General features: G+C 54.0%; 45 protein-coding genes, 1 tRNA gene and 1 pseudogene (1 of these 47 running past the window's edge). 21 read left to right on the top strand and 26 right to left on the bottom strand.

Translation table 11 applies throughout. The features are described 5' to 3' along the window. Positions 1 to 490 carry the 3' portion of an NAD(P)H-dependent oxidoreductase gene (locus F3J29_RS19910; RefSeq protein WP_166868720.1) on the top strand. 41 nt of this gene lie to the left of the window's left edge, so the window shows 490 of its 531 coding nt (coding positions 42–531); its start codon lies off the left edge, out of view; it ends in the stop codon at positions 488 to 490. 142 nt (positions 491 to 632) lie between these two features. Here F3J29_RS19910 and treC read toward each other — a convergent pair whose 3' ends face one another. From treC to treR, 3 genes are all read right to left on the bottom strand, one after another. Next, positions 633 to 2291 carry an alpha,alpha-phosphotrehalase gene (gene treC / locus F3J29_RS19905; RefSeq protein WP_166868718.1) on the bottom strand — a complete coding sequence of 553 codons (1659 nt, stop codon included), beginning with the start codon at positions 2289 to 2291 and terminating at the stop codon, positions 633 to 635. A 199-nt stretch (positions 2292 to 2490) separates the two neighbouring features. After that, positions 2491 to 3909, bottom strand: coding sequence for a PTS trehalose transporter subunit IIBC (gene treB / locus F3J29_RS19900; RefSeq protein WP_008454726.1), 1419 nt, complete (start codon positions 3907 to 3909; stop codon positions 2491 to 2493). A 120-nt stretch (positions 3910 to 4029) separates the two neighbouring features. Continuing rightward, the gene (gene treR / locus F3J29_RS19895; RefSeq protein ID WP_166868716.1) at positions 4030 to 4977 is read right to left on the bottom strand and encodes a trehalose operon repressor TreR; all 948 of its coding nucleotides are present in this window, start codon (positions 4975 to 4977) and stop codon (positions 4030 to 4032) included. Between the two features lie 497 nt (positions 4978 to 5474). Here treR and mgtA point away from each other — a divergent pair, with 497 nt between their 5' ends. Continuing rightward, entirely contained in the window at positions 5475 to 8192 is a 2718-nt protein-coding gene (gene mgtA, locus F3J29_RS19890) for a magnesium-translocating P-type ATPase (RefSeq protein WP_166868714.1), read from the top strand. Positions 8193 to 8307: 115 nt separating this feature from the next. After that, positions 8308 to 10698 carry a beta-N-acetylhexosaminidase gene (locus tag F3J29_RS19885; RefSeq protein ID WP_166868712.1) on the top strand — a complete coding sequence of 797 codons (2391 nt, stop codon included), beginning with the start codon at positions 8308 to 8310 and terminating at the stop codon, positions 10696 to 10698. 52 nt (positions 10699 to 10750) lie between these two features. On the opposite strand, the gene ridA is transcribed toward F3J29_RS19885, so the two are convergent. The 9 genes from ridA to argF (F3J29_RS19840) form a co-directional block, all read right to left on the bottom strand. Next, entirely contained in the window at positions 10751 to 11137 is a 387-nt protein-coding gene (ridA, locus tag F3J29_RS19880; protein WP_008454721.1) for a 2-iminobutanoate/2-iminopropanoate deaminase, read from the bottom strand. 91 nt (positions 11138 to 11228) lie between these two features. Next, positions 11229 to 11690: an aspartate carbamoyltransferase regulatory subunit gene (gene pyrI, locus F3J29_RS19875; RefSeq protein ID WP_008454720.1), complete on the bottom strand. Its 462-nt coding sequence runs from the start codon at positions 11688 to 11690 to the stop codon at positions 11229 to 11231. 16 nt (positions 11691 to 11706) lie between these two features. Next, positions 11707 to 12639, bottom strand: coding sequence for an aspartate carbamoyltransferase (pyrB, locus tag F3J29_RS19870; RefSeq protein WP_166868710.1), 933 nt, complete (start codon positions 12637 to 12639; stop codon positions 11707 to 11709). Between the two features lie 267 nt (positions 12640 to 12906). Beyond that, a complete protein-coding gene (locus F3J29_RS19865) occupies positions 12907 to 13386 on the bottom strand; it encodes an arginine repressor (protein WP_166868708.1) in 480 nt (159 codons plus the stop codon). A gap of 158 nt (positions 13387 to 13544) precedes the next feature. Next, positions 13545 to 15014 (bottom strand): arginine-ornithine antiporter, encoded by a 1470-nt coding sequence (gene arcD / locus F3J29_RS19860; protein WP_166868706.1) that lies wholly within the window; start codon positions 15012 to 15014, stop codon positions 13545 to 13547. Positions 15015 to 15087: 73 nt separating this feature from the next. Then, a complete protein-coding gene (argF, locus tag F3J29_RS19855) occupies positions 15088 to 16092 on the bottom strand; it encodes an ornithine carbamoyltransferase (protein WP_166868704.1) in 1005 nt (334 codons plus the stop codon). Positions 16093 to 16285: 193 nt separating this feature from the next. Beyond that, the gene (locus tag F3J29_RS19850; RefSeq protein ID WP_166868702.1) at positions 16286 to 17200 is read right to left on the bottom strand and encodes a carbamate kinase; all 915 of its coding nucleotides are present in this window, start codon (positions 17198 to 17200) and stop codon (positions 16286 to 16288) included. Positions 17201 to 17213: 13 nt separating this feature from the next. Continuing rightward, a complete protein-coding gene (gene arcA, locus F3J29_RS19845; protein ID WP_166868700.1) occupies positions 17214 to 18434 on the bottom strand; it encodes an arginine deiminase in 1221 nt (406 codons plus the stop codon). Positions 18435 to 19081: 647 nt separating this feature from the next. Beyond that, on the bottom strand, positions 19082 to 20086 hold the full coding sequence (gene argF, locus F3J29_RS19840) for an ornithine carbamoyltransferase (RefSeq protein WP_166868698.1): 1005 nt from the start codon (positions 20084 to 20086) through the stop codon (positions 19082 to 19084). A 163-nt stretch (positions 20087 to 20249) separates the two neighbouring features. On the opposite strand from argF (F3J29_RS19840), the gene rraB reads away from it, so the two are divergent. The 10 genes from rraB to F3J29_RS19790 all read left to right on the top strand — a co-directional run bounded on the left by rraB (position 20250) and on the right by F3J29_RS19790 (position 29447). Then, positions 20250 to 20672: a ribonuclease E inhibitor RraB gene (gene rraB, locus F3J29_RS19835; protein WP_166868696.1), complete on the top strand. Its 423-nt coding sequence runs from the start codon at positions 20250 to 20252 to the stop codon at positions 20670 to 20672. 207 nt (positions 20673 to 20879) lie between these two features. Further along, a complete protein-coding gene (locus F3J29_RS19830; protein WP_166868694.1) occupies positions 20880 to 21647 on the top strand; it encodes a LysM peptidoglycan-binding domain-containing protein in 768 nt (255 codons plus the stop codon). Then, positions 21638 to 22081: a lysozyme inhibitor LprI family protein gene (locus F3J29_RS19825; protein ID WP_166868692.1), complete on the top strand. Its 444-nt coding sequence runs from the start codon at positions 21638 to 21640 to the stop codon at positions 22079 to 22081. The genes F3J29_RS19830 and F3J29_RS19825 overlap by 10 nt, the downstream gene beginning before the upstream one ends. Positions 22082 to 22198: 117 nt before the next feature. Continuing rightward, positions 22199 to 22960: a tRNA isopentenyl-2-thiomethyl-A-37 hydroxylase MiaE gene (gene miaE / locus F3J29_RS19820; RefSeq protein WP_166868691.1), complete on the top strand. Its 762-nt coding sequence runs from the start codon at positions 22199 to 22201 to the stop codon at positions 22958 to 22960. 11 nt (positions 22961 to 22971) lie between these two features. After that, entirely contained in the window at positions 22972 to 23787 is an 816-nt protein-coding gene (locus tag F3J29_RS19815; protein ID WP_166868690.1) for a topoisomerase II, read from the top strand. 92 nt (positions 23788 to 23879) lie between these two features. After that, the gene (gene uhpA, locus F3J29_RS19810) at positions 23880 to 24470 is read left to right on the top strand and encodes a response regulator transcription factor UhpA (RefSeq protein ID WP_166868689.1); all 591 of its coding nucleotides are present in this window, start codon (positions 23880 to 23882) and stop codon (positions 24468 to 24470) included. Further along, positions 24470 to 25972, top strand: a complete 1503-nt coding sequence (gene uhpB, locus F3J29_RS19805) for a signal transduction histidine-protein kinase/phosphatase UhpB (RefSeq protein WP_166868688.1) — start codon at positions 24470 to 24472, stop codon at positions 25970 to 25972. Before uhpA ends, uhpB begins: the two co-directional genes overlap by 1 nt. Positions 25973 to 25981: 9 nt before the next feature. Continuing rightward, positions 25982 to 27310 carry an MFS transporter gene (locus F3J29_RS19800; RefSeq protein WP_166868687.1) on the top strand — a complete coding sequence of 443 codons (1329 nt, stop codon included), beginning with the start codon at positions 25982 to 25984 and terminating at the stop codon, positions 27308 to 27310. A 138-nt stretch (positions 27311 to 27448) separates the two neighbouring features. Continuing rightward, positions 27449 to 28840: a hexose-6-phosphate:phosphate antiporter UhpT gene (uhpT, locus tag F3J29_RS19795; RefSeq protein ID WP_166868686.1), complete on the top strand. Its 1392-nt coding sequence runs from the start codon at positions 27449 to 27451 to the stop codon at positions 28838 to 28840. Positions 28841 to 28994: 154 nt separating this feature from the next. Beyond that, positions 28995 to 29447, top strand: coding sequence for a DUF1198 domain-containing protein (locus tag F3J29_RS19790; RefSeq protein ID WP_008460785.1), 453 nt, complete (start codon positions 28995 to 28997; stop codon positions 29445 to 29447). A gap of 21 nt (positions 29448 to 29468) precedes the next feature. Here F3J29_RS19790 and F3J29_RS19785 read toward each other — a convergent pair whose 3' ends face one another. The 4 genes from F3J29_RS19785 to pepA all read right to left on the bottom strand — a co-directional run bounded on the left by F3J29_RS19785 (position 29469) and on the right by pepA (position 35046). Continuing rightward, entirely contained in the window at positions 29469 to 29990 is a 522-nt protein-coding gene (locus F3J29_RS19785) for a GNAT family N-acetyltransferase (RefSeq protein ID WP_156107002.1), read from the bottom strand. Positions 29991 to 30098: 108 nt separating this feature from the next. Beyond that, the gene (locus F3J29_RS19780) at positions 30099 to 32954 is read right to left on the bottom strand and encodes a valine--tRNA ligase (RefSeq protein ID WP_166868685.1); all 2856 of its coding nucleotides are present in this window, start codon (positions 32952 to 32954) and stop codon (positions 30099 to 30101) included. Positions 32955 to 32960: 6 nt separating this feature from the next. Further along, on the bottom strand, positions 32961 to 33419 hold the full coding sequence (locus tag F3J29_RS19775; RefSeq protein WP_166868684.1) for a DNA polymerase III subunit chi: 459 nt from the start codon (positions 33417 to 33419) through the stop codon (positions 32961 to 32963). Between the two features lie 115 nt (positions 33420 to 33534). Then, entirely contained in the window at positions 33535 to 35046 is a 1512-nt protein-coding gene (gene pepA, locus F3J29_RS19770; RefSeq protein ID WP_008460793.1) for a leucyl aminopeptidase, read from the bottom strand. A gap of 274 nt (positions 35047 to 35320) precedes the next feature. Here pepA and lptF point away from each other — a divergent pair, with 274 nt between their 5' ends. After that, the gene (gene lptF / locus F3J29_RS19765; protein WP_166868682.1) at positions 35321 to 36421 is read left to right on the top strand and encodes an LPS export ABC transporter permease LptF; all 1101 of its coding nucleotides are present in this window, start codon (positions 35321 to 35323) and stop codon (positions 36419 to 36421) included. After that, entirely contained in the window at positions 36422 to 37501 is a 1080-nt protein-coding gene (gene lptG, locus F3J29_RS19760) for an LPS export ABC transporter permease LptG (RefSeq protein WP_166868681.1), read from the top strand. A gap of 153 nt (positions 37502 to 37654) precedes the next feature. Here lptG and F3J29_RS19755 read toward each other — a convergent pair whose 3' ends face one another. Beyond that, positions 37655 to 38884 (bottom strand): amino acid permease, encoded by a 1230-nt coding sequence (locus F3J29_RS19755; RefSeq protein ID WP_045784056.1) that lies wholly within the window; start codon positions 38882 to 38884, stop codon positions 37655 to 37657. A 72-nt stretch (positions 38885 to 38956) separates the two neighbouring features. Between F3J29_RS19755 and F3J29_RS19750 the strand changes: the two genes are divergently transcribed. Further along, complete coding sequence (locus tag F3J29_RS19750) at positions 38957 to 39097, top strand: hypothetical protein (protein WP_166868679.1); 141 nt, start codon at positions 38957 to 38959, stop codon at positions 39095 to 39097. A gap of 66 nt (positions 39098 to 39163) precedes the next feature. Here the strand turns inward: F3J29_RS19750 and F3J29_RS19745 are convergent, their stop codons facing one another. Further along, positions 39164 to 40666 (bottom strand): helicase HerA-like C-terminal domain-containing protein, encoded by a 1503-nt coding sequence (locus F3J29_RS19745; RefSeq protein ID WP_166868677.1) that lies wholly within the window; start codon positions 40664 to 40666, stop codon positions 39164 to 39166. A 136-nt stretch (positions 40667 to 40802) separates the two neighbouring features. Between F3J29_RS19745 and F3J29_RS19740 the strand changes: the two genes are divergently transcribed. Next, complete coding sequence (locus F3J29_RS19740; RefSeq protein WP_166868675.1) at positions 40803 to 42443, top strand: dihydroxyacetone kinase subunit DhaK; 1641 nt, start codon at positions 40803 to 40805, stop codon at positions 42441 to 42443. A gap of 32 nt (positions 42444 to 42475) precedes the next feature. On the opposite strand, the gene ahr is transcribed toward F3J29_RS19740, so the two are convergent. Both ahr and F3J29_RS19730 read right to left on the bottom strand, forming a co-directional pair. Then, positions 42476 to 43495: an NADPH-dependent aldehyde reductase Ahr gene (gene ahr / locus F3J29_RS19735; protein WP_166868673.1), complete on the bottom strand. Its 1020-nt coding sequence runs from the start codon at positions 43493 to 43495 to the stop codon at positions 42476 to 42478. 80 nt (positions 43496 to 43575) lie between these two features. Next, positions 43576 to 44634 carry a Gfo/Idh/MocA family protein gene (locus F3J29_RS19730; RefSeq protein WP_166868672.1) on the bottom strand — a complete coding sequence of 353 codons (1059 nt, stop codon included), beginning with the start codon at positions 44632 to 44634 and terminating at the stop codon, positions 43576 to 43578. A gap of 207 nt (positions 44635 to 44841) precedes the next feature. Between F3J29_RS19730 and F3J29_RS19725 the strand changes: the two genes are divergently transcribed. The 4 genes from F3J29_RS19725 (at position 44842) to F3J29_RS19710 (ending at position 50077) form a co-directional block, all read left to right on the top strand. After that, positions 44842 to 44926: transfer RNA gene (locus F3J29_RS19725), tRNA-Leu, on the top strand. A 188-nt stretch (positions 44927 to 45114) separates the two neighbouring features. Further along, on the top strand, positions 45115 to 46368 hold the full coding sequence (locus F3J29_RS19720; RefSeq protein ID WP_166868670.1) for a tyrosine-type recombinase/integrase: 1254 nt from the start codon (positions 45115 to 45117) through the stop codon (positions 46366 to 46368). 441 nt (positions 46369 to 46809) lie between these two features. After that, positions 46810 to 47892 carry an AAA family ATPase gene (locus F3J29_RS19715; RefSeq protein WP_166868668.1) on the top strand — a complete coding sequence of 361 codons (1083 nt, stop codon included), beginning with the start codon at positions 46810 to 46812 and terminating at the stop codon, positions 47890 to 47892. Further along, positions 47885 to 50077, top strand: coding sequence for a S8 family peptidase (locus F3J29_RS19710; RefSeq protein ID WP_166868666.1), 2193 nt, complete (start codon positions 47885 to 47887; stop codon positions 50075 to 50077). Before F3J29_RS19715 ends, F3J29_RS19710 begins: the two co-directional genes overlap by 8 nt. Positions 50078 to 50227: 150 nt before the next feature. On the opposite strand, the gene F3J29_RS19705 is transcribed toward F3J29_RS19710, so the two are convergent. The 6 genes and pseudogenes from F3J29_RS19705 to F3J29_RS19680 form a co-directional block, all read right to left on the bottom strand. Then, positions 50228 to 51721, bottom strand: a complete 1494-nt coding sequence (locus F3J29_RS19705) for a class I SAM-dependent DNA methyltransferase (protein ID WP_166868664.1) — start codon at positions 51719 to 51721, stop codon at positions 50228 to 50230. Positions 51722 to 51802: 81 nt separating this feature from the next. Next, positions 51803 to 53344 carry a restriction endonuclease subunit S gene (locus tag F3J29_RS19700; protein ID WP_166868662.1) on the bottom strand — a complete coding sequence of 514 codons (1542 nt, stop codon included), beginning with the start codon at positions 53342 to 53344 and terminating at the stop codon, positions 51803 to 51805. Continuing rightward, positions 53344 to 56151, bottom strand: coding sequence for a type I restriction endonuclease subunit R (locus tag F3J29_RS19695; RefSeq protein ID WP_166868660.1), 2808 nt, complete (start codon positions 56149 to 56151; stop codon positions 53344 to 53346). The genes F3J29_RS19700 and F3J29_RS19695 overlap by 1 nt, the downstream gene beginning before the upstream one ends. 35 nt (positions 56152 to 56186) lie before the next feature. Further along, positions 56187 to 56381: a helix-turn-helix domain-containing protein gene (locus F3J29_RS19690; protein ID WP_502706573.1), complete on the bottom strand. Its 195-nt coding sequence runs from the start codon at positions 56379 to 56381 to the stop codon at positions 56187 to 56189. A 608-nt stretch (positions 56382 to 56989) separates the two neighbouring features. Then, on the bottom strand, positions 56990 to 57574 hold the full coding sequence (locus F3J29_RS19685) for an inovirus Gp2 family protein (RefSeq protein WP_166868656.1): 585 nt from the start codon (positions 57572 to 57574) through the stop codon (positions 56990 to 56992). Next, positions 57561 to 57671 (bottom strand): annotated as a pseudogene (locus F3J29_RS19680) (integrase); the annotation flags it as partial. The pseudogene F3J29_RS19680 and the gene F3J29_RS19685, both read right to left, overlap by 14 nt.

The following is a 57671-nucleotide window of genomic DNA, read 5'->3' as shown; positions in this document are numbered from 1 at the left end:
TGAATCCCGTATTAACCGCGCTGGCGTTGCGGCCCTGAAAAGCATCGCAGGCGTCACCGTGCACGAACTGAAGCGTGAGTACCCGGATCACCAGATTGACGTTGAGCGTGAACAGGCGCTGCTGGTGGAACATGACGCGATTGTGTTGATGTTCCCGTTCTGGTGGTACAGCTCCCCGGCGATCCTCAAAGACTGGCAGGATCAGGTGTTAACCTTTGGCTTTGCCTACGGGACTAACGGCACCGCGCTGCACGGCAAAAAGCTGATGGTTATGACGTCGACGGGCGGCCAGGCGGAGGCTTATCGTGCAGAAGGTGCTAACCGCTACACGGTGGAAGAGCTGCTGCTGCCGTTCCACGCGATGGCGAATAAGACCGGTATGATCTGGCAGGCACCGGCGCTGATTCAGGGGGCGAATACGATCACGGAAGCGCTGATCGATGAAGGCGTTAACGGCTGGCTGAGTCGGATTCAGGCGCTAAAAGGGTGATTTCCCCTCACCCCGGCCCTCTCCCCAAAGGGGCGAGGGGGCAAACAATGGGTAAAGCAGTACTCAATCTATTCCCTCTCCCTTTCAGGGAGAGGGGTAGGGTGAGGGTCAGAAGCGACATTGAGGGTTGTCAGTAATCAGGCTAACGCTTAATCCAGTACACCGCCTCAAACGGCCTCAGGCTCATCTCCGCAGGCTTAGGGGCGGCATCAGCGTAGTTACTCATCAGCACTTCCCATTCGCCTTCATGCCCTGCCAGCTGCAGCCATTGCGCTTCCGCGCTAAGGTTCGCGGCAACCACCAGCGTCTGGCCTTCGTGTTGGCGGCTGTAGCTCCACACCAGCGGGTGCTCCGGCAGCAGATCCTGATAATTCCCCCAGGTCAGCACCGGCTCAGCCTTACGCAGCTTGATCAGTTGCTGGTAGGTATAGAAGACCGACTCTTTGTCCTCCAGCGCCGCTGCGGCGTTGACCGTCTGGTAGTTATCGCACAGGTCAATCCACGGCGTGCCTTCGCTAAAGCCTGCGTTGCTGCCCGCATCCCACTGCATCGGCGTGCGGCTGTTATCGCGTGACTTGCTGGCGAGAATAGCCATCAGCGTGTCGCTGTCGCGGCCAAGGGTTCGCAGCTCGGCAAACATATTCAGGCTTTCTACGTCGCGATACCGATCGATGCTGGAGAAATGCGGATTGGTCATCCCAATCTCTTCCCCCTGATAGATGTACGGCGTGCCTTGCATGCCGTGCAACACCATGGCCAGCATCTTCGCGGAGGTGGTTCGCAGCTCGCCTTCGTGGCCAAAACGGGACACGATGCGCGGCTGGTCGTGGTTACACCAGAACAACGCGTTCCATGCCACGTTGTGCATACCCTGCTGCCAGTGGTTGAAGATGGATTTCAGCTCCACGTAGTCAGGCTTTGCCAGCGTCCATTTCTCACCGCCTGGATAATCCACTTTAAGGTGATGGAAGTTAAAGGTCATCGACAGTTCGCTGCCGTCCAGGGCACCGTATTTCTGGCAGTTATCCAGCGAGGTAGAGGACATTTCGCCGACGGTCATCAGGCCGAGCGGCTTAAAGGCATCGCGACTGAATTCCTGCAAATACTCATGAACCCGTGGACCATCGGTGTAAAAACGACGCCCGTCACCGCCGTTCACGTCGTTCGGGAACGTCTGGTCTTTTGACACCAGGTTAATTACGTCGAGGCGCAGGCCGTCTACGCCGCGGTTGGCCCAGAACTCGCAAACCTTCTTCAGCTCGGCGCGAACCGTCGGGTTTTCCCAGTTAAGGTCTGCCTGCTCAGGCGCGAAAAGGTGCAGGTAGTATTGGCCCGTTTCCGCCTGCCACTGCCAGGCATTGCCGCCAAACTTCGAACGCCAGTTGTTCGGCAGAATATCCGGCGTACCGTCGCGCCAGATATAGAACTCGCGGAACGGGCTGTGTTTATCCTGGGCCTGCTTGAACCAGTCGTGCTCCGTGGAGGTGTGGTTAAACACCATATCGAGCACCAGACGAATACCGCGCTGGTGGGCTTCGGCTACCAGCAAATCAAAATCATCCAGCGTGCCGTAGGTTGGATCTATCGCGCAGTAGTCAGCGACATCGTAGCCGTTATCTATCTGAGGCGAGACATAAAACGGCGTGAGCCAAATGGCATCTACGCCCAGCGTCTTGAGGTAATCCAGACGCTGAATCACGCCCTTCAGATCGCCGGTCCCGCTGCCGGTCGTGTCCTGGAAACTCTTCGGGTAAATCTGGTAGATGACGCCGTTCTGCCACCACGGAGGAGTGATATTCATAGCGAGTTCCTGCTAGCTGAAGGGGCGGAGTTGCCCCACAAACTGATGACAAACTTCTGGCAGTAGAAAGAACCTTAAGTGCCATCAAAAATAAACAAGGAAAATCAATGGGATGATTTTCAGCTGATAACCCACAAAGCGAGAAAAAGTCACTTTGCTCTGACGAAAAGGGGGGCATTTCTGCCCCCGGTCGATCTCACTACACCACCAGCAGCGTGCCCTGGCGGAATTTACGCTTGTAAACGATAGACGTCAGGATAATCGGCACAATCACGGCGATAACAATCGCAATGGCGTAGACGCCCCAGAACTTAGGCTGGATGGACAGGATGCCCGGCAGACCGCCGACGCCAATCCCGTTCGCCATCACACCGTTCAGGCCGCACAGCAGGCCAGCCAGGCCGGAACCGACCATCGCGCACAGCATCGGGAAATGGTACTTCAGGTTGATCCCGTACATGGCCGGTTCGGTGACACCGAGATAGGCAGAAATAGCGGCCGGAACAGAGATTTCACGTTCATTCTGCTTGCGGCTACAGATAATGATGCCGACAACCGCAGATGCCTGCGCGATGTTGGACAGCGCAATCAGTGGCCAAACCGGTGTCCCGCCCAGGCTCTGGATCATCTGCATGTCGATGGCGAGCGTGGTCTGGTGAACGCCGGTAATCACTAATGGTGCATACAGGAAGCCAAACAGCGCGGCGCCGATAGGGGCGAAGCTGCCGGTCATTAGGTGGCGAACCGCGAACGCCACGCCGTCGCCGATCATACGGCCAAACGGCCCGATGACGGTGTGCGCCAGGAAAACTGCCAGGATCAGCGAGCAAACCGGTACGATAACCAGATAAAGATAATCCGGCACGATGCGTTTCATTCGTGTTTCAATGAAGCCGAGCGCCAGGCCGGCCAGCAGCGCCGGGATAACCTGCGCCTGATAACCGACTTTCTCAATGGTGAACCAGCCGAAGTTCCACACTTCCGGAATTTTGGTGCCCAGTTCGTAGGCGTTCATCAGCTGCGGGGAGACCAGCGTAACGCCCAGCACGATGCCGAGGATCGGCGTGCCGCCCATTTTCTTCACCGCAGACCAGCAAATCCCTACCGGCAGATAGAAGAAGATCGCCTCGCCAATCAGCCACAGGAAGTCATAGACGGTTTTCAGCGCCGGGTACATCTGGGCAAGGGTTTCCCCGTTGCTCATCGGCAGGTCGCCAATGACGTTACGGAAGCCCAGAATCAGGCCTCCGCTGATAAGCGCAGGCAGCAGCGGGAAGAAGATCTCTGCGAAGTGGGAGATCAGCTGCTCGTGCCATTTCATGTTTTGACGCGCCGCCGTTTTGGCCTGCTCTTTGTCGGCGGAGTCGAGCCCGGTCGTGGCAATCAGCGCTTTGTAGTAATCATCCACATCGGTACCGATAACCACCTGGAACTGGCCGGCATTGGTAAAGCAGCCTTTCACCATCGGCAGGTTTTCGATCTCTTTAGGATGGGCATTTTCGGGATGGTTCAGCACAAAACGCAGTCGGGTAATGCAGTGGCTGACGGTGGCGATATTCTCGCGTCCGCCAACCAGTTCGATCAGTTTGTCGATGTCTTGTTGTTTTACTTTGCTCATAAGTAACACCCTGGGTAGGAGGTAATGACCTGTTGTAAGGGTAGCCAGGTTTCTATTTTGCGAAAATGGGAACGTTCCCGAAACCGGGCGAAGATCACAAAATCCCGATCAGGGGCGGTTTTATTGTAGGTGGCTAGGGATGACGATTTGCCGCAGCTGTTGGCCCTGAGAAATTTGCCCGATCAGCTGCAAAGCCGCGGCGCGACCGGCTTCGGCGTAGCCTGGGTCAACGGTGATGATTTCAGGATGCAAGAATTTCATCAGCGGCGTGTTCCCCACGCTCGCCAGTTGAATATCGCTGCGGTTTTGCTGCTGGAGATATTTGCTGGCTCCCAGCGCCAGGGTGTCGGTGGCGCACAACAGGGCGGTGGTTTTTGGGGTCAGGACTTCAACCACATGCTCGTAGCCCTGCTTCATGGCGAGACCGGGCAGGGCGGCATTTGGGACAATATTGTGGTCACGGCAAAAAGCGAGATACGCCTGGTGACGGCGGTAACCGGTGGTGACGTCGCCGTGCGGCACGCCAAGGAAGCTGATATCCCGGTGACCCTGCTGATAAAGCGTGGACATCAGAATTTGAATAGAGCCTTCATCGTCATAACACACCGAAGCGAAGCCGCTGGCATCACGCGCCATCAGCACCAGCGTGGAGCGCCAGGGCTGAAGCACTTTCTCGTTGATGCCGGTGAAGCCGAACAAAATCACGCCGTCGATGTTGCGCCGGCGCAGCATGCCTAAATGCTCCTCAACCATCTCTGGTGAGAACTGGCTTTCCATCATGATCGGATCGTAACCCTGCTCGTAAAGGCAAGGCAGCATGGTTTGCACCGCCAGATTTTCCGACAGGGAGTCCAGACGGGTCACAATAATGGCGACGACTTTATCGCTTTGCCCACGCATCGCCCGCGCCGAGCGGGAAGGGGAGAACTCATGCTGCTGCATTACCGCTTCAACCCGCTCCCGCGTGCGGGCGCTGACGCCGCTTTCATTGTTCAATACGCGAGAGACGGTAGATTTCCCCACGCCGCTCAGGCGGGCAATATCTTTGATGGTAAGGCGACTTTGCATGGCTGTTCTTTTCCCTGCGATCTCGGTGCAAATTGGCTCGTTGGAGAGTGGCGGCTAGCCCTGTTCCCTTTGGGACACGAATGCGGTGATTGTCACTCGTTTGCCACCAACCTGTAATCCGGATTATTTAGAATATACTTATCAGGAGTAAAGTTTTAACGCGCTATCCCGTTCCCGATATGGGCAAAATCTGGTTTACAGACGGTTTAGTTTTACGGGCGTAGTATACCTGGCATTCTCATTATGCCAGAAGGCGTAATGCTATTTTTCTTTCAACGCTACCGGAGATGACATGGAACCCGATCCCAGTCCTCACCCTGAAGTAACAGGAATTTTCCGGTAAGCCACAGGTTAACGCCCGCTGCCTTACCGGTTTTGTAAGGCAGTGACGACCGCTCTCTTTTACGTCCCTGCTTGTTGATGCTCTCTTGCCTGGTGCCGCTTTGTTGCGCCTGCAGGAAACTTAGGTGCCGCTCAAGACGGTGCTAAGGACGTTTATGCAATTCAAAAACCTCACGCGCCAGCTGATGTCCCAACTGAGCCGCCACCTGCCGCGTCGCCTGGTACAGCGCGATCCTATGCCTGACGGGAAAGTGGTGGCGAAGGCCGCTGATATTCCGGCGACGCTGACCCAGGCCTGCCTGAAATATGCCGCCGCCAGCGAAGAGCAGCTCTACGTTGAGTTTGGCAGCCACCCGGAAGGGCTGGACGCTCGCGAAGTCGAAAAAGCGCGAGAAACTCACGGCCTAAATCAGATCCCGGCGCAGCAGCCCGCGCCGTGGTTTGTGCATCTCTGGGTTTGTTACCGCAACCCGTTCAACCTGTTACTGACGGCGCTGGGTATTTTCTCCTACGCAACGGAAGATGACCTGTTCGGCGCCAGCGTTATCGCGCTGATGGTGGTGATTTCCACCCTGCTGAATTTCATCCAGGAAACCCGCTCCACCCGCGCGGCGGATGCGCTGAAGGCGATGGTTAGCAACACTGCGACCGTGCTGCGCGTTATCAACGAACAGGGCGAATATGCCTATGTCGAAGTCCCGCTGGATCAGCTGGTGCCGGGGGATATTGTTAAGCTTGCCGCAGGTGACATGATCCCGGCGGATCTGCGCGTGATGCAGGCGCGTGACCTGTTTGTTGGCCAGGCGTCGCTGACCGGGGAATCTCTGCCGGTCGAGAAAGTTGCCGTCAGCCGCCAGCAAAACCAGCACAACCCGCTGGAGTGCGACAACCTCTGCTTTATGGGCACCAACGTAGTGAGCGGCACCGCGCTGGCGATGATTATCGCCACCGGTGGGAACACCTGGTTCGGGCAGCTTGCCGGGCGCGTTACCCAGCAGGAAAGCGAACCTAACGCCTTCCAGCGTGGTATCAGCCGTGTAAGCTGGCTGCTGATCCGCTTTATGCTGGTGATGGTGCCGGTGGTGCTGCTGATTAACGGCTTCACCAAAGGCGACTGGTGGGAAGCGGCGCTGTTCTCGCTCTCTGTTGCTGTTGGCCTGACGCCTGAAATGCTGCCAATGATTGTGACCTCCACGCTGGCGCGCGGGGCGGTCAAACTGTCTAAGCAAAAAGTCATTGTGAAGCACCTGGATGCTATCCAGAACTTTGGCGCGATGGACATCCTGTGTACCGATAAAACCGGCACCCTGACGCAGGACCGTATCGTGCTGGAAACCCACACCGATATCTTCGGTGAGCAAAGCGATCGCGTGCTGCATACCGCCTGGCTGAACAGCCATTATCAAACCGGCCTGAAAAACCTGCTCGACGTGGCGGTACTGGAGGGCGTCGATGCCGATCACGCCCGCACGGCGGTTGCCCGCTGGCACAAAATAGATGAAATTCCTTTCGATTTTGACCGCCGTCGCATGTCGGTTGTGGTCTCCGAACAGTCTGACGTGCATCAGCTTATCTGCAAAGGCGCGCTGCAGGAGATCCTCAACGTCTGTACTCACGTGCGTCACGGGGATGAAATTGTGCCGCTCAGCGAAGGGATGCTGACGCGCATTCGCAGCGTCACCGATTCGCTGAACAGCCAGGGCCTGCGCGTGGTTGCCGTTGCCACCAAATTCCTGCCTGCCCGCAGCGCAGACTACAGCCGCGTGGATGAATCCGACCTTATCCTCGAAGGCTACATTGCGTTCCTGGATCCGCCGAAAGAAACCACCGCGCCTGCGTTGAAAGCGCTGAAAGCCAGCGGCATCGCGGTGAAAATCCTGACCGGCGACAGCGAACTGGTCGCGGCAAAAGTATGCCGTGAAGTCGGCCTGGAAGTCGGCGACCTGATCGTCGGCAGCGACATCGAAGAGATGAGCGATGACGAGCTGGCGCGCGTGGCGCTGCAAACCACGCTGTTTGCCCGCCTGACGCCGATGCACAAAGAGCGCATCGTCCGCCTGCTGCGCGGTGAAGGCCATGTCGTGGGCTTTATGGGCGACGGCATCAACGATGCTCCAGCGTTACGTGCGGCGGATATCGGTATTTCCGTCGATGGTGCGGTGGATATCGCCCGTGAAGCTGCCGACATCATCCTGCTGGAAAAAAGCCTGATGGTGCTGGAAGAGGGCGTGATTGAAGGTCGCCGTACCTTTGCCAACATGCTCAAGTACATCAAAATGACCGCCAGCTCCAACTTCGGCAACGTCTTCAGCGTGCTGGTGGCCAGTGCCTTCCTGCCGTTCCTGCCGATGCTGCCGATCCACCTGCTGATTCAGAACCTGATGTACGATATCTCCCAGGTCGCGATCCCGTTTGATAACGTCGACGATGAGCAAATCAAGCAGCCGCAGCGCTGGAACCCGGCCGATCTGGGCCGCTTTATGGTGTTCTTCGGGCCGCTCAGCTCCATCTTCGATATTGTTACCTTCGGCGTGATGTGGTGGATTTTCAAAGCCAATTCCCCGGAAGCACAAACGCTGTTCCAGTCCGGCTGGTTCGTAGAAGGCCTGCTCTCACAAACGCTGATTGTGCATATGATCCGTACCCGCCGCATTCCGTTCCTGCAAAGCCGTCCGGCCTGGCCGCTGATGGTCATGACGCTGCTGGTGATGGCGCTCGGGATTGCGCTGCCGTTCTCCCCGCTGGCGGAGTATCTCCACCTGCAGGCGCTGCCGCTGAGCTACTTCCCGCTGCTGGTGATCATCCTGGCAGGCTACATGATGCTGACTCAGGCGGTAAAAGGCTTCTATAGCCGCCGTTACGGCTGGCAGTAATCCCAAAAAATGGCGAGATGTGATCCACGTCTCGCCGCCGCCTTGCTGAAAAATCCTTCACGTGATAACAGATTGTTTTTGCTGTTTTCTGGCCCGTCACGTGAAAGGATTATCCATGTTCAAATCGCTTCGTTTCAGCCTGCTGGCCGCAGGTATCGCCGTTGCCTGCCAGGCGCAGGCCGCCCCGGCAGGGGATTTGCCGCTAATGCCCTGGCCGCAGCAGGTCGAACTCCCGGCCACGCAGGGCAGCCTGCCGCTGAATAACGCCGTGTCTATTGCTATTAGCGGCGATAAGATCGACGGCGCCATTGACCGCTGGCGGCAGCGTATCAGCCTGCAAACCGGCTGGCAGCTTCAGCCTGCGGCTGCACAGCCGGCCAAACCCACGATTGCTATTCACATTAAACATGCCGTTGATCCACTGCCTAAAGCTGACAGCGACGAAAGTTATGCTTTAAGCGTGACGGCGGACGGCGTGAAGCTCACCGCTAACACGCGCTTTGGGGCGATGCGCGGCATGGAGACCGTGCTGCAGCTGATTCAAAATGGCCCGCAAAACACGTCGATTCCTTATGTCGAAATCAAAGATGTCCCGCGCTTCCCGTGGCGCGGGCTGCTGCTTGATTCGGCTCGCCACTTTATGCCGGTGAACGATATTCTGCGTCAGCTGGACGGGATGGCCGCCGCCAAGCTGAATGTTTTCCACTGGCATCTGACGGACGATCAGGGCTGGCGCTTTGCGTCGACCCATTATCCGAAGCTGCAGCAGCTGGCGAGCGACGGGCAGTTCTACACTCAGGCGCAAATGAAGCAGGTGGTACGCTATGCCACCTCGCTGGGCATTCGCGTGGTGCCGGAAATTGACTTGCCGGGCCACGGTTCAGCGCTGGCGGTGGCTTACCCGGAGCTGATGAGCGCGCCGGGGCCATACCAAATGGAGCGCAATTGGGGCGTACTGAAGCCGCTACTGAACCCGGCTAATGAAGTGGCCTACAAATTTGTCGATACGCTAATTGGCGAAGTTACCGCTATTTTCCCGGACAGTTATCTGCATATCGGCGGGGATGAGGTGGACGACACCCAATGGAAAGAAAACGCCGCCATCCAGCAATTTATGAAGCAGCACAACCTGGCGGACTCTCACGCGCTGCAAACGTACTTCAACCAGCGGCTGGAGAAGATCCTCGAGAAACATAAGCGCCAGATGATGGGCTGGGATGAGATTTATCACCCGGATCTGCCGAAGAACATTTTGATCCAGTCCTGGCAGGGGCAGGATTCGCTGGGGGCGATTGCGGCCCACGGCTACAAAGGCATTCTGTCCACGGGCTTTTACCTCGATCAGCCGCAGTCCACCGCCTACCACTACCGCAATGAAGTCCTGCCGGTTGGGTTAAACAATGTGGATCACATCCGCGAGGCCGACAGCGCACAGAGCTGGTTCTTCAGCATGCCTCGCCTGAAAGGCAGCCCGGTAGAAGGCAGTTTTACGCTGGTGAAAAGTGACGGTGGCTGGCGCGGATTTATCGACTTCAAGGGCAAATCCCGCCGTGCAGTTCATGACGTAAAATGGCTGAACCCGACTCAGGTAACCTTTACGGTAGACACCTGGATGGGGGAAACGCGCCCGGTAGTCACGCTGGAAAACGACAAGCTTAACGGCTACTTCCTGGTGGGCAACGTGCGCTATCCGGCGACCGGGCAGAAGCTTGAAGGCATTCCTGATGGCAAACAGCCTGTGGTCCCAACCGAAGCGCAGATGAGCAATATCCTCGGCGGTGAGGCAGCGCTGTGGGCGGAAAACGTGATTTCCCCGCTGCTGGATATCAAGCTCTGGCCGCGGACTTTTGCCGTGGCCGAGCGGCTGTGGTCGGCTAAAGACGTCACAGACGTGGACAATATGTACCAGCGTATGCAGGCCATCGATGCCTGGTCCACGGTGTCCGTTGGCCTGCGTCAGCATACCGAATCCGTTACGCAGCTCACGCGTCTTGCCGGTACACCGGAGATCATGCCGCTGCAAATTCTCGCTCAGGCTATTGAGCCGGCGCAGTACTACACGCGCCAGCACCTTAAATTCCAGGCCGGGAATTACAACCACTTTGAGCCGCTGAACCGCTTTGCCGATGCGCTTGGAGCAGAAAGCGGGCAGGTCAGGGCGATTAACGGTTGGGTAGACAAACTGATTGCTGACAGGGAGGACGGGAACAGCGCGGAAGCGTTGCGCCATATCTTCACTCGCTGGCAGAACAATACTCCGGATGTATTGGCGCTGATCGACGGCAACTACGTGCTAAAACCGCTCAAGCCGGTTGCTGAGGACGTGGACAAGCTCGCCGGGCTGGGCTTAAGGCTGACGGATCTGGTGGCGAAGCAAGGTTCGCTCAGCGATGACGAGCTGAAAGCCATTCAGGCTCAGCTGGATGCTGCGGCGCAGACTCGTGATGAAGTGGTGATTGCGGCGGTGTATCCGCTGGAGAAACTGCTGCGGGCTGCCGTGAAGTAAGAAAGAAATGGCCCCGTGAAAGCGGGGCCAGAAGCAAAAGCGCGGCGGCGAACTAGCGGCGAACGGCGATAGCTTCGATTTCGATTTTTACGTCTTTCGGCAGACGAGCCACTTCAACGCAGGAGCGAGCCGGGAAGGTCGCGTTATGTTCGTTGAAGAAGGCTTCGTAGGTGGCGTTCACGGTCGCGAAATCATTCAGATCTTTCACAAACACGGTGGTTTTCACGATGTCGCCCACTTTCAGGCCCGCAGACTCAACGATAGCCTTCACGTTTTCCAGGGACTGACGCGCCTGAGCGGCTACATCTTCCGGCACTTCGCCGGTTTTTGGGTTAACCGGGATCTGCCCGGAAGTGATGATCATGCTCCCGAGATCGACACCCTGAACATAAGGACCGATAGCGGCCGGTGCATTTTCCGTGCTAAGCGTACGTGACATACTTTCTCCTTACTATTGGATATAAATTCCAGTATTGGATATAAACTCCCGCCCATTATAGGGACGGGAAGTTGCTTGTCATTAGTCGCCGTTAATCTACCAGAACCACGTGGCGAGCGAACTCTTTCTCGCAATACTTGCACTTCAGGCTGATATCGTCGGCGCGCTGCTTCACGGCGAACGAAGAAGCTACCGGTTCGTTATGGCTGATGCAGTTGGTGTTCGGGCACAGCAGCACTTTCTCGATGCGATCCGGCAGGCTTGGTGTGCTTTTGCCCACCACTTCGTATTCGTCGATGCGGTTCACCGTGGCGTGCGGGGCGTACAGCGCCAGCTGGTTCACCTGCTCATCGGTCAGGAACGTATTTTCAATTTTGATCAGATCTTTGCGGCCCAGCTCGCGGGACGGTAAATTCAGGCCGATGGTAATACGCTGGTCGGTTTCAGTCAGCTGGAACAGGGTCAGCAGCTTAAAGCCAACCTGAGCCGGAATGTGGTCGATAACGGTGCCGCGCTTGATGGCTTCAACCTGTAATTTATTATCGTGCGTCATCTTCTTGTCCTCTCACTTAAACCAGTTCGCGATTTAACACCAGCGCCAGCAGCGCCTGGCGAGCAAAAATACCGTTCCCGGCCTGCTGGAAGTACCAGGCATGCGGCGTGCTGTCTACGTCGGTGGTGATCTCATCCACGCGCGGCAGCGGGTGCAGCACCTTCATGTTGCCGCGTGCGCCGGCCAGGTCGGCGGCGCGCAGGATAAACTGCGCCTTCACGTTAGCGTATTCAGACGGATCCAGACGCTCTTTCTGCACGCGGGTCATGTACAGAATGTCCAGCTCGCCTACCACTTCGTCGATAGAGTCGTGGCGGCTCCAGGCAATGCCTTTTTCATCCAGCATGTCGAGAATGTACTGCGGCATCGCCAGGGCAGGCGGGGCGATGAAGTAGAAACGGTTGCCGTTGAACTTCGCCAGCGCCTGAGCCAGCGAATGCACGGTGCGGCCATATTTCAGGTCGCCGACCATAGCGATATTCAGGCTCTCCAGGCGGCCCTGAGTTTCCTGAATGGTGAATAAATCCAGCAGGGTTTGGGTCGGGTGCTGGTTCGCACCGTCCCCGGCGTTCAGTACCGGGATCTCACCGGAAAATTCGGTGGCCAGGCGAGCCGCACCTTCCTGCGGGTGGCGCATCACGATGGCGTCCACGTAGGTACTGATAACGGAGATAGTATCCGCCAGCGTCTCGCCTTTCTTGCCCAACGAAGTGTTGCTGCTGTCGGAGAAGCCCACCACGGATGCGCCCAGGCGGTGAATGGAGGTTTCAAAAGAGAGGCGGGTGCGGGTGGACGCTTCAAAGAAGCAGCTGGCGATAACCTTGTGCTTCAGCAACTCCGGCTGTGGGTTAGCTTTTAGCTTTGCCGCGGTCGCCAGCACCAGTTCAAGTTCTTCACGACTGAGATCATTGATGGAAATGATGTGTTTTTTATAGAGCGGGTTAGTCATGCTTCTCTCCTGTTCTCGGGCCGACGGGCAAAAAAAAGCCCCTCAACGAGGGGCCTTAGCAATTTGGGAATTTAGAAATTCGACGGTGCAACGGGAAGAAAAACGCCCTGCCGCGTCTGCTTTCAGACGTCGAGCTGCGACATTTTTTTGAACACAGTAAACCATGCTTCCTCCCGGCAAATTGTGGCGCATTATACGCGCGTGGGTGTTCTCTGCAAGCGCTAAAATCACACTTTTTCAGGCGCGCTGCAATCGGTTGCGGTGCAGTTATGCCTGGCCCAGCATACGCATGATGCGGCGATGTACCAGCTGCGTTTTTTGAACTTCACGCGGCGCAATCCAGACCACGCTGCTGCCGGCGACCACGCCTAAAATCTCGGCGATAGCGTGATGATCGAGAATTTTTGCTATCGCTTTACCGTAGCCAGACACCGTATGTACCATGACAAATTCACTGTTATATTCAACGCTTAGCACCATTTCTGCCACCGAGCGAGCCGCGTTGGGCTGAGGCAAAGTCTGCGGGCTTAGCGCATAGATTTTTTGCCCTTTGGCATTACGCAACTTTATGACGCCCAGCAGCTTGAGCAGGCGGGAGACGGTGGACTGGCTGATGGCTTCGAAGCCGTGCTGTTTCAGGTCATGGCGCAGTTGCTCCTGGGAGTGGTAACTCTTGTGGCTAATGAGCTGTTGGCACAGTTCAAGCTGGCGCTGCTCTTTCTCGAACGAGAGGCGGGATATCCTCATGGTCTCTATACACTCCTGTGATGGCCGGTGCGTTTTCATTGCACGGTTGATGAACGTAATTTATTGATAGAAAAGATTTTTATTGATTTTACCTTTTTAAAATGTCGCCAATGGTTTGAGATGAAGCGTTTAACGCCACAATCGTGGCGTTAATGGCGTCAGGCTATCTGTAAATTTCCGCTTAGCACCAGTTTTAATGTCCATGCGGCCAGGGCCAGAATGGCCACGGCGATCGCCAGTTCATAGCTTTTCAGCAGCGGCTGACCCTGGGTTTTTTTCTGCCACAGGAACACCAGAATGCCCGGCGTGAATAACAGCGAGCTCAACAACATCGAATCGCCCGCGGCGTAGCAAAGCCAGAAGCCGTAAACTGTTGCAACGAGGCCAAGCACGATGCCGCCGGTGCGTGATTCTCCCTGTCCATAGCGCTCCCCGGTCCAGGCCAGCTTCAGCCCGTAGGCCGCGCTGAACAGGTACGGGGGCAAGATGGCCGCCGTGGCAATGGAGAATAGCGCCTGGTAGCCCGCGGCGTAGAACAGGGTGAGGATCAGGAAGAGTTGAATTAAGCCATTGGTGATCCACAGCGAAAATGAAGGCGAATGGCGGGCGTTCTCTTTGGCGAAAATTTTAGGGAAAATGCCGTCAATCGCCGCGACGCGCGGTAATTCTGCGGCAAACAGCGTCCAGGCCAACAGCGCGCCGGCTACGGACAGAATCACGCCTCCGGCAACGAACTTCGCTCCCCACGGCCCGACCACGCTTTCCAGCACGCCGGCCATTGAAGGATTCTTCAGCCCGGCCAGGCTCGCCTGATCGAGGATCCCCATCGACAGCACGCTGACCAACACGTAAATCGCCAGCGCGCCCAGCAGACCAATGACCGTCGCTCTACCGATATCCTCACGTTTTGCGGCTCGGGCGGAAACGACGGTCGCCCCTTCAATGCCGATAAATACCCAGGTGGTGACCAGCATGGTGTTTTTAACCTGATCGAAAATTTCCGGGCGGGATCCTTCGACCAGCATCATGCGGCCCCAGAAATCGGCAGTGAACACGCCAATCTGGAAGGCAATCAGCACCGCGACAATGAATACCAGCAGGATGATGACCTTGACCACGGTGAGGATGGTGTTGATGTAGGCGGCTTCTCGCACCCCGCGAAGTACCAGGGCATGCACCAGCCACAGAACAACGGAGGCGCCGATAATGGAAGGCAGGTTATTCCCGTCGCCAAAAACCGGAATGAAAAAGCTCATGGCGCTGAACAGCAGTACGGCGTAAGAGACGTTCCCGAGCCAGGCCGAGAACCAGTAGCCCCAGGCGGACTGGAAGCCGATAAAGTCGCCAAACCCGGCCCGGGCATAGCTGTAAACGCCGCCGTCAAGATCCGGGCAGCGAGCGCTGAGATTCTGATAAATAAACGCCAGGCAAAGCATGCCGACGCCGGTAATGGCCCAGCCGATCAGCAATGCGCCGGGGGACGCTACCGAAGCAAAGTTTTGCGGCAGGCTGAAAACGCCCCCGCCAATCATGGAGCCTATAACCAGCGCCACCAGCGCGCTAAGTCCGAGTTTTCTTTCACTGCTTGTGGAGGTGTCTGCGGCACCTTCATGGATAACATCGGCCATTTCCTTTTCTCCCGCTGCGCGAAGCAGCACAAGGGCAATACGGGCAGCGAGGCGTTCCCACTGCCCGACAGCGTTACGCGCCGAGCGTGGCGACCATCACGGCTTTAATGGTGTGCATGCGGTTTTCGGCTTCGTCGAAGACAATGGAGTGTGTTGACTCAAACACTTCTTCGGTTACCTCCAGCCCCTTCAGGCCGTAGGTTTCTTCGATCTCTTTGCCGACTTTGGTGTGTTCGTTATGGAAAGCAGGCAGGCAGTGCATGAACTTGACGTGCGGATTGCCGGTTGCGTTGAGGACGTTCTGGTTAATCTGGTAAGGCGTCATGATGCTTACGCGTTCGGCCCAGGCTTCTTTAGGCTCGCCCATCGACACCCAAACGTCGGTGTAGAGGAAATCCACGCCCGCAACGCCTTCTTCCACGCTGTCCGTCAGCATGATGCGGCCGCCGGTTTCTTTGGCGATGGCGCGGCATTGCTCGACCAGCGCTGCTTCAGGCCAGAAGGCTTTCGGTGCGACAAGGCGAATATCCATGCCCATTTTGGCTGCGCCCACCATCAGGGAATTGCCCATGTTGTTACGGGCATCGCCCAGATAAGCGAAGGAGAGGTCCTGCAGTTTTTTACCCGGAGCGTGCTCCAGCATGGTCATCAGGTCGGCGAGGATCTGGGTCGGGTGAAATTCATTGGTCAGCCCGTTCCACACCGGCACGCCAGCGTATTCTCCCAGCTCTTCGACAATGTCCTGGCCATAGCCACGGTATTCAATCCCGTCGTACATCCGCCCCAGCACGCGGGCGGTATCTTTCATGGATTCTTTATGGCCGATTTGCGAGCCGCTTGGCCCCAGATAAGTCACCAGCGCGCCCTGGTCAAAAGCGCCAACCTCAAAAGCGCAGCGGGTGCGGGTGGAGGTTTTCTCGAAGATCAGCGCGATATTTTTACCGCATAGCGTTTTTTTCTCCGTTCCGGCCTGTTTGGCGGCCTTCAGTTCACGAGCAAGATCGATGAGGTACTGAATTTCTGCCGGTTTAAAGTCGAGGAGTTTCAGGAAATTACGGTTTTTTAGGTTGATAGTCATTTTCGTTATCCTATGAATGAGACGATTTTTTTACCCTTACCCCGGCCCTCTCCCTGGCAGGGAGAGGGGGAAAGTGCAGGTGACGCTGTTTCGTTTCCTGTCCCCTTTCCCCTGGGGGAGGAGGAAGTGCAGGCGGCTCGGTTTTATCCCCTCTCCCCCTGGGGAGAGGGTTAGGGTTAGGGTGAGGGGGCTTTCACGGCTCCCGAATTAACGTGCCTTTCTCCCCGGCCAGAATTGCCGGGCCATCTTCCAGGGCGCCGATCCCGGCGATACCGTGGCAGCTGGCAACAAAGCGACTGCAGGCGGACACTTTTGGCCCCATCGAGCCTGCATCGAAGCTCATGCTTTCAAGCTCGGCTGGCGTCACGCTGGTGAGCGGGCGCTGTGTCGGCGTGCCCCAGTTGAGATAAACGGCGTCTGCGTCAGTGAGGATCAGCAGGGCGTCGGCCTCTATCTGGCGGGCCAGCAATGCGGCGGAAAGATCCTTATCAATGACGGCTTCAATCCCGTGGTAGCCATCGGCTTTTTCCACTACCGGTACGCCGCCGCCGCCGTTACAAATGACCAGGTGATCACGCTGGATAAGCGCCGTAATGGCATCGCTTTCGACGATGCGTTTAGGCTGCGGGGACGGCACCACGCGGCGGAAATACGGGCCATCAGCCTTTACCGACCAGCCTTTGTCACGAACCAGCGCATCCGCCTGCTCCTTGCTGTACACCGGCCCGATATACTTGGTCGGATTGCTAAAGGCCGGATCCTGCGGATCCACTTCAACCTGGGTCAGCAGCACGCTGACTTCGCGGTCAGGCAGATGATTTTTCAGCGCCTGCTGCAGCATGTAACCGATCATTCCCTGGCTCTCAGCGCCGAGAACGTCCAGCGGATAAGGACTTACGTTTGGGTAAGCGCTGTTTTGCAGGGCCAGCAGGCCGACCTGCGGACCGTTGCCGTGCACCAGCACCACGCGCCAGGCGTGGGTGAGCTGGGCGATAGTTTTTGCCGCCAGCTCAATGTTTTTACGCTGCAGGTCGGCTTCCAGCGGTTCACCTCGCTTCAGCAGGGCATTCCCGCCGAGCGCGACCACGAGGGTGGGTTTCTGTTGCATGTACTTTCCTCCCTTAAATCCCATCACGTTCCAGCGGGCAGCTCATGCAGCGCGCGCCACCGCGCCCGCGGCCCAGTTCATCGCCCGGAATAGGCAGGACGGTGATCCCGGCTTTGTCGTATTTCTCGTTGGTCCAGATATTGCGTTCGTAGCCAATGACCACCCCGGGGCGAACGGTCAGCACGTTGTTGGCGTCGTTCCACTGCTCGCGCTCGGCCTCAAAAGCATCACCGCCGGTAGTGATGAGCTTGACCTGATCGATACCCAGCGCTTTTTCGATGGCGTTAACCAGGCTGGTTTCCTGGTGACGTTTGATGCCGCCGTGGCCGTCAGGGATTAACGTCCAGCACTGCACGTCCTTGCGGACGACTTCCGGGTAAACGGAGAAGGTATCGAGATCGAGGTGGGTCATGACGGTATCGAGGTGCATACAGGAGCGGTGCTTCGGCAGTTCAACGGCAATCACGCGTGTTGCCTGTTGATGCCTGAATAATGATTCAGCGAGGAACTCTATGCCCTGAGGGGTGGTTCGTTCGGACATGCCAATTAATACTGCACCCCGGCCGATCACTAATACGTCACCGCCTTCCAGCGTGGCGTGGTCATAATTAATATTTTCGTCGCCGTAATATTTAATGAATTTTCCGTCAGTGAATGCGGGATGCCAGCGATAAATAGCCCTTAAGTTATTTGTTTCTCGCTGGCGAGCCGCTTTTGCCATTGGGTTAATAGAGACGCCGTTATAAATCCAGCAGGACGTATCACGGGTAAATAAATGATTAGGGAGCGGCTTCATAATAAAATCTGTTGTGGCGTGAATATCCACTACCATGTTTTTAATGTATGTCGGAATTTCACCGTAGGTGAGTCCGCCGGAAAGGCGACGGGCGAGTTCGCGATGCGGCATATCGGCCAGCCAGCCGCGAACGTCCGAAGCGAATGCCGGCCCGAGTCGATAGTCTGAAATCTGCGTATTTAGCAGCCATGCCTTGGCATCGCTGACGTCCAACGTCTGCGTTAGCAGGTCAGTTAGCAGCAGGACTTCTACGCCCTGGCCGCGCAGCGTATTGGTAAAAACGTCGTGCTCTTCACCGGCGCGCTCAACTGAAAGGACATCGTCAAATAACAATTCCTGGCAGTTTGAAGGGGTAAGTCTTTTCAGGCTGAGGTTTGGGCGATGCAGCATCACGCTGCGTAACTGACCTATTTCGGAACCGACATAATGTTTGTCCATGACTATTCCTTTGCATTAATTCGGAGATGAAGGTGCCTGTGGCGCAATAAATATTGCGTCGCGATTTTAATAACCTGTTAAGTTGTCTTCGTGGCGTATATTAATTTTTCTACAACCATTTAATGTGAGATTTATCACGAGCTCAAGGTGGTTTTTATTTGTTTTGTTATTAATTGATGGATGTCAGAGAACGGTAATTTCACCGGTGATGATGAATGCATAATTATACAGGGGAAAGTTTTTAATTATTTTTGAGTGTTAAAGATATGTGAGTTTATTCCTAATGAGCAATATCGTAATGTATTGATTTTAATTGTTTTTTGTTTTCTTCTTGCATGACTATTCATTATGGAATCTGTTTAATGCCGCGAAGAGAGGTTCAGGGAAAATAGTTATTTTTATTTTGGGATTAATGCAGTGAATGCAAACTGTGAGCGCAGCGGATTTATTCTTTTTATCTTAATTAAAACAGCCGGTTGTGTACGCTTTAAAAAGAGAGAGTGATGAGGTTATGTCCTTTTAGTGCATAAAAAATGCGAGCCGCGAATCAGATGTGCAACATTTTTAGTAATAACCAGGCGAGAGAAAAGAAAACCCCTCGATGAAAAGCCATCGAGGGGCCAGGAGAAGCCCTGGGAGCGAAGAAACTAGTGGGTCAGCGTGGCGACCATTACGGCTTTGATGGTGTGCATCCGGTTCTCAGCCTGGTCGAATACCACGCTGTGGGAGGATTCAAAAACTTCGTCGGTGACTTCCATGCCGCCGTGCAGATCGAACTCCTGCGCCATTTGTTTACCCAGCGTGGTTTGATCGTCGTGAAACGCCGGCAGGCAGTGCAGGAATTTGACCTGCGGATTGCCGGTTAACGCCAGCATGGCGCTGTTGACCTGATAAGGGCGCAGCAGGGTGATACGCTCGGCCCACTTCTCTTTGGCTTCGCCCATCGACACCCAGACATCGGTATAGATGAAATCCGCTCCTTTAACGCCCGCGGCAACATCTTCGGTTAGCGTGATTTTCCCGCCTGTCTTTTCGGCCATGGCTTTGCATTCGGCCACCAGCTTTTCATCCGGCCAGCAGGCTTTAGGCGCCACCAGGCGCAAATCCAGCCCGCTCAGCGCGGCGGCTTCCAGCATGGAGTTCCCCATGTTGTTGCGCGCATCGCCGGCGTACACCAGCGTCATCTGGCTCAGGCTTTTACCCGGCAGGTGTTCCTGCATGGTGAGCAAATCCGCCAGCAGCTGCGTCGGGTGATATTCGTTGGTCAGGCCATTCCACACCGGCACGCCCGCATAGCTGGCCAGCGTTTCCACGATATCCTGGCCGTAGCCGCGGTACTGGATGCCGTCATAAATGCGCCCCAGCACGCGAGCGGTATCTTTAATTGATTCTTTATGCCCGATCTGACTGCCGCTTGGGCCGAGATAAGTGACGCGGGCGCCCTGGTCGTAAGCGGCAACTTCGAAAGAGCAGCGAGTACGAGTCGAATCTTTTTCGAAGATGAGCGCAATGTTTTTACCACTAAGATGCTGAATTTCTGTTCCTTTTTTCTTATCACTTTTCAGCTTGGCAGAAAGAGCCAGCAATTCGTTCAGTTGGGCAGGGGTAAAATCGAGCAGCTTAAGAAAGTTTTTCTGATAGAAGTGACTCATTTTTTCCTCGCGTGGCGCAAGCCTTTATTGAATTAAAATTCAATTTATATGTATGAATATTCAATTGCAACCCCGTGTTTTAAAACTTTGCGGTGAAAGGTGGAGGCAAACCCCGGCGTGTGTGAAAATGAGAGTATCTGCCGACACATTTGAGGAAAGGGCTATGGCAAATCCAGAACAGCTGGAAGAACAGCGCGAAGAGACACGTTTAATCATTGAAGAACTGCTGGACGACGGGAGCGATCCTGACGCGCTGTATACCATCGAACACCACCTTTCTGCGGATGACTTCGAAACGCTGGAGAAAGCTGCCGTTGAAGCGTTCAAGCTGGGTTATGAAGTGACCGACCCGGAAGAGCTGGAAGTAGAAGAAGGTGACACCGTTATCTGCTGCGACATTCTGAGCGAATGCGCGCTCAACGCTGAACTGATCGGCGCCCAGGTTGAACAATTGCTGAACCTGGCAGAGAAATTCGGCGTGGAATACGACGGCTGGGGCACCTACTTCGAAGACCCGAACGGCGAAGAGGGTGAAGAAGACGACGACGAATACCAGGACGAAGACGACGACGGCGTACGTCACTAAAAGTAAGCGGTGCAGCGGCGTCCAGCCGCTGCACCTGGCATGTGCCATTCTTACCCGATCGGGCAAAATTCTCTTTTTTCCTTTCTTCTTAAATAAATGATTTTCAGGCCGCTTATTCTGCCTTAGCATCGTCATCTTGTATTAAAAATGCGCAAGTGAGGCTAAAGTCTAGCCATTTCAATTATCAGTCAGCACAGGATGTGTAATATGACAGCTTCCAGTCTTACTCCCCCCTCGACCCCAGCACAAAAAACGCCCAGAACTGGTTTTGAAAAGTGGCAGGACGATATTAATAAAGCCCCCGGCGATACGCGGTGGAATGCTTGGGATTGTGACATCCAGCGGGTAGTCGATGGATACAATCGCCATCTCTCCTCTACGCCAGGCTACAGGACTTTGGACTGGCATCTGATTAAAGCGATGGTCTGGGTCGAAACGGGAGCCCTGAGCTCAGAATGGCATTTCCGGCCGATGCAAATCGGTGTTCAGGGCGATCCTGGGATGACATCTTTCCTGTCCGGTAAGGAAGGCGGTGAGCTCATCCTGCCTGACGCGTGGAAAAAACAGTTAACCGTCGCCACGATCAGAACCACGCCGTTAAATAACCTGCGTGCGGGCATCGGCTATCTGCTGATGCGTATGGCGCAATTTGAGCACCGAACGATACTCACTGTTGACAGCAAAATTTATGACGTCACCGTGAAACCCGGTGACAGCCTGGCAAAAATAGCGAAAGCCCAGGGAAGCACTCTGGAACTGCTGCAAAAGCTTAATCCACAGGTCAATATTCTCCGTGCTGGTCAGACGCTCAAGTGCCAGAAGGCAAACGTTCGCAGAGTGATTGCCGGATGGCGGAGCATTTCTACCACGACGATCGCTCTTCGCTATAACGGCGGCGGCGATCCTAACTATTCCAGAAAACTCGATTACGCATTATCACTGATTAAAAAAGGGAAGAGCGCTTTATGCAAATGACACTGAAAGCTTGCCTGGTTATCGCCGCTTGTCTGCCGATGCTGGCGCTGGCTGACGATCCTCAGCCAGTTAAGGATGCCACGGCCCTGCGAGAAGCGTGTAGTGAATATGCGGAGGCGGGGATGCGTGACTGTTTGATTAAGCAGTCGAAAGAGAGTGAGCAAGCTTTGGAAAAAGCCAGCAAATCCGCCGCCACCAGAATCGCCGAATGGGATGAAGACCAGCGCTATATCGAGAAAGCTAGCGCAGCGCTCGAGACATCAAATCAACGGTTCATTCTTTACCGCGACGGTCAATGCCAGCTTGCGGCTTCGCTCAGCGGAGGTGCGGCAGGCAATGCGCGTGAAATCAGGCGGCTGTCTTGCATGGCTGAACTCAACTATGGTCGCGCTGAGCAGCTCACCCACGCGGTTTCAGGGCTAGCCGTGAAATAGTGCTTCACGCTCTTTGTTGCCGGGCTTACTGACAAAAGAGTGGGCAGTGATTATGCTGTCCTTTACGAAAAGTAAGCGGTGCAGCGGCGTTCAGCCGCTGCGCATCAGGATATCCTCATGGACTACCAGCAACTCCTCTCCCCGATTACCCAATTCCTGCAGTGCCCGACGCCCGATGCGTGGATTCAAAAGGCACGTCGCCCGGAAAATCTGCCGCTGCTGTTAACCGACCACATGGTATGCGAGCTGAAAGCCGCGCAAACCGCGATGCTGCTGATCCGCAAATACGTTGCCGATAAAGACAGTTCGCAGGCGCTGCTGGCCTGGCTGCAGCCTTATGAAGCTTTTACCTTTCGCGACGGTGAGGAACCTGATTTTCTCTCGCTCCATAAAGGGCTGAGCAAAAGCATCATGCCAAAAACGGAGAACGGCTGGGGGCAGCAGCTTATCGACAGCATGGTGCTGCTGATCAAAGAAGAGCTGCACCATTTTTGGCAGGTGCGGGAAATTATGATTGCCCGTAACATCCCGTACGCCAAAATCACCGCCAGCCGCTACGCTAAGGGTTTACTGAGTGAAACTCGCACTCATGAACCGCTGATGCTGGTCGATAAGCTTATTTGCGGGGCCTACATTGAAGCGCGATCCTGTGAACGATTTGCCGCGCTGGCGCCGCACCTGGATGATGAATTACAGCGTTTTTACCTGTCGCTGTTGCGCTCTGAGGCGCGTCATTATCAGGATTATTTAACCCTGGCGGAGCAGATTGCCGGGGGCGATATCAGTGAGCGCGTGCGTTTCTTTGGCAAGGTCGAGGCAGAGCTTATCCAAAGCCATGACGACGAGTTTCGTTTCCACAGCGGCCTACCCGCAGAGTAGAAGGATGTACCATGAACTGGACCCACGTCATTATTGCAGGCTATGTCGGGGCGGCGATCGCCGCGGTGGTAGCGGTGTTTCGCAAGAAAGGCTGGGTCGGTAAAGCGGGCGCGGTGGCCATTGCGCTGGTTGCCATCATGGCGTGGAACATCTTTGACGTAAAATTCCTCATTCCTCGCGATCGAGCCGGGCAGGAACTGGCCGGGCTGGATGATGCGATGGCCCGGATGCCGGTTTACCAGGTGCTGAAAGAGCAGGAGCCCGCGCTGTGGATGTCCATTCGCCAGCAGGCGGTAGAGATGCACCAGCAGGGGAAAACCGAGCAGGAAGTGATCGACACTATTCAGCCGCAGATCCTCGCCGTGGAGACCAAGCGCCTGCAAAGCGCGACGGACGACAACGTCGTGGCGTTTATGCAGGTGAACATGCAGCAAACGGCAATGGTGCAAAAATCCAGCGATGACGCCTGTTTCCGCTTCCTGTTTCCTGATGTGAAAGGCGGCATCAACTCCACGAAAATACTGCCTAAGGATGTGACGATGCGCCGCATGCAGGTAGATGCGGCGATGATGCGCTCCGCCTACGGCGCGGATAAACATAGCGTAACTGACGCTGAACGCGAGCAGGCCCGAAAAGACATTCAGCCCATCGTGCAGCAATTGACCCGGCGCTACGGCAGCGACCTTCAGCTAATGTCGGATCCGCATAAAGCGGTGGGGAAAGAGGGGCTGGTCTGTAACCAGGTTCAGGAACTGTGGCGCACAGTTCTGCAGCTGCCTCCAGCCCGCGCGGCCGGGATCATTCGCCTGTCGGTTGCGCAGGAATAACCTGTAGTCATAGCCTAAGAATCGCTTAAGGCTTGAACAGCTACGCGCTTATCGCTAAGGTAAGCGCGTTTTTTACCTTCCTGGAAAGCATCATGATCGCTATCGCCCTTATCGACGACCACCTTATCGTCCGCTCTGGCTTTGCCCAACTTCTTGGGCTGGAGGCGGATTTTCAGGTCGTGGCCGAGTTCGGCTCCGGACGCGAGGCGCTGGCCGGGCTGCCGGGGCAGGGCGTGCAGGTGTGTATCTGCGATATTTCAATGCCGGACATTTCCGGGCTGGCGCTGTTAAGCCAGTTACCAAAAGGAATGGCGATCGTCATGCTGTCGGTGCACGACAGCCCCGCGCTGGTGGAGCAGGCGCTAAACGCTGGCGCGCGCGGCTTTTTATCCAAACGCTGCAGCCCCGACGAACTGATTGCCGCCGTGCGCACGGTGGCGACGGGCGGGTGCTACCTGACGCCGGACATTGCCATGAAGCTGGCCGCCGGGCGGCAGGATCCGTTGACGAAGCGCGAGCGACAGGTGGCGGAAAAGCTGGCGCAGGGTATGGCGGTGAAAGAGATTGCCACCGAGCTGGGGCTTTCGCCGAAGACGGTGCACGTGCACCGCGCCAACCTGATGGAAAAGCTCGACGTCAGCAACGATGTGGCGCTGGCGCGACGCCTGTTTGACGGTTGGTAATGCGGTCTTTCTTCTCACGGCTGATTGCCGTTATCGCCAGTTTCTTTATCTTTTCTGCCGGCTGGTTTTGCCTGTGGAGCATCAGCCTGCATCTGGTGGAGCGGCCCGACCTGGCAGTGCTGCTGTTTCCCTTTGGATTACGCCTGGGGCTGATGCTGCAGTGCCCGCGCGGCTACTGGCCGGTTCTGCTGGGCGCGGAATGGCTAATGCTTTTCTGGCTCGCGCAGGAAGTAGCGCTGGCGCATCTGCCGCTGTTAATGCTGGGCGGGGTGCTTACCGTCCTGCCGGTGGCGCTCATTTCCCGCTATCGCCATCAGCGTGACTGGCGGACTTTACTGCGGCAGGGAGCAGCGCTTATCGCGGCCGCTTTGCTGCAGTCGCTGCCGTGGCTGAATCAGGGCAGTGATGCCCTGAATGCGCTGCTGCTGACCCTGACCGGCGGGTTAACGCTGGCACCGACCTGTCTGGTTCTCTGGCACTATCTGACCAGCACCGTGTGGCAGCCTCTTGGCCCGGCGCTGGTTTCCCAGCCGGTTAACTGGCGCGGGCGGCATCTGATTTGGTACTTACTGCTGTTTGCCGTCAGCCTCTGGCTGCAGTTGGGGCTACCCGCCGAACTCTCCCGCTTTACGCCGTTCTGTCTTGCGCTGCCGATTATCGCTCTGGCCTGGCACTACGGCTGGCAGGGGGCGCTGATAGCCACCCTGATGAACGCCATCGCGCTGATCGCCAGCCAGACCTGGCACGACCATCCGGTGGATCTTCTGCTGTCGCTGCTGGCTCAAAGCCTGACCGGGTTGCTGCTGGGCGCGGGGATCCAGCGCTTGCGTGAACTTAACCAGTCCCTGCAAACCGAGCTGGCGCGTAATCGCCGCCTGGCCGAGCGTCTGCTGGAAACCGAAGAGAGCGTGCGGCGGGAAGTGGCGCGCGAACTGCATGACGATATTGGGCAGACCATCACGGCGATCCGCACCCAGGCGGGGATCGTTCAGCGGCTGGCACCGGAAAGTGAGGGCGTTAAGCGCAGCGGGGCGCATATCGAACAGCTTTCGCTGGGCGTTTATGACTCCGTTCGCCGTCTGCTCGGGCGCTTACGCCCGCGCCAGCTGGACGATTTATCGCTTGAGCAGGCAATTCGTTCCCTGATGCGCGAAATGGAGCTGGAAAGTCGCGGTATCGTCGGCCACATCAACTGGCAAATCGATGAACCTCTGCTGAGCGAAGGGCAGCGCGTGACGCTGTTCCGCGTTTGCCAGGAAGGGCTCAATAACATCGTGAAGCACGCCAGCGCCAGCGCGGTAACGTTACAGGGCTGGCAGCAGGGCGAGCGGCTGATGCTGGTCATTGAAGATGACGGCAGCGGTTTGCCGCCGGGTTCCGGGCAGCAGGGGTTTGGGCTTACCGGGATGCGTGAGCGCGTGACGGCGCTGGGCGGTACGTTTGCTATTTCCTGTACTCACGGCACGCGCGTCAGCGTTAGCCTGCCGTTACGTTATGCCTGAGGGGCGAGCATGTTCAGTTTTTTAAAAGTCCCGGCAAGCGTCGCGCCGCTGAGTGACAAAAGTGAGATTGATGCCCGTTACCGCTACTGGCGTCGTCATATCCTGATAACTATCTGGCTCGGCTACGCGCTGTTTTATTTCACCCGCAAAAGCTTCAATGCCGCCGCACCGGAAATCCTCGCCACGGGCGTGATGGCGCGCACCGATATCGGCCTGCTGGCGACGCTGTTTTACATCACCTACGGCCTGTCGAAATTCTTCTCCGGGATTGTCAGCGACTTTTCCAATGCCCGTTACTTTATGGGGATCGGGCTGATAGCTACCGGCATTGTGAATATTCTGTTTGGCTTCTCGACCTCGCTTTGGGCGTTTGCGCTGCTGTGGGCGCTGAACGCCTTTTTCCAGGGCTGGGGATCGCCGGTTTGCGCCCGGCTGCTGACGGCGTGGTATTCCCGCAGCGAGCGCGGCGGCTGGTGGGCCGTCTGGAACACGGCGCACAACGTGGGCGGGGCGTTAATCCCGATAGTCATGGGCGCGGCGGCGCTGCAGTACGGCTGGCGTGTCGGGATGATGATCGCCGGTGGGCTGGCGATTATCGCCGGGTTATTCCTCTGCTGGCGGCTGCGCGACAGACCGCAAACCGTGGGCTTGCCTGCGGTGGGTGACTGGCAGCATGACGCCCTGGAAATCGCCCAACAGCAGGAAGGTGCGGGGCTGACGCGCAAAGAAATCCTCTACAAGTACGTGCTGGTGAATCCATACATCTGGCTGCTCTCGCTGTGCTACGTGCTGGTCTATGTGGTGCGGGCGGCGATCAACGACTGGGGCAATCTTTATATGTCCGAAACGCTCGGCGTCGGACTGGTTACTGCGAACTCCGCGGTGACCATGTTTGAACTGGGCGGATTTATCGGTGCCCTGGTGGCGGGCTGGGGCTCGGACAAGCTGTTCAACGGCAACCGTGGCCCGATGAACCTGATCTTCGCGGCTGGCATTCTGCTTTCCGTGGGTTCGCTATGGCTGATGCCCTTTGCCAGCTATGTGATGCAGGCGGCCTGTTTCTTTACCACTGGTTTCTTTGTGTTTGGGCCGCAGATGCTGATCGGCATGGCGGCGGCAGAATGTTCGCACAAAGAGGCGGCGGGCGCGGCGACGGGATTTGTCGGGCTGTTTGCCTATCTTGGCGCCTCGCTTTCCGGGTGGCCGCTGGCGCGGGTGATCGACATCTGGCACTGGAGCGGTTTTTTTGCCGTGATTGCGATTGCCGCCGGGATATCGGCTTTGCTGCTGCTGCCGTTCTTAAACGCCCAGGCTCCACGCGAGGCCAACGAAGCGTGATACTCCTCACTCTTTTGTGCCATAAAGGGCAAAACTAAGACATTTTCCCGGTTCGGCCTGGATGCTGTCTCAGGCCAGTTTGCTCGCTGATTTTTACAATGCCTGCCATTAAGCAGGTATTCAAATCAGGAGTCATCCATGCTGGCCTTTCTAAACCAGGTGCGTAAGCCCACCCTGGATCTGCCGCTCGAAGTGCGGCGAAAAATGTGGTTCAAACCGTTCATGCAGTCGTATCTGGTGGTGTTTATCGGCTACCTGACGATGTACCTGATCCGCAAAAACTTTAACATCGCCCAGAACGACATGATCTCCACCTACGGGCTAAGCATGACGCAGCTGGGGATGATCGGCCTCGGTTTCTCCATTACCTACGGCGTGGGCAAGACCCTGGTTTCCTATTACGCGGACGGCAAAAACACCAAGCAGTTCCTGCCGTTTATGCTGATCCTTTCCGCCATCTGTATGCTTGGCTTCAGCGCCAGCATGGGCGCAGGCTCGGTTAGCCTGTTCCTGATGATTGCTTTCTACGCTCTGAGCGGTTTCTTCCAGAGCACCGGCGGGTCGTGCAGCTACTCGACCATCACCAAGTGGACGCCACGCCGTAAACGCGGCAGCTACCTGGGCATGTGGAACATCTCCCACAACCTCGGCGGTGCAGGCGCGGCCGGTGTAGCCCTGTTTGGTGCTAACTACCTGTTTAACGGCCACGTTATCGGGATGTTTATCTTCCCGTCCGTTATCGCCCTGATTGTCGGTTTTATTGCCCTGCGCTACGGCAGCGATTCCCCTGAGTCCTACGGTCTCGGCACCGCTGAAGAGCTGTTTGGCGAAGAGGTCAGTGAAGAGGACAAAGAAGCCGAAGACAATTCGATGACCAAATGGCAGATCTTTGTTGAGTACGTGCTGAAAAACAAAGTGATCTGGCTGCTGTGCTTCTCCAACATCTTCCTGTACGTGGTGCGCATCGGCATCGACCAGTGGTCCACCGTGTATGCTTTCCAGGAGCTGAAACTCTCCAAAGAAGTGGCGATTCAGGGCTTCACGCTGTTTGAAGTGGGCGCGCTGGTTGGCACGCTGCTGTGGGGCTGGCTGTCTGACCTCGCCAACGGCCGCCGTGCGCTGGTGGCCTGCGTGGCGCTGGCATTGATCATCGCCACGCTGGGTGTGTACCAGCATGCCAGCAATCAGTATGTGTACCTGGCTTCGCTGTTTGCCCTTGGTTTCCTCGTCTTCGGCCCGCAGTTGCTGATCGGCGTGGCGGCAGTCGGCTTCGTGCCTAAGAAAGCTATCGGCGCGGCCGACGGCATCAAAGGCACCTTCGCTTACCTGATCGGCGACAGCTTCGCCAAGCTGGGCCTGGGGATGATTGCCGACGGGACGCCAATCTTCGGCCTCACGGGCTGGGCAGGCACGTTCGCTGCCCTGGATGCCGCCGCAATCGGCTGTATCGTGCTGATGGCCATTGTCGCCGTGTTTGAAGAGCGCAAAATTCGCCGCGAGAGAAAGATCCAGCAGCTGAAAATCGCTTAAGCTTATCTGGCATAGTTCCAGCCCGGCATACGCCGGGCTTTTTTTTGCCTGCGATTAACGCCAGCGCGAGGCATTACTGGAAAAAGTGATTGCGCTATACTGCCCGGCATTCATTGAAAGCAAACTGTCGTTCAGCTGCCGGGTATTTAACTTCATGATTTGGATTATGTTAGCCACGCTATGCGTGGTGTTTATTGTCGGCTTTCGCGTATTGACGTCGGATTCGCGGCGGGCTATTCGCCGGCTGAGCGAGCGACTGGGGATCGACGTGGTGCCGGTCGAATCGATGATCGATCAAATGGGAAAAGCCCAGGGCGACGCGTTTTTACAGTATTTGCACCGCCCGGATGAGTCCCATTTGCAAAATGCGGCGCAGGTTTTGCTGATTTGGCAGATGGTGATTGTCGACGGCAGCGATCAAAATCTCCAGCAGTGGTACCGGCGGCTGCAAAAGGCCCGGCTTGCCACGCCGATAACCGACGCTCAGGTTCGCCTGGCGCAGGGGTTTTTACGAGAGATGGAGCCGGAGAAGCCGGAGATCACGGCTTTTCAGATGCGCTATAACGGCTACTTCCAGCCTGAGGATGGCGTGCACTGGCTGCACTAATGCCCGCCATTTCACCGAGGATTACAGCGTTTTGAGCATGGTGACTTCGCAATCCACGTGGCCGGTGCAGCCGAGTGGGGCAGGAATATGCTCAAAACCTAAATGTTCGTATAAGCCGACCGCTTCTTTCAGAAACGCGGTGGTTTCCAGGTAACAGCGTTTAAAGCCCTGAGCACGGGCGTGATCCAGCGCCTGCAGCGCCAGTTTCTTGGCTAATCCTTTACCACGAACCACCGGCAGAAAATACATCTTCTGCAGTTCACAAATGTCTGGTTCACTACACGATAACGGCGCCACGCCGCCGCCGCCCACCACTTCGCCGTTGATTTCTACCACCCAGTACGCATGGCCGGGCTGGCTGTAGAGTTGATAAAGTTCGTCAAGATTAGGGTCGGCAACGGTATAGCCTTTATCGGCGGTCAGGCCGTATTCGGCCGACACCTGGCGAATAACCCGGGCGATAGCCGAATTGTCTTCGGCAGCAATCCGGCGCAGCTGGAGCTTCACATCGACCGGGGCGGTGGTGTTCATCATGTGACTCATAGACTTAGGGAAGGATAAAAGCAGTTAATAGCACTTCATTACGGAGGGCGCAAGCTGCATAAAAAACGCCCCACACCGAAGTGCGGGGCGAATTATGCCTGGGGCCGATTACAGCGCGGCGATAACGGCCTGCTGCTCAATCAGCTTCGCTTTGGCGTCGGCAAAGCCTTCAAGACGCTCACGCTCTTTGGCGACAACGTCAGCCGGCGCGCGGGCGACAAAGCCTTCGTTGGACAGTTTGCCTTCGATCTTGCCGATTTCGATTTCGATCTTCGCCACTTCTTTCGCCAGACGCTCGATCTCAGCGGCTTTATCCACCAGACCGGCCATCGGGATCAGCAGTTCTGCGCCGTCGATAATCTTGGTCACGGAAACCGGACCTTTGTCATCGACAGGCAGGATGGTGATGCTTTCCAGGCGAGCCAGGTTCTGCAGGAAGGTGCGGTTTTCGCTCACGCGACGAATCGCTTCTTCGCTGCAGCCGCGCAGCAGTACGTCCAGACGTTTGCTTGGGGCGATGTTCATCTCGGCGCGAATGTTACGTACCGCGGTGATCACGTCCTTCAGCCATTCGGTGTCTGCGAACGCCGCTTCATCAACCTGAGACGCATCGTAGGCCGGGAATGCCTGTAGCATGATGGTGTCTGCGGTAATGCCCTTCAGCACTTTCACGCGCTGCCAGATGGTTTCGGTAATGAATGGAATGATCGGATGCGCCAGGCGCAGCAGACCTTCCAGCACGTTCACCAGCGTATTGCGGGTGCCGCGCAGTTCGGCTTCAGAACCACCGTTCATGACCGGCTTGGTCAGCTCCAGGTACCAGTCACAGAACTGGTTCCAGGTGAACTCGTACAGGATGTTGGCGGCGATATCGAAGCGGTAGCTGTCCAGCGCTTCACGGTATGCTTTCACGGTGCGGTTGAACTCGGCCAGGATCCAGCGATCGGCCAGAGACAGCACCATTTCGCCGCCGTTGAAGCCGCAATCCTGCTCTTCGGTGTTCATCAGCACGAAGCGGCTGGCGTTCCAAAGTTTGTTACAGAAGTTGCGGTAGCCTTCCAGGCGCTTCATGTCCCAGTTGATGTCGCGGCCTGTAGAAGCCAGCGCCGCCAGGGTGAAGCGCAGGGCATCGGTGCCGTGCGGCTCGATGCCGTTCGGGAACTGTTTCTCGGTGCGCTTGCGGATTTTCTCCGCGAGCTGCGGCTGCATCATATTGCCGGTGCGTTTCTCCAGAAGATCTTCCAGAGAGATGCCGTCCACCATGTCCAGCGGATCGATAACGTTGCCTTTGGATTTGGACATCTTCTGGCCTTCGTCATCGCGAATAAGGCCGGTCATGTAGACGGTCTTAAACGGTACCTGCGGCTTGCCGTCTTCATCTTTGATGAAGTGCATGGTCAGCATGATCATGCGGGCAATCCAGAAGAAGATGATGTCGAAGCCGCTGACCATAACGCTGGTCGGGTGGAAGGTGCGCAGCGCTTCGGTGTTTTCCGGCCAGCCCAGGGTGGAGAAGGTCCACAGGCCAGAGGAGAACCAGGTGTCCAGCACGTCTTCGTCCTGGTTCAACGCCACGTCGGCACCCAGGTTGTTTTCGATGCGAACTTCCTCAACGTTCCGGCCAACGTACACGTTGCCTTCCGCGTCGTACCAGGCCGGGATACGGTGGCCCCACCACAGCTGACGGGAAATACACCAGTCCTGAATATCGCGCATCCAGGAGAAGTACATGTTTTCATACTGCTTCGGCACGAACTGGATTTCGCCCTGCTCAACGGCTTCTACCGCCACTTTTGCCAGCGGAGCGGTACGCACGTACCACTGATCGGTCAGCATTGGCTCGATAACCACGCCGCCACGGTCGCCGTAAGGCACGGTCAGATCGTGGGGTTTGATTTCGTCCAGCAGGCCGATTGCATCGAACTTCGCGACCACGGCTTTACGTGCAGCAAAGCGCTCCAGTTTCTGGAATTCGGCCGGGATGTCGGAGGCGTAAACGGTGGACTCTTCGCCGTTGGTATCGAACACTTCTGCCGCTTCGCGGATATCCCCGTCGAAGGTCAGAATGTTGATCATTGGCAGCTGGTGGCGACGGCCAACTTCGTAGTCGTTAAAGTCGTGCGCCGGGGTGATTTTCACGCAGCCGGTGCCTTTTTCCATGTCCGCGTGCTCGTCGCCCACGATAGGAATGCGGCGGTTAACCAGCGGCAGTACCACGAACTTACCAATCAGGTCTTTATAACGCGGATCTTCCGGGTTAACGGCCACGCCGGTATCACCGAGAACGGTTTCCGGGCGGGTGGTGGCGACGATCAGGTAATCTTTCCCGTCTGCAGTTTTAGCGCCATCGGCCAGCGGGTAACGCAGGTGCCACATGGAGCCTTTGGATTCGCGGTTTTCAACTTCGAGGTCGGAAATCGCGGTACGCAGTTTCGGGTCCCAGTTGACCAGGCGCTTGCCGCGGTAAATCAGGTCTTCTTTATACAGGCGGACAAACACTTCTTTCACCGCGTTGGACAGGCCTTCGTCCATGGTGAAGCGCTCGCGCTCCCAGTCTACGGAGTTACCGAGACGACGCATCTGACGGGTAATGGTGCCGCCGGATTCTGCCTTCCACTGCCAGATTTTGTCGATGAACGCATCGCGGCCGTAATCGTGGCGGGTTTTACCTTCTTCGGCGGCGATTTTACGTTCTACAACCATCTGGGTTGCGATACCGGCGTGGTCGGTGCCCGCCTGCCACAGGGTATTTTTGCCCTGCATGCGCTGGTAACGGATCATGGTATCCATGATGGTTTGCTGGAAGGCGTGACCCATATGCAAACTGCCGGTGACGTTCGGCGGTGGGATCATGATGCAGAAGCTTTCCTGGCTGGTGTCGCCATTCGGTTTGAAGTAGCCCTGCTGTTCCCAGTGCTCGTAAAGCGGCTGTTCGATATCTTGCGGGTTATATGTCTTTTCCATTGTCTGCTATGTCGTTCCCGGCGGGGTATAGGTCGCCGTAGTCAAGTGGAAACCGGCAACGCGGTACGCTTTGTAGCGCTCGCGGGCCAGTTGTTTCTGGGATTCTTCGTAAGGTACGAAGTCTATCACTTCCAGGAAAGCGGTGGCAAAATCTGCGAACTGTGGCAGTAGGCTAATCAGCAAATCCCGAGGTGCGCTGCCGCGGCGCTGAGGCCATGCGAGCTCAACCGGCGCGCCGTAGCGCGGGCCTTCACCAGCCAGATTGTGCGGGACGAATGCCTGAGCATCTCGCTGCCACAGAGCTTCGTCGAGGCGAATCGCCTGTTGTTCGTTCTCGCAGGCGATCAGCACCCGCTTGCCTGCACGGAATCCATCCGCAGCCAGCTCGCACACCAGCTGTTCCACGGCACTCAGCCCTTCGGCATGGGTATCGTTATCCAGCAGGTAAAACGTTGCGTTTTTCATGAGACCAGCTTGTTAAGTTGAATGTTGTTGCCCCTCACCCTGACCCTCTCCCCAAAGGGGCGAGGGAACCAAACGGCGTTTTATGCCCGTCCAGGGTGAGGGTAAAGCTCTATGCTTACTCTTCGCCGTTAAATCCGGAACGGTTCAACAGGAACTGAGACAGCAGGGCGACAGGGCGACCGGTTGCGCCTTTTGCCTTGCCTGAGCGCCATGCGGTACCGGCGATGTCCAGGTGAGCCCAGTTGTACTTACGGGTAAAGCGGGAGAGGAAACATGCCGCCGTAATCGCGCCGCCAGGACGGCCGCCAATGTTTGCCATATCGGCAAAGTTGGACTCCAGCTGTTCCTGATACTCGTCACCGAGCGGCAGACGCCATGCGCGGTCACCCGCCTGTTCAGACGCGCTAATAAGCTCGTGCGCCAGCGGATTGTGATTCGACATCAGGCCAGTGATGTGGTGACCGAGGGCAATCACGCAGGCGCCGGTCAGCGTCGCGACGTCGATAACCACTTCTGGCTCGAAGCGCTCAACGTAGGTCAGCACGTCACACAGAACGAGGCGGCCTTCGGCATCGGTGTTCAGCACTTCAACAGTCTGGCCGGACATCGTGGTCAGCACATCCCCCGGACGGTATGCGCGCCCGCCTGGCATGTTTTCGCAGCCGGCAAGTACGCCAATAACGTTCACCGGCAGGTTCAGCTCAGCAACCATGCGCATTACGCCATAAACGGAAGCCGCGCCGCACATGTCATATTTCATCTCATCCATGCCTTCGGCAGGCTTGATGGAGATACCGCCGGAGTCGAAGGTTAAGCCTTTGCCGACCAGCACAATCGGACGAGCATCCGGGGAGGCATTGCCTTTATATTCAATCACTGACATCAGCGATTCGTTCTGAGAGCCTTCACCTACCGCGAGATAGGAGTGCATGCCCAGCTCTTTCATCTGCTGTTCGCCAATCACACGGGTGACCACGTTTTTGCTGAACGAGTCCGCCAGCTGACGAGCCTGAGAGGCCAGGTAAGCGGCATTACAGATGTTTGGCGGCATGTTGCCGAGATCTTTCGCGGCTTTGATACCGGAGGCGATAGCCAGGCCGTGCTGAATGGCGCGCTCACCGCTGGTCAACTCACGACGAGTTGGCACGTTGAACACCATTTTACGCAGCGGGCGGCGCGGTTCGGTTTTGTTGGTTTTCAGCTGATCGAAGCTGTACAGCGTCTCTTTCGCTGTCTCAACCGCCTGGCGCACTTTCCAGTAGGTGTTGCGGCCTTTGACGTGCAGTTCGGTCAGGAAGCAAACGGCTTCCATTGAGCCGGTGTCGTTGAGCGTGTTGATTGTTTTCTGAATCACCTGTTTGTACTGGCGCTCATCAAGCTCGCGCTCTTTGCCGCAGCCAATCAACAGAATGCGTTCAGACAGCACGTTCGGTACGTGGTGAAGCAATAAGGTTTGCCCTGGTTTTCCTTCCAGCTCACCACGGCGCAGAAGCGCGCTGATGTAGCCATCGCTGATTTTATCGAGTTGTTCTGCGATCGGGGACAGGCGACGCGGTTCAAAGACTCCCACAACGATGCAGGCACTACGCTGTTTCTCGGGGCTACCGCTTTTTACACTGAACTCCATGCACTACGCTCCTGAATCTTAAAGACAACGGCGGGGGCTACAGGCTAGAATTGCAAGCTTTCGTAACTCATCTCCGCTGTTGCGATGACTTCGTGTTAATCTTAACGAATGGATTTACGTTTTCTATTGTGTCTGAACATCGTCCCGTAATGCGAGTTAGCCGGGCTATCTAATCTTAGCGATGTTTTCGACGATTAAAGAGAATAAATGACGTATAAGCGATGAAACAAGCGATTTTCCTGCAAAAAGACTCGTTTCTACAGGCGTATTTAATGTGATTATCATAAAGTATCTGGTTCGGGAGACGCTTAAAAGCCAGCTGGCGATCCTTTTCATCCTGCTGCTGATTTTCTTTGCTCAGAAGCTGGTCAGGATCCTCGGTGCTGCTGCCGACGGCGAAATCCCAACAAATTTGGTGTTATCTTTACTGGGTTTAGGTGTGCCTGAAATGGCGCAGCTAATCCTTCCCCTGAGCCTTTTCCTCGGCTTGCTGATGACGCTCGGCCGCTTGTACACCGAGAGTGAAATCACGGTAATGCATGCCTGCGGTCTGAGTAAAGCAGTACTGGTCAAAGCCGCGATGGTTCTCGCACTCTTCACCGGTATTGTGGCCGCGGTAAACGTGATGTGGCTAAGCCCGTGGTCCGCTCGTCACCAGGACGAAGTGCTGGCTGAAGCCAGATCTAACCCTGGCATGGCCGCCCTGGCGCAAGGGCAGTTCCAGGTCGCGACCAACGGCAGCGCGGTACTGTTTATCGAAAGCGTGCAGGGGAAAGAGTTCAAAGATGTTTTCCTTGCTCAGGTACGTCCGAAGGGCAACACACGGCCCTCCGTTGTGGTCGCGGACTCTGGCCAAATCTTCCAGCGCCAGGACGGCTCGCAAATTGTTAAGCTGAATAGCGGCTCGCGATTTGAGGGAACCTCAACGCTGCGCGATTTCCGTATTACAGATTTTAAAGACTACCAGGCCGTGGTGGGCCATCAGGCGGTGATGCTTGATGCTTCCGATATCAGCCAAATGAGCATGAGCGAACTGTGGAAAAATCCTGAGCCCTCTGCGCGTGCCGAGCTGCACTGGCGCCTGACGCTCATCATGTCGGTGGTGATTATGGCCCTGATGGTGGTCCCGCTGAGCGTGGTGAACCCGCGTCAGGGACGCGTGCTGTCGATGCTTCCAGCCATGCTGCTCTATTTAGTTTTCTTCCTGCTGCAAAGCTCTTTACGTTCCAGCGGGTCAAAGGAAAAGCTGGATCCGATGATTTGGATGTGGGCGGTCAACCTGGCGTATCTGGCGCTGGCGGTTGTCCTGAACCTGTGGGATACGGTACCTATGCGCAAAGTGCGTGCCCGCTTTAGCTATAAAGGAGCGGCTTAAATGTTTGGCGTACTTGACCGTTACATCGGTAAAACCATCCTGAACACCATCATGATGACACTGTTCATGCTGGTGTCGCTGTCGGGGATCATTAAGTTCGTTGACCAGCTGAAGAAAACGGGTCAGGGCTCTTATTCCGCGCTGGGCGCGGGGATGTACACTCTGCTCAGCGTGCCAAAAGATGTTCAGATCTTCTTCCCGATGGCCGCGTTATTAGGCGCGCTACTGGGGCTTGGGATGCTTGCTCAGCGCAGTGAGCTGGTGGTGATGCAGGCTTCCGGCTTTACGCGTATGCAAATCGCTTCCTCGGTAATGAAAACCGCGATTCCGCTGGTTCTGCTGACAATGGCAATCGGCGAGTGGGTTGCGCCGCAGGGCGATCAAATGGCGCGTAATTACCGGGCGCAAATGCTGCTTGGCGGCTCATTGCTGTCCACAACCAACTCCATTTGGGCGAAAGACGGCCATGACTTCGTGTATATCGATCACGTCAACAGCGAGACAGAAATTGCCGGCATCATGATTTACCATTTCAACGGTGAGCGTCGCCTGCTTTCAGTTCGCAATGCCGCGGCGGCGAAGTATGACGCCGAACATAAAGTCTGGCGTCTGTCGCAGGTTGACGAATCAAATCTCTCCGATCCCAGGCAGATTACCGGGTCGCAAACGGTGAGTGGGGAGTGGAAAACTAACCTGACGCCAGACAAACTTGGCGTCGTTGCGCTTGATCCTGACTCGCTGTCGATCAGCGGACTGTATGATTACGTCAAGTACCTGAAAACCAGCGGCCAGGATTCCCGACGCTACCAGCTGAATATGTGGAGCAAGATTTTCGCCCCTGTCTCGGTGGCGGTCATGATGTTAATGGCGCTGTCGTTCATCTTTGGCCCGCTGCGAAGCGTGCCGATGGGCGTGAGGGTGGTGACGGGGATAAGCTTCGGTTTTATCTTCTACGTGCTGGATCAGGTGTTTGGCCCGCTAACGCTGGTGTATAACATTCCACCGATTCTGGGAGCGCTGCTGCCCAGTGTGACCTTCCTGCTGATCAGTCTCTGGATGCTGACGAAAAGAGCGGGATAAGTTTACCCTCACCCTAACCCTCTCCCTAAAAGGGAGAGGGGATCTGACTGATACTATTCTGCTTTTCTTTCATTTGCCTCGAACTGCAGGTCTGACGAGGACACTGTGCTTCTTTCCCCCTCTCCCTTTGGGAGAGGGTCGGGGTGAGGGAAATCAGTGAATAAACATCACCGACACACACAAAATCCCGATAATCAGCGTCAGCAGATTAGCCAGCGAACGCCACGGCTTAAGCGCGGGCACCAGATAGGTCGACAGCGTTGGCATAATAAATAAAATCAATGCGATAAGCGGTCCGCTGATGGCGTAAATCATCGCCAGCGCATTCGGGTTGATATAGCACACCACGAAGGTCAGCAGGGAAATCAGGGTAAGGGACAGCGCCCGGCAGAAAGCCCGGCTCTTGCTCATTCCGGCGGCGCCCAGCGTGGATTTAACAATCGCCGTCGCCCCTTCAATCACCCCGAAATAGGTGCCGAGGAAGGACTTGGACATCGCCACTATCGCCACGATAAAGCCTGAAATGCCCAGCCAGGCGGGCGTGCCCGGCACCATCGACAGTGCGGACAGAATAGTCAGACCCTGCGCCTTCGCCGCCGTAATGTCCTGAGCTGGAATCGACAGGAAACAGCTAAACACGAAGAACAGCACGCTGCAGCAAATCACAAAGTAAGCGACCCGCATGATTTTTTTGCAGTTATTCATCGCGCCTTCGCCGTGGCTTTCGCGCTGCGCTACGGCAAAAGTGGAGATAATGGGCGTGTGGCTGAAGGCAAAAACCATCACCGGAATCGACATCCAGATCTCACCCAGCGCGTGGCGGTCGAGGACTAAGCCCTCGGTTAGCAAGGAAGTCTGCCAGCTGCTGGTTAAATAGAGGGATAAAAACAGGAAGTAGGCAATTAGTGGGAAAACCAGGAACCCCATCACTTTGATGGTGACTTGTCTCCCCATCAGAAAAATCAGGTTCAGCGCCGCGACAACGCCGAGGCTAACCAGGACTCTGATTGTGGTGGTAATTGGCCCATGTTTGGCTAACTGTTCTATGAGCGAGTTGGTAATCGCGACGGCATAAATCAGGATCACCACGAAGAACGCCAGGAAGTAGAGCCCGGTGATCAGGTTGCCGATAGTTTTGCCGTAGTAGTGTGTCACGGCGCTGGTGATGCCGCCGCTGCCTGAGGTTTTTGCCGACAGGATGAACTGACACAGTGCCCGGTGCGGCCAGTAGGTCAGCGGGTAGGCAATCAAGGCCGTAAGAAGCAAAACGATGGCGCCGGCGGAGCCGAGCTGAATAGGGAGAAAAAGGGTTCCTGCGCCAACGGCAGTACCATATAAGGCGAAACTCCACAAAGTTTCTTCTTTTGTCCAGAATTTGCGCATTATTTAATCTTTTCTTCTGACTGATTTCCAAAAACCGGCGTAATCTAGCACAAAACTGGCATGGTGAGTCATATGGCTGTTATTGCAGAGGTTATTACCCTCACCCCGGCCCTCTCCCTGGAAGGGAGAGGGGGAAAGAAAGAAGTACTGGCTCAATTGAACGGGCAGAAAGAGAAAAATCCCCTCTCCCACATGGATAGGCGCAAACGGTAAGGCAGAAAGAGAAAGATCCCCTCTCCCTTGAGGGAGAGGGTCAGGGTGAGGGGGAAATCGCAGAACCTACCGCTTACGTCCCCCCATAATGCTGCCCAGTACGCCGCGAATAATCTGGTTCGTTACCTGCCGGGCCGCACTCTTCGCCATCGTCTGCACCACGCCATCGCGCTTGCCGCCTCGCGGCCCGGTGCTGCCGAACAGAATATCCTTCAGTCCGCCGAGGATCCCGTCATCCACCGCCACGCTCTGGCCTTTGGCCGGCGGCGCATCCTGCTGCTCTCCCGCAGCCTGCACGCCTTTTTGAAGGAGCTCGTAAGCTGACTCCCGGTCAATCACCTCGTCATACTTGCCGTACAGCGGGGAATGATTTAGCAGGCTGTTACGCTCGTCGTCCGTCACCGGCCCCATGCGCGAACAAGGGGCGATCACCATCGCGCGCTCGACCACCGTCGGGCTGCCTTTGGCGTCCAGGAAGGAGATCAGCGCCTCGCCGGTGCCCAGCTCCTGAATAGCCTTTTCGGTATCGAAAGCCGGATTCGCCCGCATGGTCTGCGCCGCCGCTTTCACCGCCTTCTGGTCTTTGGGCGTAAACGCACGCAGAGCGTGCTGGACGCGGTTACCCAACTGGCCAAGCACAATATCGGGCACATCGGCAGGGTTTTGCGTCACGAAGTACACGCCCACGCCTTTGGAGCGGATCAGGCGGATCACCTGCTCGATTTTATCCAGCAGAACCTGCGGAGCATCGTTAAACAGCAGGTGCGCTTCGTCGAAGAAAAACACCAGCTTCGGCTTATCGAGATCGCCCGCTTCCGGCAGCTGCTCGTAAAGCTCAGACAGCATCCACAGCAGGCTGGCGGCGTACAGTTTTGGCATCTGGTAGAGCTTTTCCGCCGACAGAATGTTGATGATCCCTTTACCGTTTGCGTCGGTTCGCATCCAGTCTTTGATATCCAGCATCGGCTCGCCGAAGAAATACTCCGCGCCCTGCTGCTCGAGGGAAAGCAGCCCGCGCTGGATAGCGCCCACGGAAGCACTACTGATATTGCCGTACTGAGTCTGGAAGGATTTGGCGTTGTCGCCGATGTACTGGGTGAGGGCGCGCAGATCCTTAAAGTCCAGCAGCGGCAGGCCCTGGTCGTCAGAAATGCGGAAGATGATTTGCAGCACGCCGCTTTGCACCTCGTTCAGGTTCAACAGCCGCGCCAGCAGCAAAGGCCCGAGATCGCAGACGGTGGCGCGCACCGGATGGCCTTTCTCCCCGAAGATATCCCACAGCACCACCGGGTTGCCGTGCGGCGACCAGTCCGTTACGCCGATATTGGCAAGCCTGGCGAGGAGTTTCTCGGACTCTGTACCTGCTTCGGCCACGCCGGTTAAATCTCCCTTTACGTCGGCCATAAACACCGGCACGCCAATCTCTGAGAAGGATTCAGCCAGCTTTTGTAGCGTCACGGTTTTGCCCGTCCCGGTTGCGCCGGTGATTAATCCGTGGCGGTTCGCCATGTTGGGCAGAATATGCAGTTCGGTCTCTTTGGTTCTGGCAATCAGCAGTGGTTCAGTCATGAGCGTTTCCCTGTGGCAACATTTGTCTAAAGCATAGCCTTCCGCACGAATTGAGCATCAGGATCTTCCCATGTTTACCCCGTCGGCCCGGCAAAGGACTATGCTTGGCAGATCTCTTACACAACCAGGGAAAGCTATGTCCAGATTCTTTTATAACGATCGCAAGCAGTTGGTTAACGATGCCATCGAAGGCGTCATTGTCAGTTCCCGCTACCGCAACCTTGTGCGGCTGGATATCGATCCGGCGATCCGCGTGGTGGCCCGCAGCGACTGGGACAAAAGCAAAGTGGCGATTATCTCCGGCGGCGGCTCTGGCCACGAACCGGCGCACGTCGGCTTCGTCGGCAAAGGGATGCTGACTGCGGCGGTGTGCGGTGACCTGTTTGCTTCCCCGAGCGTGGACGCGGTGCTGAACGCGATTGTCGGCGTCACCGGCGATCGCGGTTGCCTGCTGATCGTCAAAAACTACACCGGGGACAGGCTTAACTTCGGCCTGGCCGCCGAGAAAGCCAAAAAGCACGGCCTCAAGGTCGAGATGGTGATTGTCGGGGACGACATTTCGCTGCCGGATAACAAACAGCCGCGCGGCATCGCCGGCACGGCGCTGGTGCATAAAATTGCGGGCTATGCGGCAGAGCAGGGCAAATCGCTCGGCGACGTGCGGGACATCGCGCAAAAAGCCTGCGACAGCATTGCCAGCATGGGCGTGGCGATGCAAACCTGCAACCTGCCGGGCAGCGGGGAAGAAGAAGGGCGTATTAAAGGCGGCCACGTCGAGCTTGGGCTGGGCATTCACGGCGAGCCGGGTGCCAGCACGGTGGATACGCAAAACAGTAAAGAAGTGATTGCCACGCTGGTGAAGCATCTGCGCAAAGCGACGGGCAAAGACAATGACCTCGCGGTGCTGATCAACAACCTCGGCGGCGTTTCCTCGCTGGAAATGGCGCTGCTGACCAAAGAGCTGATGCATTCGGATCTCGGCTCGCAGATCAAATATCTCATCGGCCCCGCGCCGCTGGTCAGCGCCCTGGACATGAAAGGCTTCTCGCTCTCCGCCATTAAGCTGACCCCGGGCTTTATTCAGGCGCTGGAATTCGAGGTGGAAACCGCGGGCTGGCAGCCGATGGTGAAACACCACCCGATGCCGGAGCAGAAGCAGAGCGCTATCCGTGAAGATCGCGAAGTGAAGCCTTCCGCTAACGACGAAGTGAAAGCCCTGGTGGCGAGCGTGACGAAAACGCTGATCGCCCAGGAAAACCACCTCAACGCGCTGGATGCAAAAGTGGGTGACGGTGACACCGGCTCAACCTTTGCCGAAGGCGCGCGCGACATCGCCAACCTGAATGACAAAGGCAAGCTGCCGCTGAACGATACCGCCGCGCTGCTGGGGCTGGTGGGAGAGCGACTGGCAACCGTGATGGGCGGCTCCAGCGGCGTGCTGATGTCGATCTTCTTCACCGCCGCCGGGCAAAAAGTCAGTGAGAAGCAGCCGCTGGCGGAGTCCCTGCTGTTTGGCCTGGCGCAGATGAAGCGCTACGGTGGCGCGGATCTGGGCGACAGAACGTTAATCGACGCCCTGCAGCCAGCGCTGGAGGCGCTAAGGGATAAAGACCTGAAAGCCGCCGCGAAGGCAGCAGAGAAGGGCGCGGCCGACACGGCGAAGATGCAAAAAGCCAACGCCGGGCGCGCGTCCTATGTGAACCGCGACAACCTCGATGGCGTGAAAGATCCGGGTGCAGTCGCCGTCGCTTCGGTATTTGCGGGGCTGGTGAAGTAACTCACAAGGCTCCCGAGGGAGCCTTTCTTACATCAGAAATCCGCTTTCAACACCACGCGGTAGCGGGCTTTGCCGTCGCGCACGTGCTGGATGGCTTCGTTGATTTTCGACATCGGGTACAGCTCGATCTGCGGCTGAACCTTCGCCCGGCTGACCAGCTTCATCAGCGAACGCAGCTCGTGCGGAGAGCCAGTTGCCGACCCGGAGAGGCTGCGGTCGCCGCCGATCAGCGTGCCGGAGCGAATCTGGAACGGTTTCATCACCGCGCCAACGGTGTGGAACGTGCCGCTGTAGGCCAGCGCTTCGAAATAGGGCTGCCACTCGAGATCAACGCTGACGGTGTTAATGATCAGATCAAACTGACCCGCCAGCGCGGTTAACGCGGCCGGATCGCGGCTGTTCACCACTTTATCTGCACCCATCGCCAGTACTTCTTCTTTTTTGGACGGGTTAGAGCTGAACGCCGTCACCTCGCAGCCCATAGCATGCAGCAGTTTGATAGCGATATGCCCGAGGCCGCCGATGCCGATCACGCCCACGCGGCTGGTGGCGGTGATGTGGTGCATCAGCAGCGGTTTAAACACCGTGATGCCGCCGCACAGCAGCGGCCCGGCAGATTCGATATCAATAGAATCCGGCAGCGGGATTACCCATTGCCAGTCCGCGCGAATTTTGTCGGCAAAGCCGCCGTGGTTTACGATGGTCGGGACGCTGCCTGCCTGGCAGTTTATCTGGCTGCCGCTGATACACGCATCGCAGTGGCCACAGCTTCTGGCTGTCCAGCCGATGCCCACGCGTTGGCCGACTTTTAGCCCTTTGTTCTGTGCCGCCGATCCCAGCGCGTGCACGCGACCAATCACCTCATGCCCGGCGACCAGCGGATACTGCGAGAACCCCCATTCGTTGTCGATCATCGACAGATCCGAGTGGCAGATGCCGCAGTACTCGACCTTAACCTCGACATCTTCCGGCAGCAGATCGCCCGCGTCGAAATCCTGAAGCGCCAGCTCCGCACCGGCCTTTGGCGCCGCATAACTTTTGATAACAGACATCGCTCTTCCTCCATATTGGCTCTGCAACCAGTGTAGAACATTGGGCGGGGGAGCGACCTGGTGGAATGTGCCCGGGAGGGTTACAGCGTTACCCAGCCGCCGCCCTGTTCCGCCGAAGCGTAGAGCGCGGCGACGATCTGCTGCACGACATAACCCTGTTCGGCATTGGCCACCATACTCGGTTCACCCTGAACGTGGCGCACAAAGCTTTCCATGGCGTGGAAATGGCGGCGATCGTCGGCGGCCTCGCGGCGATGGATCGTTTCCAGTCTGCCATCACGGTCGTGGTAAATATGCGCCGGGAACAGCGTGGCACCGGCGCGTTCGCCGCAGAACTCGACGTTCATTTGCGAGGTTTCTTCCACGTTGAGAATAAAAGAGGTGTCCAAACGTAGAATAGCGCCGCCTTCGAACTCGACCACGCCGAACAGCGCGTCTTCTACCGTATAAAGCGCCGGATCCCACTCGCCAAACTGGCCGCTGTTTTTCGTGTTGCCCAGCCTGCGGAAGCTGTGGGCCATCACCCGTGTGACTTTGGGGAAGCCGAGCACGTACAGCGCAGCGTCCAGCATATGAATGCCGAGATCGATCAGCGGGCCGCCGCCCTGCGAATCCTTGCTGATGAAATTCCCCCAAGAAGGCACGCCGCTGCGGCGCAGGGCTTTGGCCGTGGTGACATAGACATCCCCCAGCGCCCCGGCCTGAACTTGCTCGCGCAGCAGGGCGCTGTCCAGTGCAAAGCGATGGTGAAAGTTGTAGGCCAATACCCGATTAGCCTTTTTCGCCGCCCGCCGCATCTCGTCGGCCTGTGCCACCGTCATCGCCGGCGGCTTCTCGCACAACACATGGCAACCCGCCTCCAGCGCCTGCATCACGTGATCGTAGTGCAGAATGTTAGGCGAACAAACGCTGACAATCTCCGGCTTCGCCTCACGCAGCATCTGCCCGACATCGTCATACGCCGCCGGGATGCCGAGTTTAGCCGCAAATGCCTGAGTACGCGCCAGATCGCGCCCGCAGGCCGCCACCAAAGCCAGAGAAGGATTAGTCGCATAGTAAGCCGCGTGCACGTTCTCAGCGATCTGCCCCGGCCCGATGATGGCGACTCGCATGGGGGACGTGGTGTTTGGGTTGGGCATGAGGAGCTCCGTTGCATGGCCAGGCTGAAAGCAAATCACATCGCAAACGAGCGGGGATGTAAACCGCAGAGTTGTTCATAGAGGGGTCAGGGAGCAAAACTACAGGCCGCTGAAAAATTCAGCACTTAACGCCACTTACGCATAGCGCCGCTTGCAAGGCCGCCAGCGACAGGTATAATCCACAACGTTTCCGCATACCCCTTCAGTGCCGAAGTGGCGAAATCGGTAGACGCAGTTGATTCAAAATCAACCGTAGAGATACGTGCCGGTTCGAGTCCGGCCTTCGGCACCATCGGAACATCAATAGACGTCAACGGACGTCTTTTTTTGTGTCTGAAATCCAGTATCCGCAAGGCCTTCCGCGATTTTCCACTCAACCTGATTCAATCTACATCAACTTACTGATGCGAGTACAACTGCGGGTATATCCCGGTTCGATAATGTTTGTACCCACATAGAACCCTTGAAAGGATATTCATCATGGCTCTGAGTGATGTGAAGGTTCGTTCGGCTAAGTCTGAAGCAAAAGCCTATAAACTGACTGACGGTGATGGCATGGTTTTGCTGGTTCACCCCAACGGCTCCAAATACTGGCGGCTACGTTATCGCTTCGGTGGTAAAGAGAAAATGCTGGCGCTGGGGAAATACCCCGAAGTCTCGCTGGCGGATGCCAGAGCACGCCGGGATGAGGCTCGTAAGCTGTTAGCTAATGGTGTCGATCCCAGTGAGAACAAGAAAGCCGGTAAGGTAGAGCAGGAGCAAGAGGCGATAACGTTTGAAGTGGTCGCCAGAGACTGGCATGCCAGCAATCAGAAATGGTCTGCATCGCATAGCGCTCGTGTATTAAAAAGCCTGGAAGATAATCTCTTTGCTGCTATTGGTAAGAGGAATATTGCGGAGCTTAAGACTCGGGATCTTCTTGTACCCATCAAAGCGGTGGAGTCATCCGGGCGTCTTGAAGTCGCTGCTCGTTTACAGCAGCGTACTACCGCGATTATGCGCTTTGCTGTGCAGAGCGGCTTAATCGATTATAACCCCGCGCAGGAGATTGCTGGTGCGGTTGCTACGGCGAAAAGACAGCACCGTGCTGCCCTGGAACTTAATCGCATTCCTGAATTGCTTCACCGCATCGATCACTATTCTGGCAGGCCGTTAACCCGACTGGCGATTGAACTGACTTTGTTGGTTTTCATCCGTTCAAGCGAGCTGCGTTTTGCCCGCTGGTCAGAAGTAGATTTTGAAACAGCCATGTGGACAATTCCGGGTGAGCGTGAACCGCTTGAAGGCGTTAAACATTCTCAGCGTGGTTCAAAGATGCGGACTCCTCATCTTGTTCCTTTGTCGCGGCAAGCCTTAACTATTCTGGAAAAGATTAAAAGCATGAATGGGAATCGAGAGCTGATTTTCGTAGGCGATCACGATCCGCTTAAGCCTATGAGTGAGAACACGGTTAATAAGGCGCTGCGGGTGATGGGCTACGATACAAAAACGGAAGTGTGCGGACACGGTTTCAGAACGATGGCGTGTAGCTCTTTGATTGAATCAGGCTTGTGGTCGAGGGATGCGGTAGAGCGGCAGATGAGTCATCAGGAGCGAAACTCTGAGCGTGCGGCTTACATTCATAAGGCCGAGCATTTGGGGGAGAGAAGGTTGATGTTGCAGTGGTGGGCGGATTTTCTGGATATGAATAGGGAGAAGGGAGTAAACCCATTTGATTTTGCAAAACATTGTTGAAAATTAGGGATATGGTTTCATGTCTTAACTAGAGGTCTTTTACATATAGAAGGTCTTTGACCTGCTCCCCGTTGATGATAATGACACTTACTTTGATTATTGATGCGTCAGTAGTGCATGTCTATACATCATTAGTATGCTTGATCGTTTGAGGATGTTTTAGCTTAAGGCCCGCCAGCAATCGCGGGCCTTTGCTTATGTCATTCAGGCGCATGCAAACCGCTGCGTAAAGCGGGCAGGCGTGGCGGGAATACGAGCGAGCGCTGATGGCAGTAATTACGTGTTATTTTTACATCATTCTCATTGTATGTGTGATGTGGTTCGGTTTTTGGCCAAACTGGTTCGATTGTTCGGTTTTTTGGCTCTGATTGGGCTGCTATTTAGCATTATTGGTGTATGATTGTTTTTATTGTGGTTGGTGTTTGCCGTGAAGGTGGTTGAATGATTAATGTTACGAATGAAATGCTCATTGATGTAGTCAGTGATGCGCTTGCAGGGAAAAGGGAAAGCCTTCTCATGCGACTGAGAGTTATGGCAAAAAAACTCAAGAAAGAATCTCCAGAGTTAGCTAACAAACTGGAAAGCTTGCTGCTGCATACCAGTGGTGCCGTCGCTGTTGAGCGCGCCCAGCCACTTATACCTAAAGCCGCTCCTGTTGATGCTGACAGTAGGCAAAAGTTGTTAGTTGAAACTTATCCTGTGGTTATTGATGTAGAACCAGTCTGGCCTAGCAAAACTGATGTGCAATTAAATCGGTTTGTGATCGAATGGGAAATGAAAGAACGTCTTTATAAAGAGGGGCTTCACCCTTCTAGGTCTCTTCTCATGGGAGGGCCTCCTGGAGTTGGGAAGACATTAGCTGCAAAATGGTTGGCTTGTAAGCTTGATATGCCTCTTCTTACACTTGATCTTGCGAGTGTAATGAGCAGCTATTTAGGTAAAACGGGGAATAACATAAAAGCGGTTCTTAATTATGCTTCGTCATTTCCATGTGTGCTGCTACTTGATGAATTTGATGCAATTGCTAAGAAAAGAGATGATGCAACAGATGTTGGAGAGCTCAAGCGATTAGTTACTGTGCTCTTACAAGCTATTGATGAGTGGCCTAATACTTCTGTACTAATTGCTGCTACAAACCATTCAGAATTACTCGATCCAGCGGCTTGGAGACGATTTGATAGAGTGATTGATTTTGACTATCCAACAAAAGACCTAATCAAAAGATATTTAATGTCTAAAGATATTGGTGATGATTTGGCTGAGTATATTTCGGCTAGATTGGATAAGGTTTCTTACGCTGTAATTGAAAGAGCGATTAACCAAGCGAAACGTAATTCTATTATAGAAAACTCGCCTTTAAGTTCATCGTTGATAGATGAGTTATTAGAAGGTGAGTCTATTGAAGATGTTATTAGAACAATGTTAGCTGAAGATGTTTCACAAAGGAAAATTTCACGTGACCTAGGTATACCTAGAACTCAGGTCAGTAAATTTGTGAAGGCAGAGGACGAAGGAAATGAATGATAAAAATATGTTGCTAGGATATGGGGAAACTCTTACTGGTTCAATTAAATTGAACCGTGGAGGTGGTAGTAAGAATAAACCTTATACCTACTCTGAAAATAAACCTGTTATATCCGAACAGTTGAGTGATTTGATTGCTGAAATCAATAAAATTCCGATTTCAGCAATGCCGGAAGGCAAGGCTGTGGCAAAATTTGTATTACACCCAACATTTCTGGCTAAAAGCTATTTTCCTGTAGGGCTGCTGGACCGGTTTTCTCTCGGTAGCATCGGTAGTAAAGCTATTAAAATTAAGCCTAGAAAGGATATCAAGAAGAAAGGGCGAAAAGACGAGTATACTACGGCCTGTATTTATGTTTCCGGTAAGCAGGAAAATTTTCAGCAATTCCTTGATGCTGTCAATAAAGATGCATTAACGAAGGGACAGCAGGATGACTTTATTACGCTGGAAAGCATTTCAATGCTTGAAGTATCAGATAAAGTAAAAGCAATCAATGGTTATGAAGTGATGAGCATTGAGGTGGCACTGCATACACCAGAAAATACTTCAGGCGTAATTGATACTTTTGAATCCTTTGCTTTGCAAAATGGTGCAGTCATTGATACAGCAAGAAGCATAAAGGTTAAAGGCTTAACCTTTATGCCAATTAAAGCAAGTAAAGATGTTGCTTTGAAACTTGCGGAGTTTTCTTTCCTTAGAACGTTAAGAGAACTTCCAGAATTAAGATTGAGTGAACCAGTTATCGCACGCTCTGTGGAACAAACATCCCATCTTAGTTTGCCGAATGAAGGGGCTGTAAACCAAAATTTGAAGGTGGCTATATTTGACGGCGGCCTTGGGGTAGATGATTTCAGCCCGTGGGTTACTGAGTACACCTTTAATGGTAACTCTGCCACAAGTGCTAAGTTACTCTCCCATGGGCAGGATGTAACGTCTACCGTTCTATTTGGTGTTTTGGGTACGGAAACCGAAAAATTGACAGTGCCCTTTTGTAATATTGATCATTATCGTGTTTTGGACTCCAATGTAAATAATTCGGATGTTGATCTTTTTGATGTTCTGATACGAATTAAAAGTGTTTTAGAAAAGAATCATTATGATTATGTGAATTTAAGCTTAGGGCCAAGATTACCCGTAGATGATGATGATGTTCATGTGTGGACTTCTACGCTTGAGGAAATTCTTGCAACTGGTGAAACGCTTTGCACTATCGCAGTAGGAAATGATGGTCATCTCCCTGCGCAATTGAACAGAATCCAGCCTCCAGCAGACTTAGTTAATGGTTTGTCTGTCGGTGCGGCGACATCTTTATCTGATGACTGGGAGCGTTGCTCTTACAGTTGCATAGGTCCTGGGCGAAGCCCCGGCTTTGTAAAGCCTGATGGGGTCGCATTTGGCGGGAATGAGGATGAACCTTTTCAGGTATACAGTCCAATGCTTAATGGGCTTGCCAGCACTGCCGGAACGAGTTTTTCAGCACCGTTGGTGTTGCGACAGGCGATAGCGTTAAGTTCATCACTGCAATACAACATCACACCTCTGACTGCTAAGGCGCTCCTTATACATCATGCTGAATGTAAAAAACTTAATCGTCACGAGGTAGGTTGGGGCCGTTTCCCTCATGATCTGAGTCAAGTGATATTCTGCGGGGATGATGAGGTAAAAGTTATCTATCAAGGAAAACTGAAGCCATCCCAACACATGCGAGCGCTTATTCCTGTTCCTGAAGTTCTGATGAAAGGTCGTGTGAATTTGAGGGCAACATTCTGCTTCTCAAGTCCAGTAGATGCTGAACACCCTTTAAACTACACCAGAAGTGGATTGGAAGTGACCATGCGTAAAGGCATTTCGGATAGCGATGGACTCACGTTCCCTCTTTTCAACCTGAAAAATGTTTATGCTGATGAAAATGAGCAGCGCATTGATGCCCATAAATGGGAGACGACGTTAAGAAGTGAACATACCTTTAAAGAAGGTGAGTTAACTAATCCTTGCTTTGACATCGCTTATTATGGTCGCGATTGCGGGATGCCTGTTGATGTGGATGAGTTGGATGAATTACCTTATGTTCTTATTGTAACTTTATCCGCTGAGGAAATGCCTGATTTATATAACCTGATAAGGCAAAAATATCAGACATTGCAGCCTATTCAGGTTCAGCAGCAAATTATTTTGCGTGCTTAATGTAAAAGGGGCTTATGCCCCTCTTTTTTTATGCTGATTATTTTAAATCTATACGATGAAATTATGCGATTGTCGATCCGACTCACAATTTTGTAAGTGTGGATCGTTTCAGGCAGGATACTAGCAGTATCCTGCACAAGAAATTAATATTTATGTGGATTGTTTAGATAGGCCACTAAGCACTTCTCGGAAACTGTTTAATCCAGCCTCAAGGTTTTCTATGATTCCTTCCGCGAGTTCATCCGGTTCTGGCAGGTTATCAAGATCGGTTAAACTTTTATCTTTTAACCAGAAAATATCCAAACTAGTTTTGTCACGTGCAAGCAACTCCTCGACACTATATTTACGCCAGCGGCCTTCTTGGTTCTTCTCTGGATGCCAAGTCTCTTTGCGGCTTGTTGGATTTTTAGGGTTGTAGCATTCAATAAAGTCGGCTAAATCCTCAAAGCGCATTGGCTTTTTCTTCAACGTGTGATGGATATTTGTTCGGTAATCATAAAACCATACTTCTTTAGTCCATGCCTTTGGGCTGGCTGGCTGGTTATCGAAAAACAGTACGTTTGCCTTGACGCCCTGTGCGTAAAAAATGCCGGTGGGTAAACGTAGAATAGTATGCAGGGTTGTGTTTTCTAAAAGCTTCTTGCGAATCTTTTCTCCTGCTCCTCCCTCAAACAGCACATTATCCGGAACAACTATCGCTGCCTTGCCGGTAGTTTTTAGCATGCTGCGAATATGCTGAACGAAGTTGAGCTGCTTATTTGAAGTATCGGCCCAAAAATCTTGCCGATTATAGGTTAGTTCATCTGTTTCCTGCTCGCCTTCCTCATTGGTGAAGCTCATTGAGCTTTTCTTTCCAAACGGTGGATTAGCGAGTACATAATCCACGCTAACAGGGCTTGCCGCGATTAGCGCGTCATTGGGAGATACCAGACTATCGCCATCAATTTCGCCAATGTTGTGCAGGAACATATTCATTAAACACAGTCGACGGGTATTGGCGACGATTTCGTTACCATAGAAGGTGCAGTGTTTCAGAAAGTACTTTTGCTCTTTATCGAGACAGGTGTTTTCTGGATTTGTGAGAAAGTCATAGGCAGCGAGGAAAAATCCGCCCGTACCGCATGAAGGGTCGGCGATGGTTTTTCCAGGTTCTGGCCGAACGCACTCTACCATGGCGCGGATCAATGCCCTCGGTGTAAAATACTGGCCCGCGCCAGACTTGGTATCTTCTGCATTTTTTTCCAGTAACCCTTCATAGATGTCCCCCTTAACATCTGCACCCAACATAATCCACTGGGTGCTATCGATCATATCGATAAGGCGGTATAACTTGGCCGGGTCTTGAATCTTGTTTTGCGCTTTGGTGAAAATCTGGCCTAGTATACCTTTATGCTTGCCTAATTCACGTAGTAGCTCTACGTAAAGCACCTCAAGCTCCGCACCTTTCTTACTGGTGAGAGCCTGCCAGTTATACTTTGCAGGAATACCCACATCACGAAAATAGGGCGATTTGGAGTACTCATCGGCCATCTTTAGGAAGATCAGATATGTAAGCTGTTCAAGATAGTCGCCATAACCCACCCCGTCGTCGCGCAGGGTAGTACAGAAGCTCCAAACTCTGGAAATGATGGTTGATGTGTTCACTGTTACAAAGTCCTAACTTGATAAATGGATAGAAAGCGCAACAATATAGCTTTCATATAAAATTGATTTGTAGCGCGTCGTCTAATGCCCTAACGTTGAACGTGTTTTCCTTGTCTTTTGGGGTCTACACGGGCTGGTGATATGTTTTTCAGCCTGAATGCGTGCTAGTAGTTCACTAGCAGGCTCATCGTTTGAATTTTGTGATACCAACTGGCCGGAGAAGGCTTTTTTCAGGATAGATAGGCGTAGTTTTTTAGCTTTAGCTAATTGAATATTTAATTCATTATCTAAGCTTTCGACAAAAGACAGTTTTTCGGATAGTAATTGTACTATTACGATCTGCTCTTGGATGGAGCAGAGAGGAAATTGAATGCTTGCTACCCGGTTTTTATTCAGCGCTTTTTGATTGTTGCCAGAGCCTACTCGTCGTGTCTGTTCATACTGATACTGGAGAAAGTAATAAATATATTCAGGTTGCAGATCAATCTCTGATACTCTAATTGCGGCAGTGTTTTGATTGTGCGCAGCCGGAACTCGAAGAATAGCGGCTTGTCCTCTCGTTTTCCCTTCTCCAATCATTGCTAACAAAACGGTTCCTTCTTGGTGTATTTCCGTTGAGGTATTCTCGTATCCTTCAGCAGTTATAGTCTCAGCAGTTTTGTTGATTTCGCAGAAAGCTACTTCGCCACTACTTACCCAAAAAATATCGCCATTCCAGAATTCATTTTTTGTCCGACTTGGGGTTGAGCCAACATGAACTGAAAAAACATGTCCCATAAGCATAGATTTCCATGTTTCAGGAATATCGAAAACTAGCTCGGAGCCAAGACCTACCTCACCTTGTTTTACAAATTCTTTCGGCTTAACGGGTTTCTTACCGTCTTTGTCATTAGCTTCCCACTCTTTTACCGCAGTTTCCCAGTCTTCCAGTTGTTGTTGGAAGCGGACTTCGCGCTCTTGCTGGATACGGGTGATAAGTTGATCAGGGGATTCAAGCTTATCGGCATTTTCTTCACGCCACTTCGCTGTAAGCTTGCCTTGAAAGGCGTGTTTTAGCACGGATTGACGGTAGATTTTGAGTTGTTCGCGGACAGTTTTCAGAGTGGCAATGCCATTATCCAGCTCGGAGAAGAGCTCTTCGATTTTGGCAACGATGCGTTTTTGTTCGTTGATTGGTGGGATCGCAAATTTTAAATCATCCACAAAGGTTTTTGTAATTGCACTAAATGTGGATCCTGTTCCTTCTCCTGAAAGGTTTGGCTCAATGCTGCGAAATAGTAAAAGAATAAACTTAGGATCCATTCCTCCCATTGGGTGAATAGCTGCCAAGCCTCTACCAATACAACAACGTATATTAGCTAGATTTGTTGGCCCTACTGGTGCTCTTACTGAAAGTAAGGTAGCTCCTTCATCCGCAATTTTGTTTGGTACCGAACAATACTTACTTATTGTAGGGTATATTGTACCAAATTCAGCTTTTCCTTGAAAAAAAGGCAACCCAATACCATCGAAATTGTAAGTTTCTGATGACGGTGACTGACCCATAACAATATGAGTAAATTCAGGAAGTTCTGATATGATCCATTGATTAGGAAGTTCGTTTTTACCTAGATTGATCGCCATTACGCTACCAACTCCCTATTTAGTTCCTCAATCACCCAGTCCATCTTGTCACCAAAATTCTGATACATACCCATCAAACCACCTTGGGCATCAAAGGGGGTCATATCCAGATCATCACGTTCGAAGTGAAAAGAGTTAGCGATATGGTCGCGAATGGCATGAAGCCATTGCATTTGCTGTTCATTAAATTTCTCTGAGTTACCTGAGTGGTACTTCATAATCCAATCCTGAAAGTTCTTTCTTACGGTGTTCCCAAAGGACGTGATATTGCTATCGATTCCGCACACCCGGCGAACCAGTGCCACTAAAGCGGTGAGTTCGGACAGAGGGTTTTCACCTTGATAGTTATCCAAATGGGCGTAAGCATGCCAAATACGTAATGGTGCCAGCTTAGGGCGCTCCTGCTTGAGTTTTTCTAGGAGAGTTTTTATTTGTAAGTAAGTCACTTCAGACCTACGTGCAGGTGTATGGAAGTAGATGGCGAGTGCATCGATCTCGTCGACTTGCTCTTGCAGATAGTCGGCAAATTCCTGGGTGAGCACCATTGCGTTTTCGGTAGTTTCTCCATCCCATTCGGCTTTGAGTATCGTGTCAAGATCATCATGCACGATGGTTTGTTCTTTGTCGCGACGGATAGAATCGATCAGCTCAATCAATTCCCCGTTAAACACGTTTGCCACTTGGCCGACCAACTGTTGCTGAGCTTTGTTACGGGCATAGTCACCAGGGTCGGTATCAACCGGCTGGCCGACGATTTCCAAGGCTTTTTGCTCTACGCGGTCACCATCAATGGCGTTAAAGAGTTCGCCAACAATAGAAAGTAGAGAAATGCCACCGGCTTTTTCAGCAATACGGGCACGTTCTTTGTCATCAAGTTGTTTGTCTAATCGCGCCAGGCGTCCGGCTAGTGATGATACGGTATCAATATCGCTTGCGCCCATCATAACTCCCATGGCCAAGTCTTTAAGCGGCACGCTAGGTTTGGTGATCAGAGGTTGGCTTGTTGTCTTAACCGACTTGGTGACGCCTATAGCATCGACAATCACATAGTGTGTTTTAGCACTCTGCGCGGATGGAGTGACTTTTTGCAGACTGTCTTTATCTAGTGTACGGGTACCGCGCCCCTTCATTTGTTCAAAGTAGTTTTTGCTTTTTACATCACGCATAAACAGCAAACATTCCAGCGCCTTCACGTCGGTGCCGGTAGCAATCATATCGACGGTAACCGCAATACGTGGGTAATAGTCATTGCGGAACTGAGCGAGTACGGATTTAGGATCTTCACCTTTTTCAATCACTTTGCCTTCTGCATCGGTTTTATCATTGACGACACGGTAGGTGACTTTTTTACAGAACAGGTTACTTTCGCCAAACTCTTCGCGCACGGTTTGAATGATGTCATCAGCATGGCTGTCAGTTTTGGCAAAGATAAGTGTTTTGGGCACTTCTTGACGACCGGGAAAGATAGTCGGCAGTGAATCTTTGAAAGTACGGATTACAGTGCGAATTTGGTCCGGATTCACGATGTTGCGGTCGAGTTGCTTTGCAGTGTAGGCCTCGTCCTGATCCTGTTGCTCCCAGCGCTTGCGGCGGGTAGTTCGCTCGCGGCGCTCCACCTGCTGCTTCGCTTCAATCTTTCCGCCTTGCTTGGTCTTTTCGGTTTCAATAACAAAGATTTCATTACCGACGTTAACACCATCGGCCACGGCTTTTTCGTGGTTATACTCGCTGACAACATTCTTGCGGAAGAAGCCGTAGGTGCGATTGTCCGGCGTGGCGGTTAGACCAAGTAGGTAAGCATCAAAATACTCCAGTACCTGCCGCCACAGGTTGTAAATTGAGCGATGACATTCATCTATAATGATCACATCGAAAAACTCGGGCGGTATCTTTTCGTTATACACCACTGGTAGTGGTTCTTTTGGCTTGATGAAATGCTCCGCTGGGTTTTGCTCCTCAAGAGATTCGTCCAACGCCTCATCTTTTAAAATGGAGTACATACGTTGGATGGTACTGATACAAACCTGTGCATCTTTTGCGATGTATTGATTTTTCAATCGCTGAACTGTGTATAGTTCGGTGAATTTTCGGTTATCGTCGTTTGGTACGAAGGCCATGAATTCTTGTTCGGCCTGTTCCCCAAGGTTTTTGGTATCCACCAGAAATAGAATGCGATTAGCATTCACGGGCTCTCGTAGCAGGCGATAACTGGCCGTAATCGCAGTAAAGGTCTTTCCGGAGCCAGTGGCCATCTGCACCAGCGCACGGGGCTTGTCTTGTTTGAAGGACTTTTCTAAGTTGGTGATGGCCGTAATCTGGCAATCACGCAGACCTTCTTTAATCAATGGCGGGAAATCCTGCAAACGACCTCGTAGGCTTTTAGACTCTTTGATCCACTTGGCGAGGGTTTCCGGGCGGTGGAAGCTAAACACTTCGCGGGAGCGTGGATGTGGATCTAAACCATCAGTAAAGCGTGTAATAACGCCAGTGCTTTCATAAGCAAAGCGCAAAGGTTGTCTGTTTTTTACCCATTTCAAGGTTGCGTTAGCATATCCTTGTGACTGATCCTCAACCGTGGTGATCTTTTCACCCCAAGTTTCAGGTTTGGCTTCAATCACACCCACTGCTTGCCTATCAACAAACAGCACATAATCGGCAGGTCCTACGTCGGTTTGATACTCGCGCACTGCAACACCAGTTGAAGCGGCAAAATTGATCTTCTTCTTGTCTTGTACTACCCATCCCGCTTGCGCGAGCATTATGTCTATTTGGTCGCGAGCTTTTTGTTCCGGATTTTGATTGACCATGCTTCAAGTCCCTGCCTACTGGTTGCGTTGTGCACTTAAAATTTGTTGGCTGTCGGCGTCGCACGTTCTAGCCGTTCACTAATGCCGCGGCCGAATAGTTCACACAATTTATCGAGCGCTTCCAGATCCACTCTCTGTGCTGTCTCTTTGTAGAGCAAAGTCACCGTCGTGCGGCTGAGTCCTTTCTCTCTGACAACGTCTGCAATTCGCATCTTGCGTTCACCCTTCATACGAGCAAGATGGCAGTGGACCATGACGATGACTTTTGTTGGTTCTTATGACAAAAACAATGCTCAGGAAGCGTATCACAGGCTTGGAACTGACGTAACTTTTTGCTATTTGAAGTCGAGTTTTGTTGACTAAACTGAGCGTTAGGAGCTTTGAATTTTACCCTTCATCCAAATGATTAATACACCGGATATATTAGCAGGACGAAGCACACGATACTCTTTCTTACTAATTGTCCTGCCTGCAAAATAACCCGCACCAGTCAACACGACGCTGGCTGGACACTTACACTATTTCTGACATGAAGCCGGCCGGTTTGAGGGGCATGATGCCTGCTATGAGCTGACAAGCTATCTGAGCCAAAGATCCGCTGTGAGCGAAAAGCGGAAGTCAGCTGTGCTTGTCAGTGTTGATAGATGGTTACTTTTGATTCCGAGTGATGATTGAGGGGAGCAGACCATTTAGGGCGGGGAGGACGTCAATTAGCCGTCCTGACAACCTGTCATGCCTCATCCGAATAACGGCTGATGAAATGGCGTTGTGGTAATGAGACCACCTTTCCTCTAAGCACACACCATGGCCGTTAACACCCTGACCAGCCCCTGTTCGATCAAGACTGGCTACAGCCAAATGACCGTTCCTCACTGCTGTATACTTTCGTACGTTCCTTTGCCAGGTAGCTAAGGCGGTACATTAAACTGTTATATGACTCAGAGTAGGCTGGAGGATTATTGATATTCAGGTGATAACAGGGTTTATCAGGAAAGTGAATCAGCGTTAAATATTCAGAAGCTAAAGGTAGCTTTAAAGCGCTCAACCATGCAGCTTGAATCATAGAGGCCACGTTATAATCGTTCCCCGTATAATCACCGAGACCGAGAAAGGCATCCTTATTGAGGAATAACACCACATGCCAGTGTGGTTTATCAGTTTTATCTTTATCAATTTCTTTAACCCAGGCGTAGCGTAAATGGCACGGATAGACTCTCATGCCATTTTTAATTTTGTTCTTCAGGAATATCTGTATACGGACATCAAGTGCTTCAATAAAACGGGACATGAGTCCTTTATTCATATCGATAATGCAAGAAATGCTATCACCGGTATCTTTATAATCGGGTACATGAAGGTCAACACGAATGGCTGTTGTTCTTGGATGTTCACGTGTAAGTACACCCGTTTTAGTTCCACGCACTTTTTGAGATTTCCGGGTTTTCAGTTATCAGCCGGTATTCTTCCGGCGTCAGGTTATTCAGGGATTCATGAGGGCGCTCGTTGTTATATTCAGCCAG

This window comes from Enterobacter sp. Cy-643, from assembly GCF_011752815.1.
Lineage (GTDB): Bacteria > Pseudomonadota > Gammaproteobacteria > Enterobacterales > Enterobacteriaceae > Cedecea.
This window is presented reverse-complemented; position numbering and strand designations above follow the sequence as displayed.

Excerpts from the sequence above, each read along its gene's own strand:
- treR (WP_166868716.1), bottom strand. The coding sequence starts at position 4,977 with ATGCAAAGTCGCCTTACCATCAAAGATATTGCCCGCCTGAGCGGCGTG.
- F3J29_RS19780 (WP_166868685.1), bottom strand. The coding sequence starts at position 32,954 with ATGGAAAAGACATATAACCCGCAAGATATCGAACAGCCGCTTTACGAG.
- F3J29_RS19785 (WP_156107002.1), bottom strand. The coding sequence starts at position 29,990 with ATGAGTCACATGATGAACACCACCGCCCCGGTCGATGTGAAGCTCCAG.
- F3J29_RS19865 (WP_166868708.1), bottom strand. The coding sequence starts at position 13,386 with ATGAGGATATCCCGCCTCTCGTTCGAGAAAGAGCAGCGCCAGCTTGAA.
- arcD (WP_166868706.1), bottom strand. The coding sequence starts at position 15,014 with ATGGCCGATGTTATCCATGAAGGTGCCGCAGACACCTCCACAAGCAGT.
- F3J29_RS19720 (WP_166868670.1), top strand. The coding sequence starts at position 45,115 with ATGGCTCTGAGTGATGTGAAGGTTCGTTCGGCTAAGTCTGAAGCAAAA.
- F3J29_RS19700 (WP_166868662.1), bottom strand. The coding sequence starts at position 53,344 with ATGGCGATCAATCTAGGTAAAAACGAACTTCCTAATCAATGGATCATA.
- F3J29_RS19715 (WP_166868668.1), top strand. The coding sequence starts at position 46,810 with ATGATTAATGTTACGAATGAAATGCTCATTGATGTAGTCAGTGATGCG.
- F3J29_RS19750 (WP_166868679.1), top strand. The coding sequence starts at position 38,957 with ATGGCTGTTATTGCAGAGGTTATTACCCTCACCCCGGCCCTCTCCCTG.
- F3J29_RS19740 (WP_166868675.1), top strand. The coding sequence starts at position 40,803 with ATGTCCAGATTCTTTTATAACGATCGCAAGCAGTTGGTTAACGATGCC.
- F3J29_RS19730 (WP_166868672.1), bottom strand. The coding sequence starts at position 44,634 with ATGCCCAACCCAAACACCACGTCCCCCATGCGAGTCGCCATCATCGGG.
- argF (WP_166868704.1), bottom strand. The coding sequence starts at position 16,092 with ATGACTATCAACCTAAAAAACCGTAATTTCCTGAAACTCCTCGACTTT.
- F3J29_RS19790 (WP_008460785.1), top strand. The coding sequence starts at position 28,995 with ATGATTTGGATTATGTTAGCCACGCTATGCGTGGTGTTTATTGTCGGC.
- F3J29_RS19710 (WP_166868666.1), top strand. The coding sequence starts at position 47,885 with ATGAATGATAAAAATATGTTGCTAGGATATGGGGAAACTCTTACTGGT.
- ahr (WP_166868673.1), bottom strand. The coding sequence starts at position 43,495 with ATGTCTGTTATCAAAAGTTATGCGGCGCCAAAGGCCGGTGCGGAGCTG.
- uhpB (WP_166868688.1), top strand. The coding sequence starts at position 24,470 with ATGCGGTCTTTCTTCTCACGGCTGATTGCCGTTATCGCCAGTTTCTTT.
- F3J29_RS19690 (WP_502706573.1), bottom strand. The coding sequence starts at position 56,381 with ATGAAGGGTGAACGCAAGATGCGAATTGCAGACGTTGTCAGAGAGAAA.
- F3J29_RS19850 (WP_166868702.1), bottom strand. The coding sequence starts at position 17,200 with ATGCAACAGAAACCCACCCTCGTGGTCGCGCTCGGCGGGAATGCCCTG.
- miaE (WP_166868691.1), top strand. The coding sequence starts at position 22,199 with ATGGACTACCAGCAACTCCTCTCCCCGATTACCCAATTCCTGCAGTGC.
- rraB (WP_166868696.1), top strand. The coding sequence starts at position 20,250 with ATGGCAAATCCAGAACAGCTGGAAGAACAGCGCGAAGAGACACGTTTA.
- pepA (WP_008460793.1), bottom strand. The coding sequence starts at position 35,046 with ATGGAGTTCAGTGTAAAAAGCGGTAGCCCCGAGAAACAGCGTAGTGCC.
- mgtA (WP_166868714.1), top strand. The coding sequence starts at position 5,475 with ATGCAATTCAAAAACCTCACGCGCCAGCTGATGTCCCAACTGAGCCGC.
- pyrI (WP_008454720.1), bottom strand. The coding sequence starts at position 11,690 with ATGACGCACGATAATAAATTACAGGTTGAAGCCATCAAGCGCGGCACC.
- F3J29_RS19885 (WP_166868712.1), top strand. The coding sequence starts at position 8,308 with ATGTTCAAATCGCTTCGTTTCAGCCTGCTGGCCGCAGGTATCGCCGTT.
- F3J29_RS19745 (WP_166868677.1), bottom strand. The coding sequence starts at position 40,666 with ATGACTGAACCACTGCTGATTGCCAGAACCAAAGAGACCGAACTGCAT.
- treC (WP_166868718.1), bottom strand. The coding sequence starts at position 2,291 with ATGAATATCACTCCTCCGTGGTGGCAGAACGGCGTCATCTACCAGATT.
- F3J29_RS19695 (WP_166868660.1), bottom strand. The coding sequence starts at position 56,151 with ATGGTCAATCAAAATCCGGAACAAAAAGCTCGCGACCAAATAGACATA.
- F3J29_RS19830 (WP_166868694.1), top strand. The coding sequence starts at position 20,880 with ATGACAGCTTCCAGTCTTACTCCCCCCTCGACCCCAGCACAAAAAACG.
- F3J29_RS19800 (WP_166868687.1), top strand. The coding sequence starts at position 25,982 with ATGTTCAGTTTTTTAAAAGTCCCGGCAAGCGTCGCGCCGCTGAGTGAC.
- argF (WP_166868698.1), bottom strand. The coding sequence starts at position 20,086 with ATGAGTCACTTCTATCAGAAAAACTTTCTTAAGCTGCTCGATTTTACC.
- F3J29_RS19755 (WP_045784056.1), bottom strand. The coding sequence starts at position 38,884 with ATGCGCAAATTCTGGACAAAAGAAGAAACTTTGTGGAGTTTCGCCTTA.
- uhpA (WP_166868689.1), top strand. The coding sequence starts at position 23,880 with ATGATCGCTATCGCCCTTATCGACGACCACCTTATCGTCCGCTCTGGC.
- F3J29_RS19815 (WP_166868690.1), top strand. The coding sequence starts at position 22,972 with ATGAACTGGACCCACGTCATTATTGCAGGCTATGTCGGGGCGGCGATC.
- uhpT (WP_166868686.1), top strand. The coding sequence starts at position 27,449 with ATGCTGGCCTTTCTAAACCAGGTGCGTAAGCCCACCCTGGATCTGCCG.
- F3J29_RS19775 (WP_166868684.1), bottom strand. The coding sequence starts at position 33,419 with ATGAAAAACGCAACGTTTTACCTGCTGGATAACGATACCCATGCCGAA.
- arcA (WP_166868700.1), bottom strand. The coding sequence starts at position 18,434 with ATGGACAAACATTATGTCGGTTCCGAAATAGGTCAGTTACGCAGCGTG.
- treB (WP_008454726.1), bottom strand. The coding sequence starts at position 3,909 with ATGAGCAAAGTAAAACAACAAGACATCGACAAACTGATCGAACTGGTT.
- ridA (WP_008454721.1), bottom strand. The coding sequence starts at position 11,137 with ATGTCACGTACGCTTAGCACGGAAAATGCACCGGCCGCTATCGGTCCT.
- F3J29_RS19825 (WP_166868692.1), top strand. The coding sequence starts at position 21,638 with ATGCAAATGACACTGAAAGCTTGCCTGGTTATCGCCGCTTGTCTGCCG.
- pyrB (WP_166868710.1), bottom strand. The coding sequence starts at position 12,639 with ATGACTAACCCGCTCTATAAAAAACACATCATTTCCATCAATGATCTC.
- lptG (WP_166868681.1), top strand. The coding sequence starts at position 36,422 with ATGTTTGGCGTACTTGACCGTTACATCGGTAAAACCATCCTGAACACC.